Source organism: Maribacter sp. MMG018, from assembly GCF_018100785.1.
Taxonomy (GTDB): Bacteria; Bacteroidota; Bacteroidia; order Flavobacteriales; family Flavobacteriaceae; genus Maribacter.
In genome coordinates, this window is sequence record NZ_JAGJEC010000002.1 from 806,376 (window position 1) to 864,046 (window position 57,671).

Here is a 57,671-nt window from a genome sequence, read left to right on the forward strand (position 1 = left end):
GAAGATACCAGGTATCTAGCTTATAAAAATTTAGGATAATAAAAAGGGCTATACTATAACAGACGATGGCGCCTATTGTTTCATAAGTGTTCAATGTTTTAAACTTGTTCCTGTACTTGTCCTGTGTCATTTTAAGAATTATTTCGTTCGTTAGTTTTTCTTGTTTATTGAGCTGTTGGCTCAATTGGCTCCAAGCCGTTTGTAATTCGTTTAGTTCCATGATATATTATTTTGTCATGTTTTTCTTTAGTTTCGTTTTAATACGAGAAATTTTTGTGCCCACATTAGATTCCGAAAGTCCTGTTATCTCTGCCATTTCCTTATAACTTTTACCTTCTAGAAGCAATAACATCAGCCCTTTTTCTAATGGATTTAGATATTGTATTTGTTGGTACAATAGTTTTAAGCGCTCTTCTAAAACATCATTTTTGGTCTCCGTCCTATTTAAAATTACGTCGGTAATGGGCACGGAATTGGAGTTCTTTTTTGATTTTTTTAATTGCGTAATAGCGGTATTCATGGCCACGCGATACATCCAAGTACTGATCTTTGATTCGTTTCTGAACGTATCAAAATATTTCCATAATTGATAGACCACCTCTTGAAACAAATCTTCTTGGTCCTCTTTGTTGTTCGTATAAATAGAGGTAACCTTGAACAACAATCCTTGGTGTTCCCTTATCAAATTAGCAAAAACCGTTTCTTTGCCCATCTAGTAATATTCTTTTATAGGTAAGTATGACCAAGCTTGAAAAAATCACATGATTATAGATTTTTTTTCTTGAACGATTAAAAGATATGGCAAGACAACAAAATACTTGTGCTGCCGTTATTCATAAAAATAGTACATGCAGTTTTTAAATAAAGAGATAGAACAACTTACCAAGAAAAAAAAGTCTCCTTCTTTGGTGAAAAAAGAAATTTCCTGTGGCATTTTTCAAGATGTAGAAAATCTTCCTAAAAAAGAAACAGAGGCAGAAAGGTAATCGTTTATTCGAACAAAGACCTATCTAAACCGGGAACTATATTCAAAGCATTTTTATAATAAACCTTTTTGAGTACCTCGTCTGGCAGGTTTAGACCATACATTGCCCAAAATGCATGGTACTTTTTATAGTAGGGAAAGTACTCATCATTGCTTTCCAAAACCCTAAAATAGGTAGGAAACTCTTCGGGTTTCCAACTGTCTTTTCCAAAAAGGATCCTGTCTTGGTATTTAATGAAAAATGCCCTTGCATTTTGTGGTTGCCTACCCAATTCCGCTATCACGGCGGCTATGCCAACATACATATTCGGCATCTCGTCTAAAAGTGTACCCAATTTGGCCAAATTATTGGCATACCATCCCATATGGGCATTTATAAACTTGGTCTTTGGATGTTTTTTAAAAACGTTGTGTTGTTCTTTTATAATCTGTTCCCAAGGTGCAGGGTCTGTATCGGTACGTTTTCTTCTTGGATGCGTTTTTAACTCTAACCACCTTTCATTGTCACTGTTCATATCTTCCCAAAAAGGCTTTGGATCTGCCGCATGTATAAGTACAGGAATTCCCAGTTCACCACATTTTGCCCATATAGGGTCTAAACGTGGGTCGTCTATGGCCAATCTATTGCCATTTATATCTTTGTTCCGTAACCCCAAACTTTTAAAAACTTTAAGCCCTTTAGCCCCGTTTTTAACATCTTCTTCTAGTTGAGCCGCCGCTTTTTTGCCCCAATCTGCCCCGTCGGCCCCTTCAAAATCTACATTGGCAAAAACGGCAAACCGGTTTGGGTAGCTCTTATTTATATTTTCTATCTTTTTTTTAAGACTGGCACCGGAACCTCCACTAAGATTGATCATAATGCCTTCGTTCAGGTTATCCATGTCGGCCAACAAACTTGTGAGCTTTTTCACGGACATATCCCTTTGATGGCTGTGTACATCTATAAAAGGAAATTTAGCCCGTTTTATCTCTTTTCCCGGTACTACAAGGGTAGATTTAGGGTTGTATTCCTCAAAACTCATTTCTTGTGCACTCATAGCGAGCGATTGAAATAGGGTAATTACAATAAAGAAATAAATTTCTTTGGTAAAGTTTGTTTTAGTCATGCAGTGGTTTGTTATGGTTTTGTTTATATATGGTTTTATATTCCTCAAAGGTGTCAATGTCCGCGACCATGTTACCCGCATCCAATGTTAATACCTCTTTTTTGTATTTAACAAGTACATTTCTTGCTCCGAAATCTGATTCTAATTTACACAATTCTTTAAGTATGGACCGATGGAAAATTGCAGGTACTCCGGCTTTGTTTTCGTATGCACTGGCAACTATCAAATTATTGCCCAGGTTAAATTCATCAATTAACTTGTTATAATAATTTACGGTAAACAGCGGTTGATCGGCCAAACAGATCAAAACACCCTCTATTTGTATATTCAAGTTCAAAATATAGCGTACTCCAAAAGCGATACTACTGCCCAATCCGCTCGCCCAATCAGGATTCTCTATAACATCGCACTCAAGGGCCTTAAAGCCGATTTTATCGATAATAGTGGAAGCATTACCGCCCAACACTGCAACAGAAATACCTCCGGCACTTTGTTTAACCGTACTAATTGTATGTTCCAATAAAGTTTTTCCTTTCCAGGGCAATAGTTGTTTTATCCCATTCATTCTTCGGGATTCGCCTGCGGCCATTATTAAAACAGCTATGTTTTTAGACCTGTTCAATTATGTATGCCCTCTTTTTTGTCTTTCAACATCATGGGTTGTTGTTTGCGAATTACGGCCAATATTTCAGAAAGTATGGCTATAGCGATTTCTTCAGGGGCTTCCGCACCGATATTTAATCCTGCCGGACCGTTTATTCTATCAAAAAAATCGAAATCATCTTCTGGATACAGCTCAATATATTCCCCGAACAATTTCTCTCTTCTGTTTACGGGCCCCAACAGGCCAAAATACATGGGATTACAATTTTTAAGGATACGCAGGTATTTTAGGTCTTTTACATAACTATGGGTCATCAAAATCAATGCCGTTTGGTCATCAATTTCAGCAATAGGCAGGTCATTTGGTTCTACGTTCCAAAATTCGTCCACTCCCTCAAAATCATCTATTGTTTTACCTTCGGCGGGCACCGTGCTCACCATTACCTCCCAGCCCATTTCAAGTGCTAGTTTAGATAGTTTTACAGCATCGTGTTCCCCTCCTATTATAACCAATCTATAACAAGGTTGCAATACTTGTTCAAAAACAGGAGTAGCTTCTTTTTTGGGTAGATTACCGTTTAGTGAAATCCATTCTTTATCAAAAAGAAAACGGGAGCCAATCCCCTCATGTTCTCCGTATTCCTTATGAAACCCCGATGCTATTTTAAAGGGTTTTCTTTGGTCTATGCATTTTTCGAAACCGTTTAGTATATCGGTATTGGGGAAAAAGGGCTCTATAAGAATGTAAAGGATACCCTCGCAGCCTAACCTAAACCGTCCATCGTATGTCATAATTTTAGGCTTGCCAGTTTTAAAAACACTAGATGCCTGAAATAGAATTTCTTTTTCTACACACCCCCCACTGACGGCGCCTATCATTTCACCATTTTCCGATATCAACATGCGAACCCCTGGTCTCCTATAAGAAGATCCGTCCAAGGCAACTACTGTGGCCAGAACCGTTTTAATACCATTTTCCCTAAAGAAAAAATAGGTTTTAAATATTTTTTTTAACTCATGCGTCATTAAGTGCGAATGATGTGTAATTTTGTTTTCCGAATATTGGAAATTACCTATTCCAACCAATTTTATAAAGGGATTTCCTGTTCTTTAACATTGTTTAACATATTTTTTTTAATTACTAATAATTTCTAAGCAGAAAGTCCGTTTTGCTTGTTGAACTCAAATTGTATGATTATGAAATTGTTCTTTAAAACCTTTGGTTTTCTTTTGTTTATCTCTTTATTCGTTTCTTGCGGAAATGCGGACGACGATGTTGATTTTGACCTAAATTTCGGAGATGGTCTTGGCAAGGGAACGGAGGTTGATGACTGCCTGGGATTGGAAGAAGGTGAATTGGTACTTTCTATACAAGAGCAGTACACCACATTACCAGGAAAAGTATCTATATTCTTTAAAGTATCGGACACAAACGGGAATCCTGTACCCGGATTAACCGCAGACCAGTTTACGATTTATGAGCAAGGTAGAAACGATGAATGTTTCAATACTATTTCTACTTCTGAATCTTACGCCCGTATATCTCCCAATTCACAAATATTCAACAACAACACCCTTTTGGTATTGGATTTAAGTAATAGTGTGTTGGAAAGCGGTTTGGACGAACTAAAACTGGCAAGTACAAGTTTTGTGAACAACGTGATGCCCGCTACATCGCAAGATTCTTTTCAAATGGCCATTTATTGGTTCGACGGAGAAGATGAACTTCACCTTTTAAACGAATTAACTTCTTCAAAAGAAGAATTAATCGCTTCTATTGATGGAATTACCGATGATATTAGTACCGATTTGTCTACCGATTTATATGGTGCGGTCATTAAGTCTACCGACATTGCTACCGATTTAATAAAAGAGACTACGTCGGGTGGTAATATCGGAGCCGCTTCGGTCGTAATTTTTACGGACGGTACCGATCAGGCATCTAGGTATACGAAAGATGCGGCACTGAAAAAGGTAAACGAGGCCAATGCGAATATTTCATTCTTTAGTATAGGTCTTGGTAGTGAAATTGATACGGAAGTGTTGACAGAAATAGGAAAAACCTCAAGTGTATTCGCTACCAATAAAGATGAATTGGAGGATACCTTTAACGAGATATCGGAAAAAGTATCTGAGCGAGCCAACAGTTTTTACCTTTTTGAATACTGTAGTCCAAAACGTGACGGAAGTGGAGAGAACAATCTTGCCATAGAGGTAAACACCGGCACCAAACAAGGGGCTGTGCAAACCAAATTTAATGCGGACGGATTTACCGGCGGTTGCGAGTAATTATAGTTTAAAGATTAGGAAGGGCGGTTTTAACCGCCCTTTTTTTATGTCTTTTTTTTAAATATAAAAAACTGAAAAACAACTTTTTAAGAGGCTTTTACTTACTAATTGGGCAATCCCCTCATTTAGAAAACATCTATATTTTAGTTTATTCCGTAAATGTTACTGTAACACTAATATAAATTTTAAAGAATATTCAAATGAGAAAATTATCAGTAGTTGGTGTACTTTCTTTGGCACTTTTAACCTCTTGCGTTTCTAAAAAGAAATATGTCGCTTTAGAAGACAGCCTTTCTCAAACCCAGAGTAGGTTAACAAAAACCCAAGTGGAAAAAGAAGAATTAGAAGCTAAATTTGCCAAGATAGAAGCTCGGGTGCAAGAGTATAATTCGAAGATAAATTCGCTTAAAGAAATGAACGATAGCCAATTTACATCTGTAGACGATGTTGCGGTCATGAGCAATAATACCAAGGCAAAAATGAGAAAGACCTTGCAAAATGTTGATCCCGCTAAATTGGCAGGCGCAAAAACGTTGCAAGATTCAATGAACTTGGCCGTTTCCTATAAATTAAAACAATCCATATCGGATGATAACGAAGATGTAGATGTTAGCATAGACAAAACGGTAGTTATGATCAATATTTCAGATGAGCTATTGTTCAATACCGCTAGTTACAGGGTTAGTAGTAAAGCAGAGAATATTCTAAAAAAGCTGGCAGAAGTGATAAAATCAGAACCTAGTATGGAAGTTATGGTAGAGGGCCATACAGATTCTAGAACTATTAATACACCCGTGATTGCCGATAACTGGGACCTAAGTGTAAAAAGAGCCACTTCTATAGTAAGGGAATTGCAAAATAAGTATGGAGTTGATCCAAAACAATTGATCGCTGCCGGTAGAAGTAGCTACCTTCCATTGGTAGAAAACGACACGAAAGAGAATATGGCCAAGAATAGAAGAACAAGAATTGTTATTCTTCCGAATTTAGATAAATTCTTTGCCTTATTGGATGCAGAGAGCCTATAAAGGATAAATCCATTATAAAATTAAAAAGGGAAGCTAAAATGCTTCCCTTTTTTGTTTTCGTTCAAAAAGTAGGGTTTTTGCAACTATAGTTGTTCTATAAGTATAATACCCTCAAAACCTTACTTAACTAACCACATCCTAAAAGCTATGAAGATGTTTAATGTAGAAAGAAAAAATCATGGATGTATACAAAGAAATCCTTCAAAAAAGTGCCCTTGGCCTATTGGCCCCGCCGATTAAAAGTTTGGTGTTACTCCTATTCATAGGTATTGTAACCATGCTTATGACTATGCTTGTTCTATTATTGAAATATGGCCTTTATGCCAATATTAGATTCGGGTATTAAAATGGGATTACCTGTAGATCATCGCATTTGGAACACTTATTATTTCTGAATTTAAATCGACAAGAAATCCATTAATAACGGCATACCTAACTCCTTCTTTGTTCTCCAAGAAAAAAGTGGGGTTGATACCTGGTTGTAACCTAAGTTCTGGAACCTCGTATTTTTGGCTGATTACATGCAAAGGAAACGGGGCGTTCAAAGCCTTTCTGGGAATAGATGCCACCCTTATATAGCCATACCCTTCCTTAAGAAGTTTCTTTGCATCCAGTTGTTTTGCTTCTTCTAGGTTTTTTATAACCGTAGGATATACTTTTGCAGCTTTAATCGTATAATCTTTGGCATCCAATGTTTTGTATCCGTAATATGTGGATAGGTCTCCTTGGTCCCATATGCGGCTACTGTACCAAAAACTCTTATGGTCTTCGTAATCCACCTCTACCTGATTTATACCAAGGTCTATAATATATTTTTTACCTAACAGGTCATAGTTGGCCCCGGTAATCTTTAGATCGAAAAGCATTCGGTTGTTCTCAGGAATTTTGTCGTACTCAGAAATGTCTATTTCTTTATAGTTCTGTTTTGCTATGGTATAGATAGCAGACAAGATAGAAACATAGTTGAGCTTTCTTATTTCTTGTTTCTCAATATCATCCGGGTATCCTCCAGATTCTATAAGTATGGCACTGGTACCCCATTTTTGAATATTGTCGCCAAAGGCCCTAGGCTCAAAGTCATCATTGTACCTTCCTACTTGGCCAGGTGCATATTTTTGAATAATATTATTCATGAACACAATTATCTTCATGGCATTGCCACGAACTTCGTTGATCTCTTTTTCGTAATTATAAGCGGGTGCCAAATACGAAATAGTCGCAGGTTTTTCTGTACGTTCGGCATTGTAATACGTACTTTGATCATGCAGGTTAAACCCAAAATCAGCTTCAAGGCTATCACGAACTCGCTTTAATGTTTGCCCTTCGGGAGATTGTAAACGTAAGGCATCCCTATTAATATCAATACCAAGAATATTGCGTCTTTGATATAGTTCTGCCCCATCCGGATTTAACATAGGAAGAAAATGAATGGTCAAGTTTTTAAGGATAGCCTCTTTTTCTTCTGTAAAATCAGGACTATCCAAAAAATTAAGAATATCAAAAATGGCCTGTGTGGCAGTAGGCTCGTCTCCGTGCATCTGAGACCATAAAAAAACATCGGTATCACCAGAGCCAATACTTATAAGATTCAAGCTTCTGCCCTCTATAGAAGTTCCCACCTTATTTACCTTAAACTTGGCATTATTTTTATATGATGCTATCAACGGTTCAATATCCGCATGTTTTATACGCCTTTTGTTCAATGTTGGCTCTTTATATGATTCATAAGTTTCATATAATTGCGTGGTAATATTCGTTTCTTGTCCGTTTGCTATGAACAGAGAACAACATGTTATCAGTGCTATGTAGATATTTTTCATTCTGGTAACGGTTTAAAATTTAAGTCTTTGACAGCTTTTCTAATTTTTCTCATAAAATCTTCTCCTGGGTCCGTTTTTTTTGTTCGGTAGCCTTTATCTCTTTCAAGCCACAACGGATGATTTTCGAATCGGGTATATTCATAATGCCCTATCAGGTAATCGATATCATACTTTTCGGCAAGGTAGCGTACCAGCCATATATTGGACTTTAATTGTGCCCTGGTCAAAGGTTGGCCCGTATCGCCACCCACGTTTTCAACCCCTATGGCACAATGGTTCAGACCAATTACGTGTCTTGCCATGGTGGTCTCGGGCATTAATCTATAAATGGTGCCATCTCTATCTACCATAAATTGTGATGAAACATTTAACCCGCTTACATCTTTAATGTCGGGGCGCCAATTGGGTAAAGAGGGATTGTTGAAGGCTTCAAAAGACTTTTCAAAGGTTGGAATTACCGTCCAATGCAGCACAATCATTTTTGGTTCTATTTCTGGAGTGTCCTTCTCTAATCCATATCTTTTAGAGAGATATTCCAGCGTCAATATTTTCCTTTCCTCGTTAAAGATGATGGGTTTGTCCACAATATTATTGGTGGTCTTGCAAGCGGTAAGCAATAATAGCAGGGCAATGGTAATGGGTATTCTCATTGATCGTTTTTATTTATTGAATCCTTTTTTTTAACGGCATATTGGATCTGAATTTTTCTTCTGCCCCATTCTTTGGCTTTCTTTATATTTTCGCCCATATATATATCTATACGGTTTCTCCATCTGGGGTGCATCTTGTCCTTCACCAAATATATCCCTTCAAAAGTATCAATTTTAACCATGGTATTATGCTTAAGTCCTTTTCTGATTAGATCTCTTGAAACGGCGATCCACTTCATACCGGGTTTAATGGAATCTCCCCAGGCCGTAATGGTAGGGTGTTCATGTGAAGTTTGGCCGGGAACGGAATTATATGCCGTGGCGGTAACCTGCAATGGAATCCAATCATAATTAGGTTTCAATGGCTCGCTTTCTCGACACCCGGTAAAAAATAACCCTAAAACCATCAAGTATCTATACATAGTGGAGCAATTGGGGTATTAATATAAGTAATATCAAAATTATATTCCTGTTTACCCTTTTCTAAAAAGTCCCCTTATGTAATTTCTTTCTTTTTTGATAAATTTACGTTCATACAAAAATCCTCTACATTGAAAAAAATAAAATGGCTATTGGGATTCCTTCTAATAGGAATTCTTGTTTTCGCATATCTAAACTATCCTAAACTTAATTTAATATCTGGTTACGCATCTAAAAATATGGCCTCTAGTGTGTACATAGCACATAGAGATGCCCAGGAGGTAGAGAAAGTGGACCACGATATGCCTTTGATCAAACTGGCAGGATCTAAGGTGGAACCCAGCGACCAATCTGCTACCGCGAGTGTTTTTGGGTTAATGAAAAGAAAAGCGGTATATAAGGAAGGTGTTGGGGCTGTCTTGACCAATGGCGAGTACAAGAAACATAATTTTGACTTAGTGCCCCACCGATCAAAAAAAATGGACACGTTACCTTTTCCGTATGGTAATAACGGGGTCATAGATACTATTCTAGAAAATGTAGATTACAAGAAATTGGAGAATGTACTTAACGAGGCTATGGCAGATTCGCTTCAAAGAACACGTAGTCTGTTGGTAGTTTACAAAGATCAGATTGTTGGTGAAAAATATATAGACGGTTTTTCTAAAGACACCCCTATTCTAGGTTGGTCTATGACAAAAAGTATATTGGCCACATGTTATGGTATTCTTGAATACCAAGGCAAAATAAATATGGATTATCTTCCTTTTAAAGGAGAGGTTTCGGAGAAAGACCCAAAAATGAACATTACCTTAAACCATTTGTTGCGGATGCAAAGTGGTCTGGCTTGGGAAGAAGATTATTTTAAGATATCGGATGTTACCCAGATGTTGTTTTTAGACTCCGATATGACCAAGGCACAAGCCGATAATGAAGTAATAGCCGCCCCTACCGAAATTTGGAACTATTCATCAGGTACCAGTAACCTACTTTCAGGAATATTAAGAAAACAGTTTAGCTCGCACCAAGAATATTTAGATTTTCCGTACCGACAGTTCATAGATCGTATCGGAATGTACTCTATGCTAATAGAAACCGATTTGGAAGGAAATTTTGTGGGTTCTTCCTATGGATGGGCCAATACCCGCGACTGGGCAAAATTTGGTCTACTGTACCTTCATAAAGGAGATTGGAACGGAGACCGTTTGTTTTCTGAGGAATGGGTCGATTATATAACCAAACCAACGGTACATTCCAACGGAACCTACGGAGCCCATTTCTGGTTGAACGCAGAAGGTAAATATCCTGATCTACCAAAAGACATATATTCCGCAAATGGTTTTCAAGGGCAACGCGTATTCATTATACCTTCTAAGGACATGGTCGTCGTACGTACCGGATTAAAGGAGCAATCCGACGAACAGTTCAACTCACTTTTAAAGAAAATATTGGAAACCGTGCACTAAGTACGATTTAAAACAAGGATTTTAAGGATGTAGTTTTCTTAAACTACATCTTGCCTTGCGTTTACCACAAATCCGTCTTAAGTGACAACAATAGTTTCGATAAACTGTACATCCTACCTACTTTTACAGTGTAATAAAAACGAATAAATTTTTTTCATTTTCATATAGTGTTCTCGTAAAAGAGTCTGGTCTTAGTTGATCGGGCTCTTTTTGGTTTAAAGCACTTTGGCCCTAAAAACCAAAAAGAAACAAGATTTAAGGAATCCAGTTGTCTTTACCGAAATTCGGCTTGCGTTTTTCTAAAAATGCATTTCTTCCTTCTTTGGCCTCCTCTGTCATATAGGCCAATCGGGTAGCCTCCCCGGCAAAGACCTGTTGCCCTACCATACCGTCATCGGTAAGGTTCATGGCAAATTTCAGCATTTTGATGGACGTTGGTGATTTTTCCAATATCTCTTGAGCCCACTGAAAGGCCGTATCTTCTAGCTCAGCATGTGGTATAACGGCATTTACCATACCCATTTCAAAAGCTTCTTGGGCCGAATAATTGCGGCCTAAGAAAAAGATTTCCCTTGCTTTTTTCTGACCTACCATCTTTGCCAAATAGGCAGAACCATAACCACCATCAAAGCTAGTGACATCGGCATCGGTCTGCTTAAAAATAGCATGTTCTTTACTGGCCAAGGTCATATCGCAAACAACGTGTAAACTATGGCCGCCACCTACTGCCCAGCCCGGTACAACGGCAATAACGACTTTTGGCATAAAACGTATCATACGCTGTACCTCTAAAATATTAAGCCGGTGCTGACCATCTTCGCCTACATAACCTTTATGTCCCCTAGCCTTTTGGTCTCCTCCACTGCAGAACGACCAAATACCATCTTTGGTAGAAGGCCCTTCGGCAGAAAGCAAGACAACACCGATAGAAGTGTCCTCTTGCGCATCATAAAATGCCTTTATAAGTTCACTTGTGGTATTGGGCCTAAAAGCATTACGAACATTAGGACGGTTAAAGGCAATGCGGGCCACACCATCGCATTTTTTATAGGTTATATCTTCAAATTCGATGGCAGTTTGCCAGTTAGGTGATTTCATTTGCTTAAATTTTACGCTATAAAGATAGAAGTTACATAGCAAGACTACCAAATGCTATTTTAAAAGTATTGAATTAAAAAATATCTTTTTAACGAGTTTCAAAGTAAGTCCTACCCCTTTATTAAAGTCAAAAACCAACGATAAAACAAGCCTTTACAGAGGGTCACTTTTTTATATTTTAAATAAATTAAGCTCTTTAGTAATGTATCTTTTTTCGTTAAAAAATACATTTGTCTTGCGGGGAAAAACTATTCATCGTAATATTGCAATGAAACAATTAATGATATGGGTTTAGCTAAAACGGAAATGTTTACCGACGATCAAAATGAGATAGCTCTTTTTGCAAAGGCATTTGGCCATCCGGCCAGAGTTGCGATTTTGCAGCACTTGTTTAAGATAAATAGTTGTGTATGTGGTGATCTGGTAAATGAAATAGGATTGGCACAACCTACCATTTCTCAACATTTAAAAGAGTTGAAAAATTTAGGTCTTATTAAAGGAGATGTTGAGGGTACCAGTGTTTGTTATTGTATAGATAACGAAAGTTGGTCTAAAATGAAAAAAGTGATGTCCGCATTTCTTGATCAAGACCTTACAAAAACCGGGGATTGTTGTTAAAAAATTTGAATTTATTAATCGTATAATCGCAATAAACTAATATAAGTATGAAATTATCTGAAGTAAAATCAGTTTTGGGAAAATTGGAAACAATAGCATTTCAATTACCAAATGGCGAATTGGTACCAAATCACTTCCATGTAACGGAGGTTGGTAAAATAACAAAACATTTTATCGATTGTGGAGGAACAGTTAGAAATGAGGAAGTGGTTAATTTTCAGTTGTGGAATGCCAATGACTATGACCACAGGTTACATCCCGAAAAACTATTGAACATTATAGAGCTCTCTGAAAACACCTTGGGAATTGGGGATTTAGAGGTAGAAGTGGAATATCAAGGTATTACCATTCAGAAATTCGGAATTGATTTTGACGGTAAAAACTTCTTGTTGACCACAAAACAAACCGATTGCTTGGCGAAAGACAAATGTAATATTCCAGAAGAAAAACCAAAACTGAATTTAGTGGATTTGAACAGTGGGTCTTGTTGTTCGCCAGATAGTAACTGTTGTTAACAATATAGAAAAATGACCACAACGACATCTACCTTATTTACCGGTATACAGGATTTTATAACAGACCTGAATGCTGATACAATTACAGATGAACGAAAGGCCGTTCTTGACCCGTTAGCAAACTTTATTCAAGATAAGGTGAGCAACGATCAAGCAGTGCGTATCAATTTTATCTGTACCCATAACTCTAGAAGAAGCCACTTATCTCAGGTCTGGGCACAGACCATGGCATATTATTTTAATTTAAAAAATGTATCATGCTACTCTGGCGGTACAGAGGCTACGGCCCTGTTTCCAATGGTTGCGGAAACTTTGAAAAATACGGGCTTCGAAATTAAAACTATTTCAAAGGGCGAAAACCCGGTATATAGTATTAAGTATGCGGCAAACGAACATCCGATCATAGGATTTTCAAAAAAATTAGATGATGATTTTAACCCAAAATCATTATTTGCAGCTATTATGACCTGTGATTCGGCCAATGAGGCGTGCCCGTTTGTACCGGGTGCAGAAAAACGGATTCCTATTACTTTCGAAGACCCAAAAGTATTTGACAACACACCACAACAGGCAGAAAAATATTTTGAGAGGAGCACACAGATAGCTACAGAACTGTGGTATATTTTTTCTAAGATCAAATCATAAATAATGGCTACAAAAAAATTAAGTTTTCTCGACAGAAATTTAACATTATGGATTTTTGTTGCAATGGCTATAGGTGTAGGTATTGGTTATTTTGTACCTACTTTTCCAGATTTTATAAACTCCTTTAGTAGTGGGGCTACCAATATACCTATAGCAATAGGGCTCATATTAATGATGTATCCTCCTTTGGCAAAGGTTAATTATGCCTTATTGCCAAAGGTGTTTACCAATACCAAAATTTTGTCCATATCATTGATTCTAAATTGGGTCGTAGGACCTGTTTTGATGTTCATATTGGCCATTACGTTTTTACGTGATTACCCAGAATATATGGTAGGGCTTATATTAATAGGCTTGGCGCGTTGTATTGCCATGGTCTTGGTATGGAACGACTTGGCCGACGGCAGTAGTGAATACGGTGCCGGTTTGGTGGCTTTGAATAGTATTTTTCAAGTATTTGCATATAGTTTTTATGCATGGATCTTTATCACCGTGCTTCCGCCCTATTTTGGTTTTGAAGGGGCCATTGTAGATATTTCTATAGGCACCATTGCCGAAAGTGTGGCAATTTATCTGGGGATTCCTTTTTTAATGGGAATACTAAGCAGGGTAATTTTGGTAAAATTAAAAGGGGAAGAATGGTATACAAAGAAATTTATACCCACTATTTCTCCTTTGACCTTAATAGCTCTTTTGTTCACCATTGTGGTTATGTTCTCATTAAAGGGAGAATTGATCGTACAAATACCTATGGATGTATTGATCATTGCAGTGCCATTATTAGTGTATTTCACTTTAATGTTCATTATTGGCTTTTTCTTTACGAAGGCCATGGGAGCTGAATATGATAAAACGGCCTCTGTTGCCTTTACGGCGGCGGGTAACAATTTTGAATTGGCCATTGCCGTTGCCATAGCAGTTTTTGGTCTTAACTCGGGGCAGGCCTTTGCCGGGGTTATTGGTCCGTTGGTAGAAGTACCGGCATTGATTTTGCTGGTACGAGTTTCTTTTTGGTTAAAGAAAAAGTATTACGATACCCCCAAATTAACATAAACAGTTAGGTAATTGATCATATTAAAACGGTGTGGGGAAACTCATACCGTTTTTTTATTCTTTTCTTCGATCCACTTCGACATATATTTGGTACTCGCCATGGTCTGCTGTTGTAGCATGGCCCCGATAAAATTCTGTATACGATGTTTTTTTAGATTTTCTCTTAAATATTCTATTCTATCTAAAAAGCGAGTGGCCAATGTTTCTTTCTCGTATAGCCGGTTTATAATGGCAACTCCATTATTCTGTGCCTTTTTCCATCTTTCTTTATCGGAATATAAAGTAATGGCCGATCGGGCAAAATCTTCCGCATTTAGGGCTATGCCCCCGTTCCATTCCATAGAATCATGCATGCCCTCTGCCCCTATTGGTGTTGTCACACTGGGGGTTCCGGTCTGCATGGCATCTATAAGTTTTCCCTTTATTCCTGCCCCAAATCGTAATGGCGCCAAATTTATCTTGGCGTTTTTAAAGATCTCTTCTTTATTCTCGACCCATCCATGTACAAAAAAGCCTTGCTGTGGTTGGTGCATTTGTTTTATATGTCCTGGTAAATAGGCACCGTAAATGTGTAAATTGGCTTGAGGGGTTTCTTTTCGAATCAAGGGCCATATTTCTTTTTTTAACCAAACTACGGCGTCAATATTGGGAGAATGCATGCCATTACCTATACAGATATAATCTTTGCGGTCCTCAAAACGTGTCCATGATCCAATATCATCTTCCGTTATTTTATCCATCAAAAACGGTAAGTGCAATACCAAGCTTATATCAATACCGATAGTATTTTGTAACAATTCGGCTTCGTAACTAGAAATCAACAGAGAAAGATCAGATCTGTACAAACTTGCAATCTCGCGTTTTGTCTTATCGTTTTGCAACCATGCATCTGTTGAAAAGGGAACCCCCTTTTTAAAACACTGTTCCCGCACATGACGAAGAGAGTGTAGATCTTCGGTATCCAAGACCCGTATAGCATCGGGACATTGTTCTGCAACACGCCAACCAAACTGCTCTTCGGTGAGGTAACGATCAAAAAGGACTATATCCGGTTTCAAGGTCTTGACAAAAACATCAAAAGAAGCGCTATTAAGCTCTATAAATTGCATAGCTATATTCCTCCTCTTCAAGTCTGCCGAATGTTCTGAAAACGCTGCCGATGAAGCAAATGTGATATCATAATTGGCCTTATGGAATATCTCCAATAGTTGCATCATACGTGCCCCAGCCGCCGTGGTGTCCGGTTCTGGCCATACAAAACCGATAACCAATAAGGTTTTATGTGATTTTTGATGGTCGATGAGTAGTTCTTATTTAAGATCCATTAAAATTACAAAGTACGGGTATTTTTAAGAATCAGGAATAGATCCATTTGTCATTGTCCATTTTATTTAGTCGCTCACCCCTATATCGTCCAAAACAATGACTCCCATATTGGTTTGGTCAAAAACCAATGAGATTTTAGTAACTTTTGCCGCATCAAATTCGTTCTCTTTTTCTGTAAAGTCATACAACGGAAAGTGAAAAGTCTGCAATTGTACCTCCCATGCACTACCGATCATACTTTTGTCGAGAAAATTGAATTTGGTAAACTTCGATTTCAGGGGTTTTGTAATCCTTTTTACATCGCTAACCATAATACTGGCGGTATTGCCTTCAACATCGGTAAGCACTACGGTAAAATCTAATGGACTTGGCTCTTTTTTATCCGTATCTTTTTTGTTTTCTGTTCCCTTTACATTGGTGAGCCAAGTAAGGTCACCTGCGCCAATGGTCATTTGTAATTGTAGGGAATCATTTTTCCAAAGCTCTTTGTTTCCTATAACCTCATAGACCGGCAACGAATCTTTTTTCAAATCCTCTTTATAGTTCCATCCCAGAACTACGGCCGTATTATCTTGTTTTCCCCCATCACGGGTGGTAAGGGGCTGCTCTTTCCATAAACTCATGTTTTTGGCTGCAACAACAATACTGTCAGGGGCTGTGGTAATATTTATATCTTCCTCGAAATTAGCGATCGTTTTAAATTTTGAAGAAGTATAATTGGTCAGGAAATACTCGTTTGGAAGCCAATCTTTGGCATAGGCAACATTTTTAAAAATGGGCAAATAAGAGTTGTTTCCTTTAAGGGAGGCTTCAGCAAAGGCACTTATAAACACCTTGGCCACCTCTTGTTGTTGTTCTTCGGATAAAAGTGGTTCTAGATTTAACAACCACTTTGAAGGAGCGCCAAAATCAGAGTTCCCCCATGTAGAATTAAATTGTCCGTGATTGGCATGATGCACATATACACCGGCCTTAAATCGGTTTATACTATCCGTAAATTGAAGCCTGCGATACGGGCGCATACCCCAAAAACTAACTTCATCGGAATCATAAGAACCCTGTAAACTCAAATAGTTGACATTTTCCAATACAATTTTACGATCATACCTATAATCGGTCGGGGCAATGGATACAATACCTTTGATATTAAAGTTAAAATCGAAATTTTCTTTAGCCGTATCGGGTAAATATGGAAGCTTGTTAAAAGCACCCGCTATGGATACCGCTTCTCCCCCTCTAGAGTGCCCCATGAGCAATATGTTGTTCATATCAACTTTATTTGCCAACTCATGATCTGCATCGTTGTTCCATGTTTGCCACTGTTCTATATGTTTTAAAAGCAACCATGCCCTTACCGGCATTTCTTTACCCCTAAAATCGCCGGACCAGTGACCATTGACAAAATTTTCATCGACGGAAACCGTAATAATTCCTCTACTGGCCAATAAGGCGCCCAAATAACCATAGCCATCATCTGAATAATCGATCATGCTATGATTACCATGTACCACGACGGCCAAAGGAAAGGGCCCTGTACCTTCTGGCATATACACACGGCCGTTCAGAGGAAAATTATCCACTCCGAAACCCCAAAATCGTTCGCGCCACTTTTTTTTCTTACCCTTCCAATCTGGTAGCAGATTCGTAGCATCAACGGTAGGGGTCTTATATTTGACCCCTTCTGCATATTCAGGTCTTTTTATGTCCGTGCCACTACCATAGGTAAAGGTTTTGACCGTAAATTCGCCTGGAGTAGCGGGATTTTCAATTCCCTGTGCCTCTAAACTTGTTTGGTTCTTACCTAGGGCCATGGTCGATTTTTCTTTTTCATAAGGATCATTGCCCAAATCGGCCAATAAACTGAATATATACCCAAAACCAATGATTGAAAGAAGCAAAAACAAACCGGTCAACACCGACTTTTTTTGAGTAAAAGCATTTAATAATAGCATCACCAATATGGCTAAAATACCTATCGGATAATAAATGGTATCTGGCCATCCGAATCCGTACATTTTTAAGGCAATAAGACTGGCAAGACCACTAAGGCCTACCAATACATAGGAAGATTTAAAATTTTTAAATAGAATTCTTAGCAGTTTAAAGAAAAGATAAAAGAGTAGTTGAACGGCTACACCTACGATTATCGCAAAACTCATCATTAAAAGTGGCGGTAAACCCGTTAGAAAATGATAGCCATAAATGCCAAACAAAATAATGGTAGGTACAATGGAGAATAAAAAGAGCCTGTTTTTCATTTAAAATAGAGGTAGTTGGTTAATTAGTCTCTTAAATTAACCATCTTTAGGCTAAAAAGACACATTAACCGTAATTTTTGGCAATCACTTAAAAAAACAATGTTATTTAAAGGAAAGTTCATTTTTAGCCTCTAGAAACCGCTATAAGATTATTTTCGTTTCGCAGTAAAGAAAAATCGGATTTCGTAAGGCGGGAACTACATTTTTTCCGCAAACATTTTAGAGATCTTTGATCTAAGCTTACGTTCATAATCCTCCTCTAGCCATTCTTTATAATTCTTGGTATTGTTCATGATGCAATAAGAATATTGTCGTACACGATAGGCTATTTCTTCTTTTAGCTTTTTGGCCAATATTCGAGCTTCAAAGACATCTTCAGAGTTTTCTACACAAATTTTCGCATGTTGCTCTATACTCTTTTCCAACACCATTTTTGATTTTTCACCGTTGGCAAAGCTTTTCTTATACTCGGCCTTTATATCAAATTCAATAGTATCGGATTTAGAAAATTGGTCTCTAAGTTCTTGGGGCATTTCATAGACGAACTCCCGTTCGATCTCTTCATCATTTTTAATGTTCTCCAAATAGAAATCGGGAAAATGAAAAATTTCTTGCCAATCAATTTTAGCGTCCCACATGCCAAAACGGGCAATATTGTTCCCCATATCTATAACGGTGAACTCTTCTTTGTGGGGAAGGTACCTAGAACCCCGGCCTATCATTTGAAAATACAGTGTAAGAGAACGTGTGGCACGGTTTAAAATTATGGTCTCTACCGAAGGTTCGTCGAACCCAGTAGTTAAAATACTCACCGATGTTAGTATGGCATCTGGTGTAACCTTAAACCATTCTAAAATCTCTTTACGTTCAGATGCCGTGTTTTTATTGTCTAAGTGCCGAATGTTGTACCCTGCCTTCTTAAAGGTTTCGTATACATATCTAGAGGTGTTGATCCCATTGTTAAAGATAAGGGTCTTGGTGCCTTTGGCAATTTCGTTATAAGCATTCACAAGTTTACCTAGCATACTGTGGTTGCTGTATAGCTCGTCGGAAGACTTTACCGTGTAATCGCCGTTAATACCAAGTTTTAAACTTTGTAGGCTCACATCATAATTATACATGTTCGCCTTTGCCAAAAACTTTTTCTCAATTAAAGAACTAATAGATTCACCAATGATCAACTTCTGGTAGTTGTCTTTCATCGGAAGTTTTATATTGGAACTTAAAGGAGTAGCGGTTACCCCAAGAATCACCGCATTTTCAAAATATTTAAAAAGCTTTCTGAAAGAATTATAATGGGCCTCATCTATAATTACAAGCCCAATATTTTTAATTTCGACCTTATCTTCCTGTAACCTGTTATTTAAGGTCTCTACCATGGCTACGAAGCATTTGAACTCATTTTGGTCATAAAGTTCCTTTACTTCGCTATTAATGATCTTGTTTTTAACCCCGAAGCCGTGCAGCATTTTCGAGGTCTGTATACTTAATTCTATCCGATGGGTAAGAACTACTACTTTTTTTTGTGTCTTTTCGATATATCTTCTTGCTATTTCAGAAAAAACCACGGTTTTGCCTCCACCGGTAGGTAGTTGATATAACAAATTTGAATTATCGGGGTTCTCTTCTAAATACTTAAAAATATTCTTGAGGTCCTCCTCCTGATAATCATATAATTTCTTTTCGACAATTTCTTCTGTAGATTTCAAAGGGGCAAGAAAATTTTAATTTAGTAAAAAGCAAGACCTTAAATTTAGAAGATTTTTATGGGTTAAGAAAATATAAAGCCATTAATGCCCAAAATTGAATCAAAAGATGAAAATATCAATATCTTTTTTTACGGTCCACTTGATTTAACAGACCTTCTCCCTTTTGAAGCCTCCGATAGTTTTCTAAAATTTGTGGTACTACAGAAGTTGTATCGGAAACACTGGCATAATGAGGTGTCATGAATATTTTTGGATGCCTCCAAAAAGGATGCTCTTTTGGTAAAGGTTCTTGGTGGTATACATCTAAACAGGCACCGGATAACAGATTTTTGTCCAAAGCTTCTATTAAATCGTTATCTACCATATGCCCGCCTCTGGCCACATTTATTACATAGGCTCCCTTGGGCAATTGCAGAAAAAGATCTTTGTTTAAAATACCTTCGGTTTCTGGTGTTAAGGGTAATAAACATACCAGTATTTGAGAAGTATTTAAAAAAGGTTTCAACCCTTCTTTTCCAGAAAAGGTGCTTACATTTTTTAAGTTCTTTTTTGTTTTTGACCAGCCTTGTACAGAGAACCCAACTTTTTCCAAATCCAAGGCCGTTAGTGAACCCAACTCCCCTAGCCCCATAATGCCTACTCTTACATCTTTTATACGTTTATAATTCTTAGGGTTCCATTCTCTGGATACTTGCTGAATCTTATACGCGTTAAAATTCTTTATTTCCGCAAGTATAACGGCCAATACATGTTCAGACATGTCACTTGCCAAAAAAGGGTCTACCACACGTGTAATGGGAACATTTTGAGGGGCCTCTTGATCCTCAAAAATATAATCCACCCCGGCACCGGCAGAAGCGATACACTTTAAATTAGGATATTTTCCCAAGCTCCCTTTTGGATGTTTCCATATTAGGGCCATGGTAATTTCCTCTTTTGGGTGTTCCTCCAAATAACTGAACACTTTTAGATTTGGAGCCTTACTCAAAAGTGCTTGTTTCCACACATCTATTTTATCATCTTGTCGTATAATAACTATTGCCATACTTTCATCGTATTAATCCAATATATCCAAAGCTCTGGAAAAATCTTCCATATATAGCCAATTATCGGATTGTGTTCGGTCATAAATCTTTAGTAACCGCTCTTTATACTCCGACAACAAATTGTTTTGCGATATAAAGGTGGTCATCTCCACAAAAGAGTTCAACATGCTTTTGTAGAAAGCATCGGGTACATTGCGTTCGGAGGCGAAGGCCTGGGCAATTTCTAGATTATATAGCATAACATCGGCCACCAAATATGGGTCTACCCCTAACTTTATAAAATGTTTGATGTATTTCTGGGCCACCGAACGCCTGGCTTTAGGCCTTTTTCGTTTCAACGGAAAATACTCATTGGAAATTTTCGTCTTGGCCTCCTGTACCAGCTTATCCTCTTTTGGATTGAAGGCAAAGTCGTAATACGTTTTTACTGCCGGAAATTTGTCGTATAGTTCTATAATTTGTTCTTGCAATTCCGATTTTCCTAATTCCGACAAGTATGATTTGAGTGCTCTTTTGCTCATATTAATAACGATTGTGTCAAAAATAAGCCATGAAACTCCAATAGCCTAAAAGGTTGAAATATTATACAATAGGTTATAATTTTTGTAAAACATTATGTGTTTCTCTTTGGAAAAGACATAATAAAAATGTATAATGTAAACTTGTACAATAACTAAACACAAAATTATATATGAGGCAACTAAAGATTATCAAGCAGGTAACCAATAGGGAATCAAAATCTTTGGACAAATACTTGCAAGATATCAGCAAAATAGACTTAATAACGGCGAACGAAGAAGTTGAACTGGCCCAAAGAATCCGCGAAGGTGATCAAGTTGCTTTGGAAAAATTGACAACTGCAAACTTAAGGTTTGTTGTTTCTGTAGCTAAACAATATCAAAATCAGGGATTAAAATTACCCGATTTAATAAATGAAGGAAATTTAGGATTGGTAAAAGCGGCCAAGCGTTTTGATGAAACGCGTGGTTTTAAATTTATATCATATGCCGTTTGGTGGATCAGACAATCGATTTTACAGGCTTTGGCCGAACAGTCCAGGGTGGTAAGACTTCCTTTGAACAAAATTGGATCTATCAACAAAATAAAAAAGACTTTTTCTTATCTAGAACAAACACATGAGCGTCCGCCTTCTGCCGAAGAAATTGCCAAAGAGTTGGAAATGACCGTAAGTGAGGTAAAACAGTCATTAAAAAACTCGGGCAGACATGTATCTATGGATGCACCGCTTCGTGAAGGTGAAGACTCTAATTTATATGATGTGTTACGGTCTGGGGAATCTCCAAAACCGGATAACCATTTGTTGCAACAATCATTGAACACTGAAATAAACAGGGCGTTGGAAACATTGTCTCCCAGAGAGGCGGATGTAGTTAAATTATATTACGGAATAGGTGATCAGCAATCTATGACCTTGGCAGAGATCGGACATACTTTTGATCTTACCAGGGAAAGAGTAAGACAAATTCGTGAAAAAGCAATACGTAAACTTCGCCACAATTCCAGAAGCAAATTATTAAAGACTTATTTAGGATAATCTCCTAGACTAAAAGCCTCATAAAAAAGCGCCCCTATTTTTTAATAGGGGCGCTTTTTCAATAATGAACACTAAAATTATGAATGAGATAGTTTGTTGATATTGAAATCAACAAGAATGTTATTCAAATCCTGAATGAAATTCTGATAAGAGGTATTTTCTTGATTTTGATGTGCCATGATCTAATTTTTTAAAGGTTTACTACCAGGCTAGGCTACATATAGTCTAGTTCCGATAATTCGTTTAAGCTTAAAATTTCGTTTAAATCTTGAAGGAACACTAAGTACTCTTCGCCGTAGGTATCGTAAAGCATATGGTTAATTTATTTTAATAATCGATCTGGGTTAATCACTAATTAAATACAAGATAAATGTAACGATGTAATGCTATAGACACAATAAATTGTGGTGTAGCTGTCAAAATATGTTGTAAAAAATATGATTGTTATAGGTGAACGTGTAAAAAGTGTAAAACCTTAGGTTTTAACAGGGTTTCGAGGGGTTTCCGTTCGTCGATATTACCTGTGTTTTATCGATATTAGCCCTTTCGCCTTAAACATATGGTTATTATATACACCTATAATCCGTCTAAAATACGGCTTGGTTATGCTCATCTGCTTTTGATATCCTCTAGTGCGCTATTGATCAATTTTTCACTACGAGGATAGTTTTTAAGAAAATTGTCGAAGAGATTAGCAACCTCTTCCTTATTGTCTTTTTTACAGTTTTCTTGCATATCCACCATCATTTGGGTAAGGTCGTTTAACCTTAGCATGGCAAGCCCAGCTTTCAATTTATGTGCGGACAACCCTATTTCCTCTAAATTGTTATGACTTAAACCGATTTTGACCGTACCGATAAACTCGTAAACATTTTGTTTAAAAAGCCTGATCAATTCCTCTAGTACACTAATTTCTCCACAACAATCCTTTAGTACCTTACTAAGGTCCAATGTGTTTTCTGACTTGGTAATGGGTTCTTTTTTCAATAATGCAATGCTGTCCTTTGAAAGAGACCTCTCGTTTTTCCCTTTCAGCATTTTTACAAGTAATTCGTTCAAAGTATATGGTTTTAATAGAAAGTCGTTAATTCCGGACGAGATGCAGTTTTCCTCATCTTGTGCTGTAAAATCTGCACTAATTGCAATTATGGGTACTTGATCAATAGTTTTGTCGGACCTGATTTTTTGTGAAACCTCAAATCCGCTCATATTGGGCATCTTTAGGTCCATTAATATTAAATCTACCGATTGTGTCTTTAGAATTCCTATGCCATTATCGGCTTCTGACGTAACAAATACCTTACAGCCCCATCGTTTTAATTGTTCTTTGATCAAATGTTGGTTCATCTGGTTATCTTCAAAAACCAATATATTGGTACCGTTCAAAAGCTCTTTGCCCTTCTTTACATTAATATTGTAGCGGTGTGTCTTAGGTATGTTTTTAAAATTTCCTTTAGCAAACGGAATGGTGAATTTAAATGAAGTGCCTTCGCCTAGTTTACTGTTAACATTTATGTTGCCCCCTTGTTTCTCTACTAGTTCTTTTACAATACTTAGTCCTAGACCGGTACCTCCATATTTGTAATATGTATTTCTATCGGCCTGTTTAAAGCTCTGAAAGATATTTGCCAATTGTTCTTCTGAAATACCTATACCGGTATCTTCTATATTGAATAGCAGCACGTAATTGGCTTTACTTTGCTCGAGTACTTCAACCTTTAGTTTAATGTATCCCTTTTCAACGAATTTTACGGAATTACCCAAAAGGTTCAATAAGATCTGTGAAAGTTTAGAAGGGTCACCGACCAACGTTGTGGGAATCTTTTTGTCCACTTCCAATATTAGATCCACGTTTTTTTCCAAGATCAACGTTTGGCATAGAAAAACGACATCATTGATCAACCCGTGAAAATTGAAATCAATGATATTAAAATCACCGATCCCAGATGTAAGCTTAGAATATTCCAAGACCTCGTTTATAATCTCCAAGAGGTTCTGTGAGGCAGAGTGTATGGCTTCTACTTTTTTCTGTTGTCCAGAAGTAAGTTTTTCTTCCCTCAGTAGATTGGTAAAACCGATGATTCCGTTAAGGGGTGTTCTAATTTCATGGCTTACATGCGCAATAAAGTTCTTGTCATTACCAACATCCTCTTGTTTTTTGATAATAGACAATGGTTTAGCTTCGGGTTTCTTCTCAACCACGGTTCTATTGTCAAATATTTTGTTCTCCAATTTACTTTTAAAATCGGAAAAAGAAGCCTTTAGCGCCGCCGCTTCTTCTGTGCTCAACGATTCGAACGCGAAGTGGGTCAGGTTAGACTCTAAATTATTTACTTGACTAAGTATATCTTGTGTTTTCAAAATAGAAATTGGTTAAGGATAACTTTATAAAGCGTATTTAAATATGAATGATAATTTAAAAGTCCTCCTTTCCTACCCTTACGGCAATTAAATGTTCCCTAGGCTTCCTTTTTTGTTGTGAATTGGCTTTATTTGTAGGTATAAATCCAACCACCATGAAACAAGTCGTTTATTTATTTAGCATTTTAACATTATTTGCGTGTAAACAAAAAGAGGTAACTCCAAAAGAGAGTATGGAGGAAATGGCCAGACAAATACATGATAGTATAATAACCATAGACACCCATAACGATATCAATGTTGCCAATTTTACGGATAGTATTAACTACACCCAACGGTTAAATACGCAGATAAATCTTCCTAAAATGAAGGAAGGCGGTTTAGATGTCACTTGGTTGATCGTTTATACCGGGCAAGATACTTTAACGGCGGAAGGTTATGCGAAAGGAAGAGAGAATGCTATGGCCAAATTTGAGGCCATTCATAAATTATGTGAAGAGATAGCACCAGATGAGATAGAATTGGCCCTTACTTCAGCTGATGTAAAAAGTATAAGCGCATCGGGTAAAAAAGTTGCGATGATCGGTGTTGAAAATGCTTATCCCATGGGTGAGGATTTGGCCGAATTTGAAAATTATTACAATCTTGGGGCAAGATATATTTCATTGGCCCACAATGGCCATAGTCAATTCAGTGACTCCAACACGGGTGAAAAAGACTCCGTATGGCTTCACAACGGTTTAAGTGAACTCGGAAAAAAGGCTGTAGCGGAAATGAACCGACTCGGAATTATGATCGATGTTTCACATCCTTCCGAAGAAGCTATGAAACAAATGATAGCATTATCGAAAGCTCCGATAATTGCATCTCATTCTTCGGCCAGGGCTTTATGTGACCACAGTAGAAACCTGACCGATGAGCAATTAAAACTGATGAAAGAAAACGGTGGGGTTGTGCAAACCGTGGCTTTTAGTTCTTATTTGAACACTAAAAAACATGAAGCACGAGCAGCTTACATGAAAGAAGTTTACAAAGAGGTGGCCGATTCTTTGGGTGTGGAGTGGTTTGAGCGTTCTCAGTTTAAGACGCTGACCGATGTCCAAAGAAAAACATTTATGGAAAATTACCCTAAAATAAAGGAGATAGGTGAACAGTTGGTATCAAGTAGAACAGATGCCCCAGAGCCCGTGAATGTTTCCGATTTTGTGGACCATATAGACTACATGGTAAACCTGATAGGTATAGACCACGTGGGCATAAGTTCTGATTTTGATGGTGGTGGTGGAATAAGCGGTTGGTCAGATGCCTCTGAAACCTTTAACGTTACGTTGGAATTGGTTAAGCGTGGATACTCCGAAGAAGATATCGCCAAGTTATGGGGCGGTAACCTCCTTCGGGTATTGGATGAAGTTCAGAAAGTGGCCGAAACCCTTTCTTAACTTCTCTTATTTAAGTTTTACTTTTCGCTGGCTGCGGCCAAACGATCCTTAACGAACTCGACTTTAGTTTTTCCGTGTGGTGCCGGTTTACCGTTTTCCCCAAGGTTGACCATAATAATATTGTCAACGGTTACAATGGTTTCATGGTTCATTTTATTTCTTACCTCACAATTTAAGGTCAAAGAAGTTTTTCCGAATTTAACTACCTGAATACCAATTTCAACAATATCGCCTTGTACCGCGGCACTCATGAAATTGATTTCGGACATAAATTTGGTTACTATTTTACTGTTTTCTAACTGAATAATACTATATAGGGCGGCTTCTTCATCTATCCAAGCCAATACTTTTCCTCCAAATAAAGTTCCGTTAGAATTTAAATCTTCTGGTTTTACTAATTTTCTTGTGTGAAATCTCATATTGCAAAAATTTATGGTCCAAAATTAAAACGAAAACACCAACCCTACCCTACTCATATTCGTTTTAACATGCAGAATTGTGAACATCTAAAATCTAATATACCGGTAATGTACATTTGATAAATTATGAGCTCAAAAAATCACATAATCAAAGTTTACGTACCATGTTTTTGAGTTCATTAACATTTGTTTAAAAAACACTGAAAATAAGACACTTACATCTTAATTAGAATAAAGAAGGTGGTGCCGTTAACGTAGTTGGAACAGTTAAATTACAAATAAACCTATGGTTTAGTTTCTTTATGAGATAGCTAGCCAATAAAGGTGACTCGACCTCCATATTCTGGTGCACAAAAAAATTAATGTTCGTTAGCCCATTTTCTTTCCATTGACTTAGTTTTTCTACCCAATCGTCCAACCTTTCATAATCGCTTTTATGATTGGCGCCGACAAACCTTATAAAGGCTTCATTATTTGTTAAACGCATGTGCATTATATCTCTTCTGCCAGCAGTATCCACCAAAATGTTGGTAACATTGTTCTCTTCCAATAAATGGTAGAGCTCTTCGGCAACAACAGTGTCGTTGAACCAATCTGTATGTCTAAATTCTATGGCCAAACGAAACTCTTTGGGCCAATTTTCTATAAATCTTACTACCCTGTCCCAATCTTTAGGACTAAAATTATTGTGCATCTGTAAAAAAATGGTTCCCAATTTGTGTTCTAAATTAGAGGTAACCGTCAAGTAAGACTCCAAAATAGGATATGCTTGGTCGTTCAACCTTCTTAAATGACTCACATTTTGAACAATTTTTGGAAAGAACGTAAAATTGTCCGGAGTTTTCTCTCTCCATTTTTGATACGTTTCAACCGGAAAAATACGATAGAAAGTTGCATTCAGCTCTATACAATTAAACTGTGTTGAATAGTATCTCAATTCATCTCGAGTACCTTTGGGATAAAAGTTTTTAAGGTCTTGTTTGTTCCACTTGGCACAGCCCACATGAACCCTTAAGGGCGCATCGGACTTTATTTTATCAAGAACCATTTTGGTCTCCTTATGATCGTTAGGCAATGAAAAATCAATAAGTTCCGGTCTCTCTACCTTTCCAAACTTCATATTTTGGTGTAAAAATTATCTAAAAATAGCTAAACTTTATGAAGTGCCACGGAATTTCTATTTGTTTATAACACCGTTAAAAACTAATATTTTTATTGAAAAGTAAAGGGATTTTATAGTATATCTTTATAGAAAACAAGATTAAAATGAACGACAGATCTCAAAAGTTGGTTCAAATTCGTCCTGACGTTTCTTCCGCGAAAATTCTTCCTAATATGAGTTCTGACGAACGTTTTCAGAACGAAACCTTGCGGCCCATTTTAAAATTACAGAACGATTTGCTTCTTGCTTCCTTTCAAAATTATATCGTTAAGGGTAAAAACTACTTTTATAACCTAGATATAGAAAACAGGCTAAACTATATTACGAACGCTATACAAAAAGATATAAAATATAGAAACTCCTTAAAGGGTATCATCATAGGGCAATTTACTTTGGAGGAATATGAATCTTATATAAAAAATTCCTCTTCCCTTAATAAGAGAATGATGAATATGGTCATTAAAAGACTACAGGATCAAATTCAATATTTTGATCAGGCCGCTGTCTTAGTCTAACAACGATTCACCATTTAGATTGGTGGTAAGTATTTGGCTCATAAGATCAAAGTAAGGTCGAATAACCTTAAAGGCTTCCGATATTTTCGCTGAAAAAGTAGGACTTAGGACTTCTTTATCCGTGAATTTCTTGACAAAAATGAATTGTTTATTTCTGATCAAGTCGATATTCGGGTGTTCTTTGTCAAATCCTTTGGGAGCTGTTTTCAATTCTTCTCCCGCCAATGTGCCCCAGACCGACTTAAATTTTTTATCGTCCATTAGTTCCCGTAGCTCAGAGGCATCTATTTCCCATTCTTTACGAATACGAAAAAGATCTTCTTTTTCAGGCTTCCAGAAGCCTGTTGCTATAAAACTACCTCCTGGTTGTATATGTACATAGTAGCCTCCCCTTCGCTGTGCGCCGGATCGTGCATAAGAAGCCGAAAAATTATATTTATAAGGAGTTTTGTCCTTAGAAAAACGTACATCCCTATAAATACGGAACACTTTCATTTTTTCTATATCATCATGGGTTTCTAATTGTCCCAGAATACCTTTAAAGAATTCCTTTGATTCGTTTTGGTGGGTCGTAAACCGTTTTTTGTGGTCAGCGAACCATTCTCTATTGTTATTCTTTTTTAACTCATTTAAAAATTCTAGGGTTTCTTTGGTAATTATAGGATATAACATACGACCTAAGCGTTGTGATTTTAAGCTAAAGTTAACCATTTGCAAGAAAGCACTTTTAAATTAATGGTTAATTTTGAAATATAAACGAAGAGAATGAACCATCAGTCCATTGTTGATAAGATTAACATTCATAAAAAACAACCTAACCTTAGATATCGATTAAAGGAAGAGGTTGAAGTTTTTACAAATTTATTGTTCTATACACTGTTCGATATTGAAACTCCGGTACAACAAAATTTAGAGAAACTAGAGGAACAATTTGATAGTTTAGTGGACCTTGCCTGTTGGCAAAGTGAAAAGCCGTGCAAAAAGGTTTGGACCAATTACGTGCAAAAATTACCCACGATATTAGAGAATTTGAATATGGATGCAGAGGCAACGGTAAATTGTGATCCGGCATCCCTTTCTATAGAAGAAGTATATATGGCTTACCCCGGTTTTTATGCCATTGCCATATACAGGCTTGCCCATGAACTATACAAAATAGGTTTCCCTTTGGTGCCAAGGTTAATGACAGAGTATGCACATCGCCAAACGGGAGTGGATATAAACCCTGGGGCCCAAATTGGTAATTACTTTCATATAGACCATGGTACAGGGGTTGTTATAGGAGAGACGGCCATTATTAAAAACCATGTAAAAATTTACCAGGGAGTAACATTAGGTGGTTTATATGTAGCAAAACATTTGCAGCAAACAAAAAGACACCCGACAATAGAGGATAATGTAACCATATATGCCAATGCTACCATTCTAGGAGGTAAAACTGTTATTGGCGCCAATAGTATTATAGGGGGCAACTCATGGCTGACGGCCTCTGTGCCTCCTAATTCTACTGTATATCATTCTCCTGAAATTAAAATAAAAACACAGACAGATGTCTAAGAATATTATAGATCTTATAGGAAATACGCCCTTGGTGGAATCTAGGGTTTTGAACACCAACCCTAATGTGAAATTGTTTTTTAAGATGGAAGGTCATAACCCAGGTGGTAGCGTAAAGGACCGTGCCGCTTATAACATGATCAAAAACGGACTGGCTACAGGTCGTTTTAAACCATCGGATAAATTAATAGAGGCCACCAGCGGCAATACGGGCATAGCCTTGGCAATGATCGCAGGCTTTTACAATCTTGATATAGAATTGGTAATGCCGGAAAATTCTACAAAAGAAAGAGTACAAACCATGCGTGCCTACGGAGCCAAGGTAACGCTTACCCCTTCTGATGTAGGTATTGAAGGAGCTCGCGACTATGCAGAAAATAAAGTTAAAAACGAAGGGTTTGTAATGCTCAACCAATTTGCAAATGATGACAATTGGAAAGCACACTACCAAACTACAGGCCCCGAGATCTGGAAAGATACGGAAGGATCGGTAACCCATTTTGTTTCTGCCATGGGTACTACAGGTACGATTATGGGCACATCTACCTTTTTAAAAGAACAGAATAAAGGCATAAACATTGTTGGAGTACAGCCTACCGATAATTCAAAAATACCCGGTATACGTAAATGGCCTCAAGAGTATCTACCAAAAATATTCGACCCCAACAAGGTAGATACTATTATGGAAGTTAGTACAGAAGAAGCAAAGGCAATGGCCAAAAGACTTGCAAAAGAAGAGGGTATCTTTTCGGGCATGAGTTCTGGTGGTGCCGCTACGGTTGCATTAAGGCTTGCCGAACAACTGGATGAGGGCGTAATCGTCTCTATCGTTTGCGACCGAGGAGATCGTTATTTGTCTTCAGACCTATTCGAATGATACTAGTGTAAAATATTTAGTAAAAAAAAAGGAGCTAGAACAAAGCTCCTTTTTTATTGGAGTTTTATATAATAATTGCTCTTTCAAAAAAAGATTTCGATTTCATGTTTTAAGATAGAAACATGTTATAACCAATCTTTCTTTTTGAAATAAATAAGCAATCCGATAGAAATTACGACCATTACTGCCCAAACGGAGATATATCCATATTTATAGTGTAGTTCTGGCATATTTTCAAAATTCATACCATATACACCGGCAATAAACGTTAAAGGAATAAATATCGAAGCCATAATGGTCAGTACTTTCATTACCTCGTTCATCTTATTGCTCATGTTGCTCATGTACATCTCCATAAGACTCATGCTCATTTCCCTATAAATTTGTAGGCTTTCGTTAATTTCCAGTGAATGGTCCAAGGCATCCCTCAAAAAAAGTTTAGTGTCCTTTTTTATCAATGGACTTTCAGAATCTATTAATCTATTAATAAGTTCTTTTACAGGGTAGATCCATCTTCTCACCTTCATCACCTCTTTTTTTAGAAGTTGAATGTTTTGGGCAACGACCGGTTTCGGATTTAAATAAACTTCGTCTTCTAAAGTTTCTATTCTATTGTTTATTTGCTCCAAGACCAAAAAATAATGATCTATGATTCCGTCTAAAAGGGCAAAGAACAGATAGTCTGCCCCCCTAGCCCTAATTCTGCTCATCGGAGATATGACCCTATTTCTTACCCCATCAAAGACATCCTCTTTTACTTCTTGAAAAACCAATAGTGTATTCTCCATAAGCACAAAAGCCATATGTTCGGGTACAATCTCGTCTTCAGAATTTAAATACAACATTCTAAAGACCCCAAAAATATAATCATCATACTCATCTATTTTGGGTCTTTGGTCGGTATTTACGGCATCTTCCAACAGTAATGGGTTTAACCCGAAGCCCTTACCGAGCCCTTCTATGAACTTTTCGTCGGTGATACCAACTACATTTATCCAGGTCGTCTTTTTCGCAGATCTATATTTTAAGACTTCTTCTAGTTTGGTTGTTTCTTTGGTTTCAAAAGAGTCTTCGTTATACTGGGTAATGGTGACAACACTTTGCGTTTTTTCCTTACTTCCTAAATAACTGACCGTTCCTGGAGCGGTTCCCATTTTACCATGGACCCTAGAAACTTTTTTCTTTTGTTTTGGTACAACTGCCTTCCTCCTTGCGGCCATATTTGCTTGCGTTTTTTTTAAGATAAATAAAACCTTACCCGAAATTCACTTCATTTAACAACAATCCTGATCCGGGAGCAATGGTTGTCATTTTAATATTATTTTCAGGTATTAATGATGCCTTGATATCCTCTATACATAAATTTCCCATTCCTACTTGTAACAGGGCCCCCATGATCATCCGTATTTGATACCTCATAAAACCTTGCCCCCTTACGGTTAACGCATAGCTTGTATTCGGAAAAAAACTGGCCTTGATCAGTGTATTTGGGCCAATTCCACAAAAATCTATTGTTCTGACCACTTTGGCATTCGGTCGTAATCTAGCGGTATACGATGAAAAATCATGAGTGCCTTCATATAATTTGGCCGCATTGATCATTAATTCAATATCCAACTCTTCCATTACATTGGTCAGGTACGGTGCACAAAAGGGATGGTTTTTTTCGCCATATGAAAATAGATAAACGTATTCTTTTGATTTACTGTGTTGAATTATATTAAAATCGGCAGTGGTCGGGGTTATTTCGGTAACCTTAATATCTTGGGGTAGATTTTTGTTGAAAAGTAATAAAAACCCATTCAAATCCGTGAGTTCTTTTTCTTCTACAAAAAGTTCAAAAACTCCATCTAGTGCAGAAACTTTGGCATCTGTACGCCCAGCCCCCAACAGTTTAAACTTGGTATCCTTTAGAATAAATTTCAAGGTTTTGACCAACATTCCCTCTATGGTCAACCGATCCGGTTGCTGTTGCCATCCACTGTACCTAAAGCCCAAATATTGTATGCGTACCAAGTAATAAAATCTAGAGCGTCTCATGGTGAAATCTAATATTTTCTGTAACTTATTAAAGTTTAATAAGATATAATAAACCAGTTTATCTTTCTCGTAAAATAACAATTACTAATCTAAACCAAACATTTAAACCAATACATTATGAACACAGAAACTAAAGTAAAACCACCTATGTGGTTTTGGATCGTAAGTATTCTAGCATTATTATGGAACCTTATCGGCGTAATTTCCTATTTGGGGCAAGCATTTATGACCGATGATGACCTTGCCCTACTTAGAGAGGCAGAACGACAACTTATCGAAACACAACCCTCATGGGTCACCGCAGCTTTTGCAATAGCAGTTTGGGGCGGAACCTTGGGGTGCATATTTCTTTTGTTGAGAAAAAAATGGGCAAAACCCATTTTTATTATTTCTTTGATAGGGGTTTTGGCACAGTTCGGATACTCACTTCTTTTAAGTGATACTATGGATGTATATGGTGCCAGTGCAGTAATTTTTCCTGTAATAATAATTATCGTGGGTATTTTATTATTGTTCTTCGCAAACTCTTCTATACATAAAAAATGGCTCACGTAGAAAGGCCAGAAAAAGAGGATGTTACATAGGTAAATTATCAATTTTATAGATAGAGTTGGCCTTTTATCGAATTTTTAGGGCAAAAAAAATCTATGCGCATTTTTAGTACTATTTTTTGACTCTAAATGAACCCGAAACCAAATATTATGAAATTTATTAAAGGTATTTTTCCATGGAAACGAACCCTGATAACATCATTAATAGTTATACTGTTATTGACCGTTTTTAATTTCTATGGCCTTTACACCAATAAGTTTTATTTTTTTAAAATAGGCAACTATATATTTCCTTTACTCGCTCTAGGGCATCTACTTTTTTTGTATGTTATGTGGTTTAAGATCAAGGAAGATGAATTGAGCGACCCTCCCATGCGAAACTTAGAATATGTGCTGTATTTTATAAGTTTGGTGTATATCTATAAACTAATAGAAACGGTAACAACCTTGTTTTCTTACGGTCAGTATGACAACCACCTTATTCCTGCAACTTTTTTACCTATAGGCATACTTATTCTGCTTCTATATATATTATTATTGGTACTTACCTTTTTAACGTTTAGCTATAGAAGAGAAATTGTAGGAACCTACACTTTTGATGAAATGAACCAGCATGTAGACAACTGGAATTAATAAAAGACTGTTCTTTTTAAAAAACCTCCCTTTTATAGGGAGGTTTTTTATTAATGTGAAAATTTATCTTGTGACCGTGCCCGTTGGGAAACTGCCGGATACATTACTTCCTATTTCTTGTACGCCCATCGCATCTGCTGGAATCATGCCGGCCAGTGGTTTTAATACAAACGGGGCGGCACTGTTATCAGGATAAGGTTCTACGCTTACTACTGCTATTTTACCCCTTATATCGGTAGGGAACATTAGTCCGTCGGGGGCATTTACCAAAAAGTCTTCACCTGGGAACGGAGGGCCAGGGTTTGTTCCGCTGAACGGACTCGTTTCATCACTTTCGGAGACAGACGTAAAAGTACCCGTTGTAACCGGAATACCGTCCATAACCACCCATCCTTCATATTTCCATCCTGGTTCAAGGGCTGGTAGTTCCAATCCATTAACAGCACTTCCGCTGCTATTGTCCAAAAACCATAGTCCGCTGTATTTTTCCTCCTCGGCCCCAGTACCTGTTGGTGCGGCAACAATGAATTTGCCTTCGACCGTATCAAATGAAGGGGCTACTGTACCAGTACCCAATATAGCTGAAGCACCATTAAAATCACCTATGAACAGTTTTGTGTCCGCTGGGGCGGTCGAAGGATCCGGATTTGGTTCAATTGAAAGTACAAAACTCGTGGCACTGGCCAAAGTCGTAGCATCCAACTCAAAGGAGGTTTGCGAAAGATCTCCATTTGAGTTTACAGAAAAAGTTCCTGTACTTACCGGTGCGCCATCAACGATTATCCATCCTTCATAAAGAAAATCTGCGCCTAAATCCTCTAATCCATCTATATTCAATGAAATAAATGAGTTTTGCGGTATATCGGCATCATCGTTTACACTACATGATGAAATCAACAATACCGATACCAGAATCATCGCATACTTAAAGTTTAATTTTTTCATATCTATTGTTTTTTAGTTATGGAACAAACTAACACAGAGCAAGTTGCAGAAGGGTCACAAAACAGTAAACTTTTCATACAGAATAATCACAAAAGAATCACGGGACATAGCTTTACAATGGAAATAAAGCCAAGTTTCGGTCTATTGCTGTAAGGAATCCCATTTTAATTCAACTATTTACAGAATCAAGCCATTGTTTAATGGCCATATTCACACGCTAACCAAGGGTCTTTACATTAAATAATATTGCTGTGATATTTATGTGATAACTTTTGATTTTATTCGTAGATACGATTATGAAAAATATCTTGATAATAGAAGATGACCCCGAGATAATTAAATTATTGGAGATTCATCTAACAGATTTAATTTATAAAACATCCAAAGCAATGGATGGGGAAATAGGACTACAAATGGCACTTGAGAACGACTATGATATGATTCTCTTGGATTTGACCCTGCCCACCATGGACGGTGTTGAAATATGTAAAAAACTTAGGGCCGTTAAAAATACGCCCATAATTATGTTAACGGCAAAATCTGAAGAGATAGATCGGGTTCTTGGATTGGAAATTGGTGCTGATGATTATATTACCAAACCTTTCAGTATTCGTGAACTACTTGCCAGGATCAAGGCCGTATTACGAAGAGCGGACATAAAGGAAATTAAGGAGAAAGATACTTCTAGCATAATTGCAGAAGGCTTACAAATAGATATTGATAAGCGAAAGGTCAATCTAAACGGACAAAAAATAGAGCTTAGCCCAAAGGAGTTTGAGCTATTGATATTAATGGCTTCCAACCCAGGACGTAATTATACACGTTCAGAGTTATTAAATATGATTTGGGGCTATAATTTCGAAGGTTACGAGCATACCGTTAATTCGCATATAAATCGATTAAGGGCCAAAATTGAATCCGATATGGCAAATCCTACCTTTATTCTAACCACTTGGGGTGTGGGCTATAAATTTAACGAAGAAATCTTAGAATGAGCACCGATAAAACTTTAACACCTAGACTGGTCAAGAAATTATGGTTTGCCTTTATTGTATTAATTGCAATAATTGGTGCTTCGTATATTTTTATAACCGGTTATTTTAGTAACAGGCATAGCGAAGCTACCATTCAAAAGATAAACGCGAGTTTAGCCGAACACCTTATCGAGGAGAAATTTCAGAACGCCTCTCCTTTTTTGGAAGATGGCAGTGTAAACAAAGCATTGTTCGGAGATTTAATGCATGATATGATGGCAGTAAACCGAAGTATAGAGGTTTATTTGTTGGATAAACAAGGAGACATTCTGTACTCGGTGGTATTGGACCATGGGGATGGTTCTAAAACCAAACAAGTATCCCTAGATCCTATAAAGTCTTTTATAGCCTCTCATGGGCAAGAGTATATTCTTGGGGATAACCCTAGAAACCCAGAGGAACAAAAGATATTTTCGGCGGCACCTTATAATGTAAACGGAAAAGAAGGTTTTGTTTATATCATCTTGACAGGTCAAGAACTACAATTGGTCAGTGATACGCTACTGGGTAGTTACTATTCGAACATAGGTATTGGTGGTTTTTTACTTGCTATCCTATTTGCCGGACTTATAGGTTTTTTAAGTATATGGTTTCTCACTAAAAACCTGAGATTGATGACAGGGACGGTCAAAAAATTTCAGGAGGGTGACCTTGACGCTAGAATTGAAAACCCCAAAGGGAGCGATATAGAGGTTTTTGCAAACGCTTTCAATGAAATGGCCGACTCTATTGTAAAGAATATGGATAAGATGAAATCGGTCGATTTATTGCGGCGAGAGCTTATCGCCAATGTATCCCATGACCTTAGAACACCCTTGGCCGTTTTAAAAGGGTATATTGAAACCATGCAAATGAAGAAGGATTCCTTAACGGAAGAGCAAAAGCAGGAATATCTTCAAATTACCTATGATAATGTAGATAAACTTTCAAAATTGATTAATCAATTGTTCGAATACTCCAAGTTGGAAGCAGAACAGACCACTCCCATTAAAGAACCATTTTCCATCACCGAACTATCACATGATCTTATTGCAAAATTCAAGGTTTTGGCAGAAAAGAAACAAATTGACCTTCAATTGAACAATGACCAGAAAAATGCTATGGTCTTTGCCGATGTTGGTCTTGTTGAGAGAGCATTACAGAACCTTTTGGAAAATGCCATAAAGTATACGCCATCGGGTGGTCGAGTGATACTTTCATTATGCCCTAAGGGCAATAAGGTAGAAATCAGTATACGAGATACGGGTACAGGTATTCCTATTAACGACCAACCTTTTATTTTTGATCGTTATAAGCAGGTGGCCACAAATTCAAAAAAACAAGGTCATGGTCTTGGGTTGGCCATTGTGAAGAAAATAATGGAATTACACGATACAACAATTACTGTATTGAGCAAACCTAAAGAGGGAAGCTCTTTTATATTTCAATTACCCGCATATCAAGTATAAAAAATAGTATACCGTTAAGAGCAAAAAAGAAACCTCCCTATAAAAGGGAGGTTTTGTATTTAGATATCATTTAAAAAACTACTATATAGGTCTTTAAAATGGTATCCTTCTGAAAAACGTTGTTTGTTCAATTTTTTATACGATACCAATCCCCATAACAACAGTTCCTTTAAGAAATAAAGGTCTTTTTTTGGATACTCGGGTTGATGTTCCTTCACAAGTTGATTTAATGCCGGAATACTATCAAGGGCACGTTTATATTCCTCATCTGTAAAATCATCTAAAAGTTCAAAACCTTCTCCTTGAAAAAACCAATGCAATAGCTCATCGTACACGGTTTCCTCATCTTTACGTTCCAATTTATTAATTTTCGGAAAGTACTGTGGAAACAGTGATTTTACGGCATCGTCTATCAATATTTCGGCGACACCGTCCGCACCTTCTTGTTCCCCTTCATACACCAATTCTATTTTTCCTGTAATGGCAGGTATAATACCTATAAAATCGCTTAGGCGTACTACGGTGTTATCGGCATCGGTCAGTAAAGCCCTTCTTTCTGCCGTACTCAACAAATTTTCAAAAGCGGTAATACTCGTACGGGCACTTACACCACTTTTGGCATCCACATATTCGCTGTTACGAGCTTCAAAAATAACCTGTTCCAACAAGTCTTTTGCAATATCCGGAACATAGACCGAGTTGGTTTGACGTTCGTCCAAATCAGCTTCTTGTTCAGTAATTTTTCTAGCTGTTTCAATATCGTCCGGATAATGGGTAAGAATTTGAGAGCCTATCCTATCCTTTAAAGGGGTAACAATGCTTCCCCTATTGGTGTAGTCTTCAGGGTTCGCAGTAAAGACAAATTGAATATCGAGGGGTAATCGAAGTTTAAACCCCCGTATCTGTATATCTCCTTCCTCTAAAATATTAAACAATGAAACTTGAATACGTGCCTGAAGATCGGGCAACTCGTTGATAACAAAAATACAACGATTGGCTCTTGGGATCATTCCAAAATGAATAACCCTGTCATCTGCATAGGACAATTTAAGGTTGGCCGCCTTTATAGGATCTACATCGCCAATTAAATCTGCCACGGTAACATCGGGTGTAGCAAGCTTTTCTGCAAAACGTTCATCTCTGTGCAACCATGAAATTGGGGTCTCGTCCCCTTTTTGTTTTATAAGTTCCATGGCGAACCTAGACATTGGTTTTAATGGGTCATCATTAATTTCTGAACCTTCCACTACGGGAATATTTTCATCTAAAAGATTCACCATTAGGTGGGCCAAACGTGTTTTTGCCTGTCCGCGCAACCCCAATAGGTTAATATTATGGCGAGATAATATGGCCCTTTCCAATTCAGGAATTACAGAATCTTCATAACCCCAAACCCCTGTAAATGTTTCTTCTCCATTTTTTATTTTTTTTATAAGGTTGTCACGGAGTTCGTCTTTAATGCTCTTGGTTTTATATCCGAGTGCTTTTAGCTCACCAAGGGTATTTATTTTTTTATAGTCTATTTTCATATATAATATGCTCTTTTCTTATTTCAATCTTTTTCGCCTGTTGGTCTCGTAATCCTCAAAAATCATTTCTCCCAAACCTTTTAACCCGGTAAAGAAGGCCTTGCCTTTATTGGCTTCTGTAAAATGACGGATAAACTGCATTAAATACGGGTCTTGGGCGATCATAAAAGTGGTAATGGGAATATGTAATTTTCTGGCCTGTCTTGCCATATTGTAACACTTCTCTACAATATAATCATCGAGTCCCACACTATTTTTATAATAGGTGCCATCAGGAAGTCGCAGGCAACTGGGCTTTCCGTCCGTTATCATAAATATTTGTTTGTTGGTATTACGCTTTCGTCGCAATATATCCATGGCCAATTGTAGTCCGGCCACAGTATTGGTATGGTATGGCCCTACTTTTAAATACGGAAGGTCTTTTATAGGAATGGGCCAGGCATCGTTGCCAAAAACAAGAATGTCAAGGGTGTCTTTTGGGTAACGGGTTGTTATTAGCTCCGCCAAGGCCATTGCCACTTTTTTGGCCGGTGTAATACGGTCTTCTCCATACAAGATCATACTGTGGCTAATATCTATCATTAATACAGTACTCATCTGGGCCTTATGTTGTGTGTCTTCTACGACCAAATCTTCTTCGTTCAGCTGAAAACTACCTATACCGTGATTTATCTGTGCGTTTTTTAGACTTTCTGTCATTGAAATATGCTCTAGGCCATCTCCATAACGGTATTCGCGAAAATCACCTGTATGCTCGTCTCCCTGACCGGATTTACCTGTTTTATGGTTGCCAGAACCACTTCTTTTTATCTTTCCGAAAATCTGATCCAAAGCCCTTTGTCTGATCAGGCGCTCCATTTTGGCCGTAATGGAAATATTTCCTTTTCCTCCATTTTCTTCACCTTCGTCCCCTTCTCCACCTACACCATCCTCAAATTCCTCTCTAATGTATCCCTTTGCCTTTAGCTCTTCTATAAAATCATCGATGGTGTAGTCTTCTGTAGTAAGCTCATATTCCTTGTCCAATTCCCTTAACCAATCAATAGCCTCGTCAAAATCACCCGAAGTATGGGTAATCAATTCCTGGAAAATTTCGAACAGTTTATCAAAAATCGATTGTTCAGGTGCCTCATAGGTCTGAAAGCGGTATCCTTTTCTTACATTCATAGCCATATTATAAAATTAACACATTTAGGTTGGATGCCCTCTGTATTTAAGAAATGTTAACGTTGTTGGCCATGACTCCCTTTCATTTGCCATAAACATATAATATATTGGACGTTGTAAGGTATTTAAGCTGTAAGTGACAAAACATGCCGGCCTTTTATAATTAAAGAATCAATGTATTTATCAAACCAAATCAAAGGCTTTGTAAACACTCCCCCTTTGTGGTCTAAATCCGAATTTGGAATTCAACAATTCGAATTCCCTTATATAGACCTTAGCTTTTATAATGCCGTCGCAATCCCTCAAAAAATAAGACTGGGACACCAAATGGAATTTATATTTAAACAATTACTGGATTATTGCCCGGCTTATGAGGTGTTGGCCCATAACATACCCATAAGGCAAGAGAAACATACTATCGGCGAAATAGATTTTATCTTAAAAAAAATTGATGACCAACAATTGTTACATATAGAACTTACCTATAAATTTTATGTTGTAACCATCGAAGTTTCCGATCCCATACACCAACTAATAGGCCCCAATAAAAGAGATAGTTTTTTTTCTAAAATGAAAAAGATAAAAGACAATCAATTTCCCCTTCTTCATACAAAAGCTGGTACTGCCAGTCTAAAAAAAATAGGCATAGATCCTTCGATTGTTTCCCATCAAGCCTGTTTTAAGGCCCAATTATTTTTGCCTTTTAATTGTAAAAGTATTGACCTGTATCCTTTTGACCCCAATTGCATTGTAGGTTATTGGTTACGGCCAAACGATTTTCGACCAGAAACTTATGATCGTTATGAATTCTACCTTCCCTTTAAGAGCCAATGGGTCGTTGAACCTAATGACAATGTACAGTGGTTATCTTTCAATAAAATCTTACCAGAAATAAACCTTTGTTTGATAAAACAAAATGCACCTTTGATCTGGATGAAAAAAAACAACAATACATTCGAAAAGTTTTTCATAGTATGGTGGTAATATTATGCGAACATAATTTTGTCATCTTACTGATTACCAAGAATACATAAAACCATCATAAAAACCGGACAAAAACTTTCTGTGTTAAGATAATCCAATGCCCTTTTTGTTTTAGATTAAATAGGTAAATTCCACTTTTAATTCATAAACAACTCAACTTAAATGAAAATAACAAAAATCTTATTAGCCACATTTTTCTTATTATTTGGAGCGATGTTGAATGCGCAAGAAGATGGCTATGCCGACCTATTGCAAAACATAGACTCTAGACAAAAAATTTCTTTGAACGGCAAATGGGACATTATAGTAGATCCATTAGAAAATGGATTCTATAATCATAGGCTTCAAGAATACGACGGAGGTTATTTTAACAATGCAAAAATGAAAACGCCCTCTGATCTTATCGAGTATAATTTTGATACCAGTGCTCAATTAAACGTGCCCGGCGATTGGAACACCCAAATGGATAAGCTTTATTATTATGAAGGTACGGTCTGGTATAAAAAAGATTTCAACTATTCTAAAAATCAGAACGAACTGGCTTTTTTATATTTTGAAGCTGTTAACTATGAGGCAATCGTATATTTAAATGGCGAAAAAATTGGCTCGCACGTAGGTGGTTATACCCCTTTTCAATTTAATGTGACCGATAAATTAAAAGATGGGAACAATTTTGTTGTTGTTAAAGTCGACAACAAACGTAAAAAGGAAAATGTACCCACAATTAACCAAGATTGGTGGAATTATGGAGGAATTACACGTTCGGTACACTTGATCAATGTACCAAAAACACATATCGCCGACTATTATCTTCAATTAGAAAAAGACAAATCCAATGTTTTGGAAGGGTGGGTGACCGTTGAAAATGGAAATGATGGTGATGAAGTTAAATTACAGATACCTGAATTAAAAAAATCGTTGACATCCAAGCTTAAAAACGGGAAAGCTTCTTTCTCGTTTAAAGCAAAACCAACTTTATGGGATACTTTCAATCCAAAACTATATGAGGTTATTATTGAAACCGATTCGGATAAGGTCGTGGACCATATTGGGTTCAGAACCATTACTACCGATGGCTCAAAAATTCTATTGAATGGCAAACCTATATTTCTAAAGGGTATAAGTGTACATGAGGAAGCGCCTTTTAAGACCGGTAGGGTCACTTCGGTCGAAGAGTGTAAAATATTATTGCAATGGGCAAAAGAACTTGGCAGTAACTTTATTAGGTTGGCACATTATCCACACAGTGAAGCCATGGTAAAAGAAGCTGAAAAAATGGGCTTTTTGCTTTGGTCGGAAATTCCCGTTTACTGGACCATTCAGTTTGATAACGAGGATACATATGCCAATGCGCAAAACCAATTGAAAGAAATGATTTCACGGGATAAAAACCGGGCTGCGGTAATATTGTGGTCTATGGCCAATGAAACCCCGGAAAGCGAAGCCCGTTTGTCCTTTATTGGCAATCTGGAAAAAAAAGCACGTACACTTGATGATACCAGATTAATTACGGCAGCATTGGATACCCAGAGTAAAGGGGATGAAGGCAATCTAATTAAAGATCCTTTGGCAGATGTAGTAGATGTAATAGGAATAAATAACTATTGTGGTTGGTATTATGGCGAACTAGAATCTTGTAGAGATCTAAAATGGGCAAGTACCTACAATAAACCTATGATAATGAGCGAGGTTGGCGGCGGCGCCCTATACGGTCTTCATGGTAAAGCAAATGAAATATGGACAGAAGAATATCAAGAGGCACTTTTTGAATCGAACATAGAGATGATGGAAAATATTGATTTTATGGCAGGTCTCTCACCTTGGATTCTAATGGATTTTCGCTCGGCAAGACGCCCTCTCAAAAGAATTCAAGATGATTTTAACAGGAAGGGACTCATCTCTGAGCAAGGCATGAAAAAGAAAGCCTTTTACACCCTTCAGAAATATTACGCTAAAAAATAAGAAAGGCAAACACCTTTTCTATTGTTTTAGACAAAAAAATAAGGTTGGTCATTTTAATATATGGCCAACCTTTTTCTTTAAGTAATAATATACTACCAGGTTTATTTTTTTCGTTTCATCAATTCTGTTTCGATATCTTTTAAAGTAAACCCTTTTGCTTGTAAAAGCATAAGATAATGAAACATCAGGTCGGCACTTTCATAGATGAACAGTTCATCATTGTCATCCATAGCTTCAATAACCGTTTCTACAGCCTCTTCCCCAACTTTCTGGGCCACTTTATTGATACCTTTTTTAAACAATGACGCTACGTAAGACTTACTTCCGTCTGCAGATGTTCGCCGTTGTTCTATAGTAGCTTCCAATTCTGAGAAAAAACCAAAATTCGAACTATTTTCTTGTCCCCAACATGTAGCTGTTCCCGTATGGCAGGTAGGACCCACAGGATTTACCATAATTAAGAGCGAATCATTGTCACAGTCGTTCTTAATATCCACCAGATTCAAAAAGTTACCGCTCTCTTCTCCTTTGGTCCATAACCTTTTTTTAGAACGGCTGTAGAAGGTAACCTTACCCGATTCTTGGGTCTTCTTTAATGCTTCGGCATTCATATAGCCTAGCATTAATACATTTTTAGTACGTGCATCTTGAATAATTGCAGGTACCAAACCATCGCTCATTTTCTCCCAATTAGGCGTATTAAAATTCATAGTACTATTTTTTTAATGTGCTCTTAGCACGAATTTTGAAGGCATTCCTATATCAAAACAAGCCTTACAACCTGACCGGAATACCGTTTTCCTTTAATGTTTCTTTTAATTCTCTTATTCCTATTTCCTTAAAGTGAAATACACTTGCCGCTAAAGCAGCATCCGCTTTTCCTTTAATAAAAGTGTCGGTAAAATGTTTCTTTTTTCCAGCACCGCCAGAGGCAATAATGGGAATATTCAATTCAGAGGATAACTTTGCCAAAGCTTCATTGGCAAAGCCATCTTTGGTACCGTCGTGATCCATAGAGGTAAATAGTATTTCTCCTGCCCCCCTTTCCTCAACTTCTTTGGCCCATTCAAACAGCTTACGTTCCGTAGGAACTTTACCCCCTACCAAGTGAACGATCCATTCCCCTTTAATCATTTTCGCGTCTATGGCGACCACAATACATTGCGAACCAAATTTGGAAACAAGATCATTGATCAACTGTGGGTTTTTAACGGCCGATGAATTTATAGACACCTTATCCGCTCCATTTTTAAGCAATATGTCTACATCCTCTATTGAAGAGATTCCTCCCCCAACGGTAAAAGGAATATTTACCTTTTCTGCCACATGGTAGACCAAATCCGCTAAGGTTTTCCGTTTTTGTTCCGTAGCCGAAATATCCAAAAACACTAACTCGTCGGCCCCTTCTTTACTATATATTTCTGCTAACTCCACTGGGTCTCCGGCATCCCGTAAATCCACAAAATTAACTCCTTTTACGGTTCTCCCGTCTTTAATATCTAAACAGGGAATGATTCTTTTTGCTAACATAATTTTTTATAATCGATAGAAAACCCGAACTGTTCTGTACTTATTTAATGAGACATCAAAACTTAATGTCAAATAATTACGTCGTATGGTTAATCTATTGGCTTTTCTTATTCTTAATGTTCAGGTCAATGTCACTATAAAACCCTAAATCCTTATTTTTCAGCTGTTTTACCCAAAAGGCAATTTGCCCTGTATGGTATGAATAATGTTCTACTGCATGGAGAATGACCCCTACACCAGAGAAGGTAAATCCTTGAACCGATCTAACTTTCAACAGTTGATCGGTATTAGCATCAAAAATAATGCGTTTTGCCGTATCTACCGTTTCTACCAACTTATCTAAAACTTCTGTTTTAGTAAGACCGCCCGTTGCCGAAAATTCCGCATCCCGTTGTCTGACATCTTCATTTTCACCTAAGGACGATATGATATATTGCGAAATATTTCCACATAAATGCAATATCAGATTGGCGATACTATTCAGGGATTCGTTCGGTTTTAACCAAAGTTCCTCTTCAGAAACATCCACCAAACTTTTCTGTATCATACGCGTACTTTCATCCATTCGATACAGCGCATTTTTCACTAACTCTTCAATTAATTGAGCCTCTTTATCCATGGCTTAAAATATATGTCTCCAGCTGTTTTAAACTGATTCTGTTTTCATAAATGGCTTTTCCTATGATGGTAGCTTCACAACCAAGATCTGCCAACTTTGGTAATTCGTCAAAAATGGATATACCTCCGGATGCTATTAATTTTAGGTTTTCCGTTTGATCCAATATTCTTTGGTACAGCTCAAAGGAAGGTCCTTCTAACATACCGTCTTTACTAATATCGGTACAAATAACATATTGTATGCCCTTGGCCTGGTAAGCCTTGATAAAAGGAATTAATTCTTCTTTTGATTCCTCTTGCCAACCAGAGACGGCTACCTTTTCATCTAAGGCATCGGCCCCCAATATTATTTTGTCCGCACCATGTTTTTCTATCCAACCAATAAAAGTTTCTTTGTCTTTTACGGCAATACTTCCGCCGGTAATCTGTTCGGCCCCACTCTCAAAGGCAATTCTTAAATCCTCATCCGTTTTTAATCCTCCTCCAAAATCAATTTTCAAGTTGGTTCGAGAAGCTATTTGTTCTAAAATTTTATGGTTAACAATATGTTTGGATTTTGCCCCATCTAAATCTACCAAATGTAAATATTGAATACCATGCGCCTCATATTCCTTGGCTACTTCTAAAGGGTTTTCATTGTATATTTTTTTGGTATCATAATCCCCTTTTGAAAGGCGTACGCACTTACCGTCTATGATATCTATGGCTGGTATAATTCTCATTTATTCTAAAATTTGCTTATCAATTGACATCCATAATGCTGAATCTCCTATTTTATTAAATCCGTACCGCTCATACAGTTTGTGGGCATCTTTGGTTTTTAATGCTATCGTTTTCAGATTTCTTATAATAGGGTCATCTAACATAAATGTTACAATTTTTTTACCGAAACCCTGACCTTGAAATTTATCGAGGATAATAACATCCATAATATATCCAAAGTAGACGTAGTCGGTTACTACCCTAGCGAAACCAATTTGTTCATTGTCTGTGGTGTATATACCAAAACAGTACGAATGTTCAATGGTTGTTTTGACATCTTCGATAGTTCTATTATTTCCCCAATAAGAATTTGCGATAAACCCCTGTATGGCTCCAACATTTAATAAACTTTTATCTTTTGATATAAAGTAATTTGGCTTCATTACATTTTTAAAAAAATTTCTAAAATCTTTTCACCAACATCACTAGATTTCTCTGGGTGAAATTGCGTGCCATAAAAATTATCTTTTTGTAGTGCCGCGCTATAGTTTAGTCCGTATGAACACTCAGCTATTGTTTCGGCACATAATGGCGCGTAAAAACTATGCACCAGGTAGATATGTTCGTTCTCAGCAACCCCCTTGAACAAATCTGACCTAAGGTTCGTAATTTGATTCCAACCTATTTGCGGTACTTTAACCTGGTCACTAAATTTTATTACATCCACATTAAAAATCCCCAGTCCTTTTGTATCACCTTCTTCAGACGAATTACACATTAATTGCATACCAAGGCAAATGCCCAAAACTGGTTGTTTTAGCGTTGGTATAATCTTGTCCAGACCAGTGTCCCTCAATTTTTTCATGGCGCTGCTGGCCTCGCCTACCCCTGGGAATATGACTTTATCCGCAGTTTGTATCTCTTGTATATCATTACTTAACTCCGCATCAAAACCCAAACGTTTTATGGCGAACTTAATGCTCTGAATATTGCCAGCACCGTAATCTATTATTACTATTTTCATTGAACTTTTCTCTATAACACTAAAGCATTCCTTTGGTACTTGGTAATACCATTTTTTCCACATCTCTTTTTACCGCCATTTTTATACTTTTTGCAAAAGCTTTGAAAATAGCCTCTATTTTATGATGTTCGTTAGTACCTTCCGCCTTAACGTTCAAATTTGCTTTGGCACCATCGGTAAACGATTTAAAAAAATGATGAAACATCTCGGTGGGCATATCCCCTACTTTTTCTCTTTTAAATTCTGCGTCCCAAACCAGCCAGTTTCGCCCTCCAAAATCGATGGCTACCTGTGCCAAACAGTCATCCATGGGCAAACAGAAACCATAGCGCTCTATTCCAAGTTTATTACCCAAGGCGTTATTGAACACTTCTCCTAGGGCAATACCGGTATCTTCTATTGTATGATGTTCATCTACTTCTAGATCACCATTCACCTTAATTGTAAGGTCCATTTGACCATGACGGGCCAATTGATCCAACATATGATCAAAAAATGCCAGTCCGGTATTAATCTCACTTTTTCCCGTACCATCAAGGTTCAGTTTTATGAAAATATCCGTCTCATTTGTTTTTCTATGGTACTCCGCCGTTCTATCATTCAGTTTTAAAAACTCATAGATTTTTTCCCAGTCATTGTTTTCCAAGGCGATAACATCGACCAGTTCCGTTCTCTTTACCGTAATTTCATCGGTCCCCAAATTGGTGTTGTCGTTTATAAAAATACCTTTGGACCCAAGATTTTTGGCCAACTCCATATCCGTTAAACGGTCTCCGATTACGAATGAATTTTTCAGGTCATAGTCATCAGAAAAGTATTCGGTCAACAATCCTGTTCCAGGTTTTCTGGTGTTGGCATTTTCATGAGGAAAAGTACGATCAAGAAAAACCTTGTTGAACACTACGCCTTCGTTCTCAAAAGATTTTAGAATAAAATTATGTACCGGCCAAAAGGTATCTTCAGGAAAAACATCGGTGCCCAAACCATCTTGGTTAGTGATCATAACAAGTTCATAATCCAACTCCTTAGCTATTTTACCTAAATATGTAAAGGCCTTCGGGTAGAAGATCATTTTCTCGAAAGCATCTATTTGCTCATCAACTGTTTCTTTGATTATGGTACCGTCCCGGTCTATAAACAATACACGTTTTTTGTTTTTCATGCTTTTATGATAATGCTTTTAAAGCCTTGATTAATTTTTCGTTTTCATTGGATGTACCCACGGTAAACCGCAAGGTGTTTTTACATAAAGGTTGCGTGGTCCTATTTCTCACTACAATACCTTTTTCCAACAACTGGTTGTACCGTTTAGTGGCATCATCGACCTTCGCCAGTATAAAATTAGCATCTGTCGGAAAAATATCGGTCACAAAGGAAACTTGCGATAAAGCTTTGTTCAGTTTCTCTCGTTCATGTAAAATATTGGCAACTTCTTGCTGTACCCCTTTTTGATCTACAACTCTAGAAATAGCCTTTTGCTGCGTTAATTCGTTTACGTTATAAGGTGGTTTTATCTTATTTAAGATCGCAATAATTTCTTTGGAGGCCATACAGATTCCTAAGCGTATACCAGCCATACCGTATGCTTTGGACAAGGTTTGTGTAACAACAAGATTGGGGTATTCCGTTAATTTTGAAGCCCAACTATCCTGTGATGAAAAATCTATATAAGCTTCGTCTATTATTACTAGCCCTTTAAATGATTCTAAGAGCTGTTGGATTCTATATGCCGAAAAACTGTTTCCCGTTGGGTTATTTGGGGAACATAAAAACAGTAATTTGGTGCGATCGTCTGTACTTTCTAAAATTTTGGAAGTATTGGGCTGAAAATCATTATCCAACAGCACTTCCTTATTTTCTATTAAGTTGATACCGGACAACACCTTGTACATACCATATGTTGGCGGTAAAGTAATAATATTGTCTTCTTTAGGTTCACAGAAAGCCCTAAACAACAAGTCTAACACCTCGTCGCTACCATTGCCCAAAAGAATATTTTCTTCCTTAACGCCTTTCTGATCCGCCAATATAGATTTTAAGCCTCTTTGCTGGGGATCTGGATAACGGTTAACCCCATTATCATACGGGTTTTCGTTGGCATCCAAAAAAACCATGGTAGAACCGTCAGATACATACTCATCTCTTGCCGACGAATACGGACTAAGTCCTTTTACGTTCTCTCTTGTTATTTTATCTAGGTCAAAACTCATTACTTCTATACTGCTATCTAACCATTTCTATTTTATACTTTTCAGCCTAAGTGTTACCGCATTTTTATGCGCCTGTAAACCTTCAGCTTCCGCCATTGTTTCTATTGCTTTCCCAATAGCGGATATACCTTCTTTGGAGATTTTTTGAAATGTCATGCTTTTCATGAAACTATCTAGGTTTACTCCACTGTATTGCTTTGCATACCCATTGGTCGGCAATGTATGGTTCGTTCCCGAAGCATAGTCGCCGGCACTTTCCGGTGTATAGTTACCTATAAAAACAGATCCCGCATTTTGAGTGTTCTCTACATAAAAATCTTCATTGGCCACACAGACAATATAATGCTCCGGACCATATTCATTGATCAAGTCTATTGCCGTACGGTCATTTTCTACATATATAAGCTTACTGTTGGCAATGGCCTGTTGGGCAATTTCCTTTCGCGGTAGATCATCTAACTGTAACGCCACCTCTTTTTCTACGGCATCTATCATAATTTTTGAAGTGGAAACCAAAATAACTTGACTATCGATGCCATGTTCCGCTTGACTCAATAGATCAGAAGCCACAAAAGCCGCATTCGCAGTGTCATCGGCAACAACCAATAACTCTGAAGGTCCGGCTGGCATATCTATGGCCACCCCGTACTTGGTAGACAGTTGTTTTGCCACCGTAACATACTGATTACCGGGACCGAAAATTTTATAAACTTTTGGAATGGACTCCGTACCAAATGTCATACCGGCAATGGCCTGTATACCACCGACTTTCACAATTTTGGTAACACCGCATAAATTTGCCGTGTATAGAATAGCGGGATTCAATTTCCCTTTTTTATCTGGAGGAGAACATAGTACAATTTCTGAACAACCGGCTATAGTGGCTGGTATGGCCAACATTAAAATGGTAGAAAACAAAGGTGCCGTACCACCAGGAATATACAGCCCTATTTTTTGAATAGGCCGTTTTTCTTGCCAGCAAGAAACCCCTTTGGTCGTTTCTACTTCAACACGATCTGTCTTTTGTGCTTTATGAAACTTTTCAATATTGCTTTTGGCCAATTCAATAGCCACTTTTAACTCATTGGAAACCAAATCTGTAGCCTCTTGTATTTCATCGTTAGAAACCAAGATGTTCTCCAAGGTGACTTTATCAAATTGTTCGGTATATTTTTGTAATATACTATCCCCATTTGCTTTAACTTCCTCAAAAATACCGGTTACCAATTCTTCAATATCGGCCACAGTTTGTGTGGGACGTTTAAGAACGTCTTTCCAATCCTCTCTATTTGGATTATATATTTTATTCATCTCTTTTCCTATAAAGCCAATTACAGCACCATTTTCTCTATCGGGCACACTAAAATACCTTCTGCACCAGCGCTTTTTAACTCATCAATGACCTCCCAGAATTTATCTTTGTTTATTACCGTATGTACCGAGCTCCATCCCTCATCGGCCAAAGGTAATACCGTAGGGCTACGCATACCGGGCAATAATTTTAAGATTCCATCCAACTTTTCATTAGGAGCGTTTAACAACACATACTTAGAACTTCTGGCCCTCAGTACAGATTGAATCCTAAACTGTAATTTTTGCAACAAATCTCTTCTTTCAATAGATATTTTTGGGGATACGGCCAATACAGCCTCACTGGTGAGCATTACTTCCACTTCTTTTAAATTATTTTTAAAAAGTGTACTTCCACTACTGACAATGTCACAAATCGCATCGGCCAAACCAATATTGGGTGCAATCTCTACAGAACCGTTGATTATATGCAAATCTGCATTTACCCCTTTTTCTTTCAGATATGTAAGAACTGTATTCGGATAAGAAGTTGCTATTCTTTTGCCTTCCAAATCTTTTACCGAATTATATTGTACAGATTTGGGGACCGCCAATGATACCTTACATTTAGAAAACCCAAGTTTTTCGGCTATCGATATATCCTCGCCTTTTTCTATCAATACATTTTCGCCAATAATGGCAATATCGACTACGCCATCTCTTAAATACTGGGGAATATCCCCATTTCTAAGGTAAAACACCTCTATCGGAAAATTTCTGGACGAAGCTTTTAACTGATCCTTTCCATTATCAATAGAAATTCCGCAGTCTTTAAGAATTTGAAGGGACTCTTCGTTTAACCTTCCTGATTTTTGAATAGCAATCCTAATTTTTGTCATTGTCTTTTTGTTGTGCTTAAACAATCAAACCGAAGTTTAAAAAGAAAACCCGTTTGATTGCTCAAACGGGTTTTTAAATATGTTGCACTACTACAATACATTCCTACCTCGCCTGAGCGTGTGTATGGAAATGATGATGTGTAGTTCTGTTTCTCATTATGTGGTAAATGTAAAAGGTATTTTTGATATCACAAAACAAAAGTTAAAAATGAAACAAAAAGTTTTTACTGCGTGTTTTAGTTGTTTCCTAATATCAATGGTAGACCAGAGTCACCACTACCCACCACAACTACTTTTGCATTGGGCGATTTGGCAAGTTCTAGAGTAGCGTCAATACCTTTGTCCTGCAATATTTTATCTGTTAACGAAGCACTTAGTATTTTGTTCGCATCGGCCTTACCCTGCGCTTCTATACGTACCTTTTCTGCTTCTTTTGAGGCCGTTACCAGTCTAAATTCATACTCTAAAGACTCCTGTTCTTGCTTTAGCTTTCTTTCTATAGCCTCTTTTATGGTATTTGGCAAGGTAACGTCACGTACCAATATTTCATTTAATTGAATGTACTGGCCGTCAACAATCTTTTTTGTTTCCTCATAGATCTCTGCCTGAATAGCATCTCTTTTACTGGAATACAATTGCTCAGGTGTATATCTACCTACAACGCTTCTTGCTGCACTACGAATGGCAGGTAACAAAATACGTTCTTTGTACATTTCACTTTTTTCTTTGTGTAATTTGCCAAGGTCTTCATATTTGGGCTGAAACCAAGTAGAAGCCTCTAATTGAATGTCTAGACCATTGCTAGAAAGTACTTTCATTTTTTCGTAAACTTCTTGCTGGCGAACCTCATATACGAATACCTTGTTCCAAGGTGCAACAATATGAAAACCTTCTCCCAATGGTGGCTCGTCGGTTACGACTCCTCCACCAAAAGTCTTATATAGCACTCCCGCTTCTCCCGAACCTATGGTTACGGCAGATTTTGAAATTAAAATAATGACGAGAACTAATGCGAAGATTACTGGTAATGCGATTTTTGGTAATTTGTCCATATATTTTTGTTTAAGTTAATCCGTTATATTTTCTAATAAACCACTCTATAGTGAAGGATGACATAATCAATGCCAAGAGTATTCTGAAATCTATCAAAGATACAATATTTTCAGAGCTCTTTTGGATTGGTACAAAAACATCACTAGCAGAAAGCTCTTCGGGCAAATTAACATGATTGGCCGTAAAATAATTTTTGCCCCCGGTATTTTGTGCCAAGGTGGCCATCTTACGGTAATCACTGGAAATAAACTGTTTTTCCAAGTCAAAATCAGATATTACAAAATTACCTGTTTTAGAAACGTTTTCCTCACCTACATACACTTTAAAAGTATATGCGCCGGGTAATAAATTGGTTAAATCTACCTCATAGTATCCATTCTTTAATATCATGGGCAACGTTAGTTCCTTATCGGTTTCTTTATTTCTTACGTCAATGTTTATACTCGCATTTGGATCAAAAACAAACGTTTCATCAAAATAGGTTGCCGAGATCAAAGCGGTACTGCTTCCTTCGTACAAAGGACTATATTGTAAATTAAGTCTGTCTCTTTTTGAATTACCGGACATGTACCTCATTAACTTACCAAAGAACTTATCGAAATTTTGGAAATCGCCCCCATTTCTATACGATTGCATTCTCCATTTCCAAATACCAGAACCCGTCCATATAGCTTTTTTCCATGTATTATCATCAATAACGGTCAACATCGGAGAGTTGATATCCACTCCTCTAATTTCTGTATTTATGAGAATTTCATTAGACGTATTTATTGTCAATGGTCCGGCATCACTATATAAAGGAGGAAAATCGGTAATATCAAAATCGGTAATATCAAATTTGGAAAAAACGGTGTTCACCGTACCAAAAACTTCTTGAACGGGATACCCTATTTCTATATTAAAATCATTTTGAACCTTGTTCAGATAGTTATAATCGGTATTTACACCCGTAAAAACAATGTAATTACTTTGCCTGTTGGAAATAAATTCGAATATGTTATTGAAGGTGCTAGTAGGCTCGTATAACAAGAACAGATCCACTTCCTCTAACTGCTTTAATGTAGCGGTAGGCTTTAAAATTGTGACTTCTCGTTGCTCGTTGCTCTCAATTGCCTTTTTAAGGGTGCCTAAATCTGGGTGTAGAACATTAGAAATTAAGGCAATACTCGTTTTTTCGTCAATTACCTCTACCGTGGCCTCCCTTGTATTGTTTATGAGGTTTTTTTCATTCGCCAGGGCCTCGACACTGACTACAATACTCTTTATACCCACACTATTGGCATCGATGGTGGTTTCAATTGTTTTAAGATTATTGGATTTTGACAAATTTACCTTTTCGGTAAAAACATTTTTACCGTTCACACGAATGCTTACGTTCGTAGAAACACTACCTTCCCCTTGATAGGTAACATAGGTTTCTAAAGGATATTTATTTTTTAAGAAAGCAAATTTGTTCGTATTTATGTTACCGATACCTACGTCTTCATATCTCGTAGTATCGCCCACCGTAATAGTATATACGGGATTTTTACTGTTGTCAGGATTAAAGGTGTAATCGCGGCCAATAGTTTGATTACCGTCCGATATAAGGACAAAGGCCGTTTTTTTCCTTTTATATACTTCTTGTAGGGCACTAAGCGACCTGTTTATATCAGTAAATTTCTCTTTATAATCTAAGCTATCACCGGACTTTAAATTCTCACCAAAGGTGTAGGTCTCTACATTGAACCTGTCCATGATGTTTTCTGAACTTTTAAAGGTTGAAAGTATGGCCTGTAACTCATCATCATTTTGTTTTACGGAGGATGAATTATCGACCAATAAAACCAAATTTGGTTTTTCTATTGAATAGGTAGTTTTTGAAAATTTGGGGTTAATAATCAATAATAAAATCGAAAAAACACCCAAAAATCTTAGAAAGGATAATACATAAATGAGTTTACCTTTCTTTTTTTTCTTAAAAACATATTGAAACAGCGACACCCCTATAGCTACTAGTGCAGCCAGTATAATAAGCAATACTGTTTCAGTTTGCATTTAAAAGCTTATTCAGAATTAGTAATTATCACCATAGTAAATAGCATATGCCCTACCCTAGAACCGATAAAGGCTAGGTAAGCATTCCACCGTCTACATTTAATACCTGCCCAGTCACATAAGATGACAGATCAGAAGCAAAAAATAGGCAAGCATTGGCAATATCCTCGGTAGAACCACCTCTTTTTAACGGTATGCCATCTCTCCAGCCCTGTACTGTCTTTTCATCTAACTTAGCGGTCATTTCCGTTTCTATAAATCCAGGGGCTATTGCGTTGCAACGAATGTTTCTAGATCCTAATTCCAGGGCAATTGATTTAGTAAAACCGATCATACCCGCTTTTGAAGCCGCATAATTGGCTTGGCCGGCATTTCCTTTTACCCCTACCACACTGCTCATATTTATAATAGAACCTTTACGTTGTTTCAGAAAAGTTCTCTGGGCAGCTTTTGTCATGTTAAAAACCGACTTAAGGTTAATATCTATAACCTGATCAAAATCGGCCTCTGACATTCGCATAAGAAGATTGTCCTTAGTGATACCTGCATTATTGATCAAAACATCTATGGTGCCGTCAAAATCGTTTAGTACATCGGCAATTAATTTTTCGGCCTCTTCATAACTGGCAGCATTGCTTTTATATGCTTTTGCTTTTACCCCCATACCTTTTAGCTCTTCCTCCAGCTCTAAAGCAGGGGCTTCGCTGGCACTATAAGTAAATGCTATATTGGCACCATGTTGAGCAAAAACTTTGGCAATACCTTTTCCGATTCCACGACTGGCACCTGTAATAATTACGTTTTTTCCTTCTAACAATTTCATCTGATCACTATTTGTAAGGTCTTATGTCAAATATAAGTTTTGTTTGATATATAGGCGAAAAAAAATCCCGTAAGAACGGGATTTTAGTATATTTTTATAGGATACTATCCCATTACTTCTTTTACTTTAGCTCCGATTTCGGCAGGAGAATCAACTACATGAATACCATGTTCTCTCATGATTTTCTTTTTAGCTTGTGCCGTATCGTCACTACCCCCTACGATAGCTCCGGCGTGTCCCATAGTTCTACCTGCAGGTGCGGTTTCACCGGCGATAAATCCTACGACCGGTTTTTTACTTCCGCTTTCTTTGTACCATTTTGCGGCATCGGCTTCTAACTGACCACCTATTTCACCGATCATAACCACACATTCCGTTTCTGGATCATTGATCAAAAGCTCAACAGCTTCTTTTGTAGTGGTGCCAATAATAGGGTCACCACCAATACCAATGGCCGTTGTAATACCCAACCCTTGTCTAACCACTTGATCGGCAGCCTCATAAGTTAAAGTACCCGATTTAGAAACGATTCCTATATTTCCTTTCTTAAAAACAAACCCTGGCATAATACCTACTTTTGCCTCACCTGGAGTAATTACTCCTGGACAGTTAGGGCCTATCAATCTACAATCCTTATCTTTTAAGTAATTGGCAACCATTACCATATCGGCAACAGGTATACCTTCTGTAATAGTAATAATAACTTTGATTCCCGCATTGGCGGCTTCCATGATAGCATCTGCAGCAAATGCAGGCGGTACAAATATAATGGTCGTATCCGCTCCTACTTTTTCAACAGCTTCGCTAACCGTATTAAAAACAGGCTTCCCTAAATGTTCTTGTCCACCTTTACCAGGTGTTACACCACCAACAATGTTAGTTCCGTACTCGATCATCTGTTCGGCATGAAAAGTACCTTCACTTCCTGTAAATCCTTGTACAATTATTTTGGAATCCTTATTTACTAAAACGCTCATACTTCTGTTTGGTTTTTATTTCTACGCAAAAATATATGTTTGTCAATGAATACTAAAGAATTCTTCTTCTTATTTATTCTCTAGTTTTTTAATTATATCCGGAATTTTCTTGATATATGCCAATTGTTTTAATTTTTCCCTGGACTCTTCTATGGGAGTGCCAAAATAACTTTTACCACCAGCTACGGATTTTGTGACTCCCGTTTGTCCCATAACCACAGACTTTTTACCGATCGTAATTCCGCTGTTGGTACCTACTTGGCCCCAAAGGGTAACCTCGTCCTCTATAATGACGCAGCCTGCAATGCCGGTCTGTGAAGCAATAAGGCATTTTTTACCAATAACCGTGTCATGACCCACATGCACTTGATTATCGATCTTTGTGCCCTCACCAATAGTAGTATCTCCGGTAACACCACGGTCTATGGTACATAATGCACCAAGGTCTACATTGTCTTTTATGACGACCCTACCGCCCGATAATAATTTATCGAAACCTTCTGGTCTGTTCTTGTAATAGAAAGCATCGGCCCCAAGCACACTTCCGGCATGTATGGTGACGTTGTCTCCTATAATACAATTGTCATATATGGATACATTGGAATGAATTTTACAATTATCACCTATAACAACATTGTTCCCTATGAATACATTGGGTTGTATTACGGTATTCTTGCCAATTTTAGCCGAATCTGAAATAGCACTGCTAGATGAGACAAAAGGACTAAAATAACGGGTTAACTTATTAAAATCACGAAACGGGTCTTCCGAAATTAAAAGCGCCTTACCTTCAGGGCAATCTACCTTTTTGTTTATTAAAACAATGGTAGCCTTTGAGGTCAGGGCCTTATCATAATATTTTGGGTGGTCTACAAAAACTATATCGCCTTCTTCCACCACATGAATTTCATTCATTCCCAGAACTGGAAAATCATGAGGCCCCACGTACTCTGAATTTATAATTTCAGCTATCTGGTTCAGCGTAAATGTCGTCGGAAATCTCAAAGAACGAAATTTTATTCTTTAACCCTTTCCATATAGGAACTGGTCGAAGTGTCTATTTTAATTTTATCGCCCTCATTAATAAATAATGGAACATTTACTTCCGCTCCCGTTTCCACTTTTGCAGGTTTGGTAGCGTTGGTGGCAGTATTACCCTTAACACCAGGCTCTGTGTAAGTTACCTCTAAGACAACACTGGCTGGCATATCTACGGATAAAGGCATACTGTCTTCGGTATTGAACATAATTTTAACCACTTCTCCTTCTTTTAATAGCCCAGGAGCATCCAAGGCACTTTCTTGAAGGGTGATTTGGTTATAATCGTCCGTATTCATAAAATGATACGTTTCTCCTTCGGCATATAAAAATTGATACGATCTTGTCTCTACACGTACGTCATCAATTTTATGACCTGCAGAAAACGTGTTGTCCAAAACTTTACCGGTAGACACACTTTTTAACTTTGTTCGTACAAAAGCCGGACCTTTACCCGGTTTTACGTGTAAGAACTCTATAATTTTATAAATGTCATTATTATATCTAATGCACAATCCTTTTCTAATATCTGATGTAGATGCCATTTTGCTTAAAACTTAATTATTAAAATAGTCGCCATAACCATGGCTTACATTTTTTGTTTATCCTTAATTATTACTAAAATATCCTTTCATAATACCCCTTTGCGAGTCTCTT

59 protein-coding genes (2 of these 59 cut by a window edge) are annotated in these 57,671 nt (G+C 37.3%); 19 read left to right on the forward strand and 40 right to left on the reverse strand.

Going from position 1 to position 57,671, the window contains the following annotated elements:
• Positions 1-220, reverse strand: partial view of a hypothetical protein gene (locus J8L85_RS11840; protein ID WP_211017498.1) — the 5' portion only. It extends 383 nt beyond the left edge of the window; 220 of the gene's 603 nt are visible here — the first part of the coding sequence; the start codon lies at positions 218-220; its stop codon lies beyond the left edge, outside the window.
• Between the two features lie 6 nt (positions 221-226).
• Positions 227-712 carry a sigma-70 family RNA polymerase sigma factor gene (locus tag J8L85_RS11845; RefSeq protein WP_211017500.1) on the reverse strand — a complete coding sequence of 162 codons (486 nt, stop codon included), beginning with the start codon at positions 710-712 and terminating at the stop codon, positions 227-229.
• A gap of 136 nt (positions 713-848) precedes the next feature.
• Here J8L85_RS11845 and J8L85_RS11850 point away from each other — a divergent pair, with 136 nt between their 5' ends.
• Positions 849-986: a hypothetical protein gene (locus J8L85_RS11850; RefSeq protein WP_211017502.1), complete on the forward strand. Its 138-nt coding sequence runs from the start codon at positions 849-851 to the stop codon at positions 984-986.
• A 4-nt stretch (positions 987-990) separates the two neighbouring features.
• Here the strand turns inward: J8L85_RS11850 and J8L85_RS11855 are convergent, their stop codons facing one another.
• Genes J8L85_RS11855 through J8L85_RS11865 form a run of 3 tightly spaced genes read right to left on the reverse strand, consistent with a single transcriptional unit; the run spans position 991 to position 3,720 of the window.
• Positions 991-2,091 (reverse strand): amidohydrolase family protein, encoded by a 1,101-nt coding sequence (locus J8L85_RS11855; RefSeq protein ID WP_211017504.1) that lies wholly within the window; start codon positions 2,089-2,091, stop codon positions 991-993.
• Entirely contained in the window at positions 2,084-2,680 is a 597-nt protein-coding gene (locus tag J8L85_RS11860) for a nucleotidyltransferase family protein (protein WP_282103041.1), read from the reverse strand. The genes J8L85_RS11855 and J8L85_RS11860 overlap by 8 nt, the downstream gene beginning before the upstream one ends.
• Before the next feature lie 29 nt (positions 2,681-2,709).
• Positions 2,710-3,720 carry an XdhC family protein gene (locus J8L85_RS11865; protein WP_211017506.1) on the reverse strand — a complete coding sequence of 337 codons (1,011 nt, stop codon included), beginning with the start codon at positions 3,718-3,720 and terminating at the stop codon, positions 2,710-2,712.
• Between the two features lie 171 nt (positions 3,721-3,891).
• Here J8L85_RS11865 and J8L85_RS11870 point away from each other — a divergent pair, with 171 nt between their 5' ends.
• Together J8L85_RS11870 and J8L85_RS11875 are read left to right on the forward strand one after the other, a co-directional pair.
• Positions 3,892-4,983, forward strand: a complete 1,092-nt coding sequence (locus tag J8L85_RS11870; protein ID WP_211017507.1) for a VWA domain-containing protein — start codon at positions 3,892-3,894, stop codon at positions 4,981-4,983.
• A gap of 200 nt (positions 4,984-5,183) precedes the next feature.
• On the forward strand, positions 5,184-6,011 hold the full coding sequence (locus J8L85_RS11875) for an OmpA family protein (protein ID WP_211017508.1): 828 nt from the start codon (positions 5,184-5,186) through the stop codon (positions 6,009-6,011).
• Between the two features lie 353 nt (positions 6,012-6,364).
• Here J8L85_RS11875 and J8L85_RS11880 read toward each other — a convergent pair whose 3' ends face one another.
• The 3 genes from J8L85_RS11880 to J8L85_RS11890 are packed head-to-tail and all read right to left on the reverse strand — an operon-like array spanning position 6,365 to position 8,888.
• Positions 6,365-7,831 carry a M14 metallopeptidase family protein gene (locus J8L85_RS11880; protein WP_211017509.1) on the reverse strand — a complete coding sequence of 489 codons (1,467 nt, stop codon included), beginning with the start codon at positions 7,829-7,831 and terminating at the stop codon, positions 6,365-6,367.
• Positions 7,828-8,481, reverse strand: coding sequence for a peptidoglycan recognition family protein (locus tag J8L85_RS11885; RefSeq protein ID WP_211017510.1), 654 nt, complete (start codon positions 8,479-8,481; stop codon positions 7,828-7,830). The genes J8L85_RS11880 and J8L85_RS11885 overlap by 4 nt, the downstream gene beginning before the upstream one ends.
• A complete protein-coding gene (locus J8L85_RS11890; RefSeq protein ID WP_211018280.1) occupies positions 8,478-8,888 on the reverse strand; it encodes a 3D domain-containing protein in 411 nt (136 codons plus the stop codon). The genes J8L85_RS11885 and J8L85_RS11890 overlap by 4 nt, the downstream gene beginning before the upstream one ends.
• Positions 8,889-9,032: 144 nt before the next feature.
• On the opposite strand from J8L85_RS11890, the gene J8L85_RS11895 reads away from it, so the two are divergent.
• Positions 9,033-10,367 carry a serine hydrolase gene (locus J8L85_RS11895; RefSeq protein WP_211017512.1) on the forward strand — a complete coding sequence of 445 codons (1,335 nt, stop codon included), beginning with the start codon at positions 9,033-9,035 and terminating at the stop codon, positions 10,365-10,367.
• Positions 10,368-10,622: 255 nt separating this feature from the next.
• Here J8L85_RS11895 and J8L85_RS11900 read toward each other — a convergent pair whose 3' ends face one another.
• The gene (locus tag J8L85_RS11900) at positions 10,623-11,465 is read right to left on the reverse strand and encodes a 1,4-dihydroxy-2-naphthoyl-CoA synthase (RefSeq protein WP_047245353.1); all 843 of its coding nucleotides are present in this window, start codon (positions 11,463-11,465) and stop codon (positions 10,623-10,625) included.
• A gap of 285 nt (positions 11,466-11,750) precedes the next feature.
• Here J8L85_RS11900 and J8L85_RS11905 point away from each other — a divergent pair, with 285 nt between their 5' ends.
• From J8L85_RS11905 to arsB, 4 genes are read left to right on the forward strand one after another with little or no spacing between them, the layout of a single operon-like run.
• Positions 11,751-12,083: a metalloregulator ArsR/SmtB family transcription factor gene (locus J8L85_RS11905; protein ID WP_211017514.1), complete on the forward strand. Its 333-nt coding sequence runs from the start codon at positions 11,751-11,753 to the stop codon at positions 12,081-12,083.
• A 47-nt stretch (positions 12,084-12,130) separates the two neighbouring features.
• A complete protein-coding gene (locus J8L85_RS11910) occupies positions 12,131-12,598 on the forward strand; it encodes a DUF6428 family protein (RefSeq protein ID WP_211017515.1) in 468 nt (155 codons plus the stop codon).
• Between the two features lie 12 nt (positions 12,599-12,610).
• A complete protein-coding gene (locus tag J8L85_RS11915) occupies positions 12,611-13,243 on the forward strand; it encodes a protein-tyrosine-phosphatase (RefSeq protein WP_211017516.1) in 633 nt (210 codons plus the stop codon).
• Positions 13,244-13,246: 3 nt separating this feature from the next.
• The gene (gene arsB, locus J8L85_RS11920) at positions 13,247-14,296 is read left to right on the forward strand and encodes an ACR3 family arsenite efflux transporter (RefSeq protein WP_211017517.1); all 1,050 of its coding nucleotides are present in this window, start codon (positions 13,247-13,249) and stop codon (positions 14,294-14,296) included.
• Positions 14,297-14,337: 41 nt separating this feature from the next.
• On the opposite strand, the gene J8L85_RS11925 is transcribed toward arsB, so the two are convergent.
• The 5 genes from J8L85_RS11925 to J8L85_RS11945 form a co-directional block, all read right to left on the reverse strand.
• Positions 14,338-15,567, reverse strand: coding sequence for a glycosyltransferase (locus J8L85_RS11925; protein ID WP_247656646.1), 1,230 nt, complete (start codon positions 15,565-15,567; stop codon positions 14,338-14,340).
• A 120-nt stretch (positions 15,568-15,687) separates the two neighbouring features.
• Entirely contained in the window at positions 15,688-17,880 is a 2,193-nt protein-coding gene (locus tag J8L85_RS11930) for a hypothetical protein (RefSeq protein WP_211017518.1), read from the reverse strand.
• 197 nt (positions 17,881-18,077) lie between these two features.
• Positions 18,078-19,589 carry a DEAD/DEAH box helicase gene (locus tag J8L85_RS11935; protein WP_211017519.1) on the reverse strand — a complete coding sequence of 504 codons (1,512 nt, stop codon included), beginning with the start codon at positions 19,587-19,589 and terminating at the stop codon, positions 18,078-18,080.
• A 115-nt stretch (positions 19,590-19,704) separates the two neighbouring features.
• The gene (locus tag J8L85_RS11940) at positions 19,705-20,634 is read right to left on the reverse strand and encodes a glyoxylate/hydroxypyruvate reductase A (RefSeq protein ID WP_211017520.1); all 930 of its coding nucleotides are present in this window, start codon (positions 20,632-20,634) and stop codon (positions 19,705-19,707) included.
• Between the two features lie 12 nt (positions 20,635-20,646).
• The gene (locus tag J8L85_RS11945; RefSeq protein ID WP_211017521.1) at positions 20,647-21,156 is read right to left on the reverse strand and encodes a DUF6155 family protein; all 510 of its coding nucleotides are present in this window, start codon (positions 21,154-21,156) and stop codon (positions 20,647-20,649) included.
• 170 nt (positions 21,157-21,326) lie between these two features.
• Between J8L85_RS11945 and J8L85_RS11950 the strand changes: the two genes are divergently transcribed.
• On the forward strand, positions 21,327-22,190 hold the full coding sequence (locus J8L85_RS11950) for an RNA polymerase sigma factor RpoD/SigA (protein WP_047245362.1): 864 nt from the start codon (positions 21,327-21,329) through the stop codon (positions 22,188-22,190).
• 609 nt (positions 22,191-22,799) lie between these two features.
• Here the strand turns inward: J8L85_RS11950 and J8L85_RS11955 are convergent.
• Positions 22,800-24,551 carry an ATP-binding protein gene (locus tag J8L85_RS11955; protein WP_211017523.1) on the reverse strand — a complete coding sequence of 584 codons (1,752 nt, stop codon included), beginning with the start codon at positions 24,549-24,551 and terminating at the stop codon, positions 22,800-22,802.
• 155 nt (positions 24,552-24,706) lie between these two features.
• Here J8L85_RS11955 and J8L85_RS11960 point away from each other — a divergent pair, with 155 nt between their 5' ends.
• Positions 24,707-25,990, forward strand: coding sequence for a dipeptidase (locus J8L85_RS11960; RefSeq protein ID WP_211017525.1), 1,284 nt, complete (start codon positions 24,707-24,709; stop codon positions 25,988-25,990).
• Between the two features lie 17 nt (positions 25,991-26,007).
• On the opposite strand, the gene J8L85_RS11965 is transcribed toward J8L85_RS11960, so the two are convergent.
• Together J8L85_RS11965 and J8L85_RS11970 are read right to left on the reverse strand one after the other, a co-directional pair.
• Positions 26,008-26,409, reverse strand: coding sequence for a hotdog domain-containing protein (locus tag J8L85_RS11965; protein WP_211017527.1), 402 nt, complete (start codon positions 26,407-26,409; stop codon positions 26,008-26,010).
• A 226-nt stretch (positions 26,410-26,635) separates the two neighbouring features.
• Positions 26,636-27,529: a DUF72 domain-containing protein gene (locus J8L85_RS11970; protein ID WP_211017530.1), complete on the reverse strand. Its 894-nt coding sequence runs from the start codon at positions 27,527-27,529 to the stop codon at positions 26,636-26,638.
• Between the two features lie 146 nt (positions 27,530-27,675).
• Here J8L85_RS11970 and J8L85_RS11975 point away from each other — a divergent pair, with 146 nt between their 5' ends.
• Positions 27,676-28,086: a glyoxalase gene (locus J8L85_RS11975; protein ID WP_211017531.1), complete on the forward strand. Its 411-nt coding sequence runs from the start codon at positions 27,676-27,678 to the stop codon at positions 28,084-28,086.
• Here J8L85_RS11975 and J8L85_RS11980 read toward each other — a convergent pair.
• Complete coding sequence (locus J8L85_RS11980) at positions 28,078-28,758, reverse strand: DUF2461 domain-containing protein (RefSeq protein ID WP_211018284.1); 681 nt, start codon at positions 28,756-28,758, stop codon at positions 28,078-28,080. The two genes, J8L85_RS11975 and J8L85_RS11980, sit on opposite strands and share 9 nt — an antisense overlap.
• Positions 28,759-28,851: 93 nt before the next feature.
• On the opposite strand from J8L85_RS11980, the gene epsC reads away from it, so the two are divergent.
• Together epsC and cysM are read left to right on the forward strand one after the other, a co-directional pair.
• On the forward strand, positions 28,852-29,643 hold the full coding sequence (gene epsC, locus J8L85_RS11985) for a serine O-acetyltransferase EpsC (RefSeq protein WP_211017534.1): 792 nt from the start codon (positions 28,852-28,854) through the stop codon (positions 29,641-29,643).
• On the forward strand, positions 29,636-30,520 hold the full coding sequence (gene cysM, locus J8L85_RS11990; protein ID WP_211017536.1) for a cysteine synthase CysM: 885 nt from the start codon (positions 29,636-29,638) through the stop codon (positions 30,518-30,520). Before epsC ends, cysM begins: the two co-directional genes overlap by 8 nt.
• Before the next feature lie 125 nt (positions 30,521-30,645).
• Here the strand turns inward: cysM and corA are convergent, their stop codons facing one another.
• Both corA and J8L85_RS12000 read right to left on the reverse strand, forming a co-directional pair.
• Positions 30,646-31,740, reverse strand: a complete 1,095-nt coding sequence (gene corA / locus J8L85_RS11995) for a magnesium/cobalt transporter CorA (protein ID WP_211017539.1) — start codon at positions 31,738-31,740, stop codon at positions 30,646-30,648.
• 34 nt (positions 31,741-31,774) lie between these two features.
• Positions 31,775-32,560, reverse strand: a complete 786-nt coding sequence (locus tag J8L85_RS12000; protein WP_211017541.1) for a tRNA pseudouridine(38-40) synthase TruA — start codon at positions 32,558-32,560, stop codon at positions 31,775-31,777.
• A 117-nt stretch (positions 32,561-32,677) separates the two neighbouring features.
• On the opposite strand from J8L85_RS12000, the gene J8L85_RS12005 reads away from it, so the two are divergent.
• Together J8L85_RS12005 and J8L85_RS12010 are read left to right on the forward strand one after the other, a co-directional pair.
• Positions 32,678-33,115: a hypothetical protein gene (locus J8L85_RS12005; RefSeq protein ID WP_211017543.1), complete on the forward strand. Its 438-nt coding sequence runs from the start codon at positions 32,678-32,680 to the stop codon at positions 33,113-33,115.
• Between the two features lie 146 nt (positions 33,116-33,261).
• Complete coding sequence (locus J8L85_RS12010; protein ID WP_211017545.1) at positions 33,262-33,744, forward strand: hypothetical protein; 483 nt, start codon at positions 33,262-33,264, stop codon at positions 33,742-33,744.
• 63 nt (positions 33,745-33,807) lie between these two features.
• Here the strand turns inward: J8L85_RS12010 and J8L85_RS12015 are convergent, their stop codons facing one another.
• Positions 33,808-34,689 (reverse strand): anti-sigma factor, encoded by an 882-nt coding sequence (locus tag J8L85_RS12015; protein ID WP_211017547.1) that lies wholly within the window; start codon positions 34,687-34,689, stop codon positions 33,808-33,810.
• A gap of 296 nt (positions 34,690-34,985) precedes the next feature.
• Between J8L85_RS12015 and J8L85_RS12020 the strand changes: the two genes are divergently transcribed.
• Positions 34,986-35,684: a response regulator transcription factor gene (locus tag J8L85_RS12020; protein WP_211017549.1), complete on the forward strand. Its 699-nt coding sequence runs from the start codon at positions 34,986-34,988 to the stop codon at positions 35,682-35,684.
• Positions 35,681-37,171 carry a HAMP domain-containing sensor histidine kinase gene (locus J8L85_RS12025; protein WP_211017551.1) on the forward strand — a complete coding sequence of 497 codons (1,491 nt, stop codon included), beginning with the start codon at positions 35,681-35,683 and terminating at the stop codon, positions 37,169-37,171. Before J8L85_RS12020 ends, J8L85_RS12025 begins: the two co-directional genes overlap by 4 nt.
• A gap of 59 nt (positions 37,172-37,230) precedes the next feature.
• Here J8L85_RS12025 and J8L85_RS12030 read toward each other — a convergent pair whose 3' ends face one another.
• Entirely contained in the window at positions 37,231-38,700 is a 1,470-nt protein-coding gene (locus tag J8L85_RS12030) for a magnesium chelatase (protein ID WP_211017552.1), read from the reverse strand.
• 18 nt (positions 38,701-38,718) lie between these two features.
• Positions 38,719-39,873 carry a VWA domain-containing protein gene (locus J8L85_RS12035; RefSeq protein WP_211017553.1) on the reverse strand — a complete coding sequence of 385 codons (1,155 nt, stop codon included), beginning with the start codon at positions 39,871-39,873 and terminating at the stop codon, positions 38,719-38,721.
• 168 nt (positions 39,874-40,041) lie between these two features.
• Here J8L85_RS12035 and J8L85_RS12040 point away from each other — a divergent pair, with 168 nt between their 5' ends.
• Together J8L85_RS12040 and J8L85_RS12045 are read left to right on the forward strand one after the other, a co-directional pair.
• Positions 40,042-40,851 carry a DUF1853 family protein gene (locus tag J8L85_RS12040; RefSeq protein WP_247656647.1) on the forward strand — a complete coding sequence of 270 codons (810 nt, stop codon included), beginning with the start codon at positions 40,042-40,044 and terminating at the stop codon, positions 40,849-40,851.
• A 162-nt stretch (positions 40,852-41,013) separates the two neighbouring features.
• Complete coding sequence (locus tag J8L85_RS12045; protein WP_211017555.1) at positions 41,014-42,813, forward strand: glycoside hydrolase family 2 TIM barrel-domain containing protein; 1,800 nt, start codon at positions 41,014-41,016, stop codon at positions 42,811-42,813.
• Between the two features lie 101 nt (positions 42,814-42,914).
• Here the strand turns inward: J8L85_RS12045 and hisIE are convergent, their stop codons facing one another.
• The 17 genes from hisIE to lpxA form a co-directional block, all read right to left on the reverse strand.
• Positions 42,915-43,523, reverse strand: coding sequence for a bifunctional phosphoribosyl-AMP cyclohydrolase/phosphoribosyl-ATP diphosphatase HisIE (hisIE, locus tag J8L85_RS12050; protein ID WP_211017556.1), 609 nt, complete (start codon positions 43,521-43,523; stop codon positions 42,915-42,917).
• A 64-nt stretch (positions 43,524-43,587) separates the two neighbouring features.
• Positions 43,588-44,343 (reverse strand): imidazole glycerol phosphate synthase subunit HisF, encoded by a 756-nt coding sequence (gene hisF, locus J8L85_RS12055; protein WP_211017557.1) that lies wholly within the window; start codon positions 44,341-44,343, stop codon positions 43,588-43,590.
• A gap of 94 nt (positions 44,344-44,437) precedes the next feature.
• The gene (locus J8L85_RS12060; RefSeq protein ID WP_211017559.1) at positions 44,438-44,962 is read right to left on the reverse strand and encodes a DinB family protein; all 525 of its coding nucleotides are present in this window, start codon (positions 44,960-44,962) and stop codon (positions 44,438-44,440) included.
• Entirely contained in the window at positions 44,955-45,683 is a 729-nt protein-coding gene (gene hisA / locus J8L85_RS12065; protein ID WP_211017561.1) for a 1-(5-phosphoribosyl)-5-[(5-phosphoribosylamino)methylideneamino]imidazole-4-carboxamide isomerase, read from the reverse strand. Before hisA ends, J8L85_RS12060 begins: the two co-directional genes overlap by 8 nt.
• The gene (locus tag J8L85_RS12070) at positions 45,684-46,106 is read right to left on the reverse strand and encodes a GNAT family N-acetyltransferase (RefSeq protein ID WP_211017563.1); all 423 of its coding nucleotides are present in this window, start codon (positions 46,104-46,106) and stop codon (positions 45,684-45,686) included.
• Positions 46,106-46,687, reverse strand: a complete 582-nt coding sequence (gene hisH, locus J8L85_RS12075; protein ID WP_211017565.1) for an imidazole glycerol phosphate synthase subunit HisH — start codon at positions 46,685-46,687, stop codon at positions 46,106-46,108. The genes J8L85_RS12070 and hisH overlap by 1 nt, the downstream gene beginning before the upstream one ends.
• Positions 46,688-46,706: 19 nt before the next feature.
• Positions 46,707-47,849 (reverse strand): bifunctional histidinol-phosphatase/imidazoleglycerol-phosphate dehydratase HisB, encoded by a 1,143-nt coding sequence (gene hisB, locus J8L85_RS12080; protein WP_211017567.1) that lies wholly within the window; start codon positions 47,847-47,849, stop codon positions 46,707-46,709.
• 4 nt (positions 47,850-47,853) lie between these two features.
• Positions 47,854-48,897, reverse strand: a complete 1,044-nt coding sequence (gene hisC / locus J8L85_RS12085) for a histidinol-phosphate transaminase (RefSeq protein ID WP_211017568.1) — start codon at positions 48,895-48,897, stop codon at positions 47,854-47,856.
• A gap of 27 nt (positions 48,898-48,924) precedes the next feature.
• On the reverse strand, positions 48,925-50,208 hold the full coding sequence (gene hisD / locus J8L85_RS12090) for a histidinol dehydrogenase (protein ID WP_211017569.1): 1,284 nt from the start codon (positions 50,206-50,208) through the stop codon (positions 48,925-48,927).
• Between the two features lie 20 nt (positions 50,209-50,228).
• Positions 50,229-51,086: an ATP phosphoribosyltransferase gene (gene hisG, locus J8L85_RS12095; RefSeq protein ID WP_211017570.1), complete on the reverse strand. Its 858-nt coding sequence runs from the start codon at positions 51,084-51,086 to the stop codon at positions 50,229-50,231.
• A 236-nt stretch (positions 51,087-51,322) separates the two neighbouring features.
• The gene (locus tag J8L85_RS12100; RefSeq protein WP_211017571.1) at positions 51,323-52,138 is read right to left on the reverse strand and encodes a prohibitin family protein; all 816 of its coding nucleotides are present in this window, start codon (positions 52,136-52,138) and stop codon (positions 51,323-51,325) included.
• A gap of 10 nt (positions 52,139-52,148) precedes the next feature.
• Complete coding sequence (locus tag J8L85_RS12105) at positions 52,149-54,176, reverse strand: VWA domain-containing protein (RefSeq protein ID WP_211017572.1); 2,028 nt, start codon at positions 54,174-54,176, stop codon at positions 52,149-52,151.
• Positions 54,177-54,249: 73 nt separating this feature from the next.
• The gene (gene fabG / locus J8L85_RS12110; protein WP_211017573.1) at positions 54,250-54,999 is read right to left on the reverse strand and encodes a 3-oxoacyl-[acyl-carrier-protein] reductase; all 750 of its coding nucleotides are present in this window, start codon (positions 54,997-54,999) and stop codon (positions 54,250-54,252) included.
• 104 nt (positions 55,000-55,103) lie between these two features.
• Positions 55,104-55,976, reverse strand: a complete 873-nt coding sequence (gene sucD, locus J8L85_RS12115; RefSeq protein ID WP_047245392.1) for a succinate--CoA ligase subunit alpha — start codon at positions 55,974-55,976, stop codon at positions 55,104-55,106.
• Between the two features lie 69 nt (positions 55,977-56,045).
• Positions 56,046-56,981: a UDP-3-O-(3-hydroxymyristoyl)glucosamine N-acyltransferase gene (locus J8L85_RS12120; RefSeq protein ID WP_211017574.1), complete on the reverse strand. Its 936-nt coding sequence runs from the start codon at positions 56,979-56,981 to the stop codon at positions 56,046-56,048.
• 11 nt (positions 56,982-56,992) lie between these two features.
• Complete coding sequence (efp, locus tag J8L85_RS12125; protein WP_211017576.1) at positions 56,993-57,559, reverse strand: elongation factor P; 567 nt, start codon at positions 57,557-57,559, stop codon at positions 56,993-56,995.
• A 63-nt stretch (positions 57,560-57,622) separates the two neighbouring features.
• Positions 57,623-57,671, reverse strand: partial view of an acyl-ACP--UDP-N-acetylglucosamine O-acyltransferase gene (gene lpxA, locus J8L85_RS12130; protein WP_211017578.1) — the 3' portion only. Its footprint extends 737 nt past the window's final position; only the last 49 of its 786 coding nucleotides appear in the window; its start codon lies off the right edge, out of view — the gene reads right to left on this strand; it ends in the stop codon at positions 57,623-57,625.

Coding starts and splice junctions, on each gene's coding strand:
- J8L85_RS11960 (WP_211017525.1), top strand. CDS start 24,707: ATGAAACAAGTCGTTTATTTATTTAGCATTTTAACATTATTTGCGTGT.
- hisIE (WP_211017556.1), bottom strand. CDS start 43,523: ATGAATTTTAATACGCCTAATTGGGAGAAAATGAGCGATGGTTTGGTA.
- J8L85_RS12000 (WP_211017541.1), bottom strand. CDS start 32,560: ATGAGACGCTCTAGATTTTATTACTTGGTACGCATACAATATTTGGGC.
- arsB (WP_211017517.1), top strand. CDS start 13,247: ATGGCTACAAAAAAATTAAGTTTTCTCGACAGAAATTTAACATTATGG.
- J8L85_RS12035 (WP_211017553.1), bottom strand. CDS start 39,873: ATGGCTATGAATGTAAGAAAAGGATACCGCTTTCAGACCTATGAGGCA.
- sucD (WP_047245392.1), bottom strand. CDS start 55,976: ATGAGCGTTTTAGTAAATAAGGATTCCAAAATAATTGTACAAGGATTT.
- J8L85_RS12030 (WP_211017552.1), bottom strand. CDS start 38,700: ATGAAAATAGACTATAAAAAAATAAATACCCTTGGTGAGCTAAAAGCA.
- J8L85_RS12060 (WP_211017559.1), bottom strand. CDS start 44,962: ATGGATAAAGAGGCTCAATTAATTGAAGAGTTAGTGAAAAATGCGCTG.
- J8L85_RS11850 (WP_211017502.1), top strand. CDS start 849: ATGCAGTTTTTAAATAAAGAGATAGAACAACTTACCAAGAAAAAAAAG.
- corA (WP_211017539.1), bottom strand. CDS start 31,740: ATGGCCGCAAGGAGGAAGGCAGTTGTACCAAAACAAAAGAAAAAAGTT.
- J8L85_RS12040 (WP_247656647.1), top strand. CDS start 40,042: ATGTATTTATCAAACCAAATCAAAGGCTTTGTAAACACTCCCCCTTTG.
- J8L85_RS12070 (WP_211017563.1), bottom strand. CDS start 46,106: ATGAAGCCAAATTACTTTATATCAAAAGATAAAAGTTTATTAAATGTT.
- J8L85_RS11975 (WP_211017531.1), top strand. CDS start 27,676: ATGAACGACAGATCTCAAAAGTTGGTTCAAATTCGTCCTGACGTTTCT.
- J8L85_RS11845 (WP_211017500.1), bottom strand. CDS start 712: ATGGGCAAAGAAACGGTTTTTGCTAATTTGATAAGGGAACACCAAGGA.
- hisC (WP_211017568.1), bottom strand. CDS start 48,897: ATGAGTTTTGACCTAGATAAAATAACAAGAGAGAACGTAAAAGGACTT.
- J8L85_RS11855 (WP_211017504.1), bottom strand. CDS start 2,091: ATGACTAAAACAAACTTTACCAAAGAAATTTATTTCTTTATTGTAATT.
- J8L85_RS11890 (WP_211018280.1), bottom strand. CDS start 8,888: ATGGTTTTAGGGTTATTTTTTACCGGGTGTCGAGAAAGCGAGCCATTG.
- J8L85_RS12025 (WP_211017551.1), top strand. CDS start 35,681: ATGAGCACCGATAAAACTTTAACACCTAGACTGGTCAAGAAATTATGG.
- J8L85_RS11880 (WP_211017509.1), bottom strand. CDS start 7,831: ATGAAAAATATCTACATAGCACTGATAACATGTTGTTCTCTGTTCATA.
- J8L85_RS11970 (WP_211017530.1), bottom strand. CDS start 27,529: ATGAAGTTTGGAAAGGTAGAGAGACCGGAACTTATTGATTTTTCATTG.
- J8L85_RS11870 (WP_211017507.1), top strand. CDS start 3,892: ATGAAATTGTTCTTTAAAACCTTTGGTTTTCTTTTGTTTATCTCTTTA.
- efp (WP_211017576.1), bottom strand. CDS start 57,559: ATGGCATCTACATCAGATATTAGAAAAGGATTGTGCATTAGATATAAT.
- J8L85_RS11910 (WP_211017515.1), top strand. CDS start 12,131: ATGAAATTATCTGAAGTAAAATCAGTTTTGGGAAAATTGGAAACAATA.
- J8L85_RS12010 (WP_211017545.1), top strand. CDS start 33,262: ATGAAATTTATTAAAGGTATTTTTCCATGGAAACGAACCCTGATAACA.
- J8L85_RS12005 (WP_211017543.1), top strand. CDS start 32,678: ATGAACACAGAAACTAAAGTAAAACCACCTATGTGGTTTTGGATCGTA.
- J8L85_RS11865 (WP_211017506.1), bottom strand. CDS start 3,720: ATGACGCATGAGTTAAAAAAAATATTTAAAACCTATTTTTTCTTTAGG.
- J8L85_RS11885 (WP_211017510.1), bottom strand. CDS start 8,481: ATGAGAATACCCATTACCATTGCCCTGCTATTATTGCTTACCGCTTGC.
- J8L85_RS12015 (WP_211017547.1), bottom strand. CDS start 34,689: ATGAAAAAATTAAACTTTAAGTATGCGATGATTCTGGTATCGGTATTG.
- J8L85_RS12100 (WP_211017571.1), bottom strand. CDS start 52,138: ATGGACAAATTACCAAAAATCGCATTACCAGTAATCTTCGCATTAGTT.
- J8L85_RS11945 (WP_211017521.1), bottom strand. CDS start 21,156: ATGAGCAAAAGAGCACTCAAATCATACTTGTCGGAATTAGGAAAATCG.
- J8L85_RS12020 (WP_211017549.1), top strand. CDS start 34,986: ATGAAAAATATCTTGATAATAGAAGATGACCCCGAGATAATTAAATTA.
- J8L85_RS11930 (WP_211017518.1), bottom strand. CDS start 17,880: ATGAAAAACAGGCTCTTTTTATTCTCCATTGTACCTACCATTATTTTG.
- J8L85_RS11950 (WP_047245362.1), top strand. CDS start 21,327: ATGAGGCAACTAAAGATTATCAAGCAGGTAACCAATAGGGAATCAAAA.
- hisD (WP_211017569.1), bottom strand. CDS start 50,208: ATGAATAAAATATATAATCCAAATAGAGAGGATTGGAAAGACGTTCTT.
- hisA (WP_211017561.1), bottom strand. CDS start 45,683: ATGAGAATTATACCAGCCATAGATATCATAGACGGTAAGTGCGTACGC.
- J8L85_RS11915 (WP_211017516.1), top strand. CDS start 12,611: ATGACCACAACGACATCTACCTTATTTACCGGTATACAGGATTTTATA.
- J8L85_RS11965 (WP_211017527.1), bottom strand. CDS start 26,409: ATGAGATTTCACACAAGAAAATTAGTAAAACCAGAAGATTTAAATTCT.
- J8L85_RS11875 (WP_211017508.1), top strand. CDS start 5,184: ATGAGAAAATTATCAGTAGTTGGTGTACTTTCTTTGGCACTTTTAACC.
- J8L85_RS11940 (WP_211017520.1), bottom strand. CDS start 20,634: ATGGCAATAGTTATTATACGACAAGATGATAAAATAGATGTGTGGAAA.
- hisG (WP_211017570.1), bottom strand. CDS start 51,086: ATGACAAAAATTAGGATTGCTATTCAAAAATCAGGAAGGTTAAACGAA.
- J8L85_RS12045 (WP_211017555.1), top strand. CDS start 41,014: ATGAAAATAACAAAAATCTTATTAGCCACATTTTTCTTATTATTTGGA.
- epsC (WP_211017534.1), top strand. CDS start 28,852: ATGAACCATCAGTCCATTGTTGATAAGATTAACATTCATAAAAAACAA.
- hisH (WP_211017565.1), bottom strand. CDS start 46,687: ATGAAAATAGTAATAATAGATTACGGTGCTGGCAATATTCAGAGCATT.
- cysM (WP_211017536.1), top strand. CDS start 29,636: ATGTCTAAGAATATTATAGATCTTATAGGAAATACGCCCTTGGTGGAA.
- hisF (WP_211017557.1), bottom strand. CDS start 44,343: ATGTTAGCAAAAAGAATCATTCCCTGTTTAGATATTAAAGACGGGAGA.
- J8L85_RS11980 (WP_211018284.1), bottom strand. CDS start 28,758: ATGTTATATCCTATAATTACCAAAGAAACCCTAGAATTTTTAAATGAG.
- fabG (WP_211017573.1), bottom strand. CDS start 54,999: ATGAAATTGTTAGAAGGAAAAAACGTAATTATTACAGGTGCCAGTCGT.
- J8L85_RS12105 (WP_211017572.1), bottom strand. CDS start 54,176: ATGCAAACTGAAACAGTATTGCTTATTATACTGGCTGCACTAGTAGCT.
- J8L85_RS11900 (WP_047245353.1), bottom strand. CDS start 11,465: ATGAAATCACCTAACTGGCAAACTGCCATCGAATTTGAAGATATAACC.
- J8L85_RS11860 (WP_282103041.1), bottom strand. CDS start 2,680: ATGGCCGCAGGCGAATCCCGAAGAATGAATGGGATAAAACAACTATTG.
- J8L85_RS11905 (WP_211017514.1), top strand. CDS start 11,751: ATGGGTTTAGCTAAAACGGAAATGTTTACCGACGATCAAAATGAGATA.
- hisB (WP_211017567.1), bottom strand. CDS start 47,849: ATGAAAAACAAAAAACGTGTATTGTTTATAGACCGGGACGGTACCATA.